Origin of the sequence: Streptomyces sp. NPDC086787, assembly GCF_044745865.1 — a bacterium.
In the GTDB taxonomy this organism is placed as follows: domain Bacteria; phylum Actinomycetota; class Actinomycetes; order Streptomycetales; family Streptomycetaceae; genus Streptomyces.
The window spans coordinates 112599-167922 of the sequence record NZ_JBIVBC010000007.1; the positions used below are offsets into that span (position 1 = coordinate 112599).

The 55324-nt window shown below is 71.4% G+C and carries 53 protein-coding genes and 7 tRNA genes (2 of these 60 only partly in view); 16 read left to right on the forward strand and 44 right to left on the reverse strand.

Annotated features, from left to right (window positions below):
• The 13 genes from secF to pgsA all read right to left on the reverse strand — a co-directional run.
• Nucleotides 1-829: the 5' portion of a protein translocase subunit SecF gene (gene secF, locus ACIPK3_RS18765; RefSeq protein WP_402571389.1), read on the reverse strand. The gene continues 260 nt to the left of window position 1, outside the view; 829 of the gene's 1089 nt are visible here — the first part of the coding sequence; it begins with the start codon at nt 827-829; its stop codon lies beyond the left edge, outside the window.
• A 2-nt stretch (nt 830-831) separates the two neighbouring features.
• A complete protein-coding gene (secD, locus tag ACIPK3_RS18770) occupies nt 832-2577 on the reverse strand; it encodes a protein translocase subunit SecD (protein ID WP_402570969.1) in 1746 nt (581 codons plus the stop codon).
• 141 nt (nt 2578-2718) lie between these two features.
• Nucleotides 2719-3213, reverse strand: a complete 495-nt coding sequence (yajC, locus tag ACIPK3_RS18775; RefSeq protein WP_402570970.1) for a preprotein translocase subunit YajC — start codon at nt 3211-3213, stop codon at nt 2719-2721.
• A 166-nt stretch (nt 3214-3379) separates the two neighbouring features.
• On the reverse strand, nt 3380-4450 hold the full coding sequence (gene ruvB / locus ACIPK3_RS18780) for a Holliday junction branch migration DNA helicase RuvB (RefSeq protein ID WP_402570972.1): 1071 nt from the start codon (nt 4448-4450) through the stop codon (nt 3380-3382).
• Between the two features lie 25 nt (nt 4451-4475).
• Nucleotides 4476-5081: a Holliday junction branch migration protein RuvA gene (gene ruvA, locus ACIPK3_RS18785; protein WP_402570974.1), complete on the reverse strand. Its 606-nt coding sequence runs from the start codon at nt 5079-5081 to the stop codon at nt 4476-4478.
• Nucleotides 5078-5617, reverse strand: a complete 540-nt coding sequence (gene ruvC / locus ACIPK3_RS18790; protein WP_402570976.1) for a crossover junction endodeoxyribonuclease RuvC — start codon at nt 5615-5617, stop codon at nt 5078-5080. The genes ruvA and ruvC overlap by 4 nt, the downstream gene beginning before the upstream one ends.
• 156 nt (nt 5618-5773) lie before the next feature.
• Nucleotides 5774-6526 (reverse strand): YebC/PmpR family DNA-binding transcriptional regulator, encoded by a 753-nt coding sequence (locus ACIPK3_RS18795; protein WP_402570977.1) that lies wholly within the window; start codon nt 6524-6526, stop codon nt 5774-5776.
• Between the two features lie 57 nt (nt 6527-6583).
• Nucleotides 6584-7180: a pyridoxal 5'-phosphate synthase glutaminase subunit PdxT gene (gene pdxT, locus ACIPK3_RS18800; protein ID WP_402570979.1), complete on the reverse strand. Its 597-nt coding sequence runs from the start codon at nt 7178-7180 to the stop codon at nt 6584-6586.
• Between the two features lie 14 nt (nt 7181-7194).
• On the reverse strand, nt 7195-8100 hold the full coding sequence (gene pdxS / locus ACIPK3_RS18805; RefSeq protein WP_402570981.1) for a pyridoxal 5'-phosphate synthase lyase subunit PdxS: 906 nt from the start codon (nt 8098-8100) through the stop codon (nt 7195-7197).
• A 115-nt stretch (nt 8101-8215) separates the two neighbouring features.
• Nucleotides 8216-8767 (reverse strand): hypothetical protein, encoded by a 552-nt coding sequence (locus tag ACIPK3_RS18810; protein WP_402570983.1) that lies wholly within the window; start codon nt 8765-8767, stop codon nt 8216-8218.
• 52 nt (nt 8768-8819) lie between these two features.
• A complete protein-coding gene (locus ACIPK3_RS18815; RefSeq protein WP_402570985.1) occupies nt 8820-9941 on the reverse strand; it encodes a glycosyltransferase family 4 protein in 1122 nt (373 codons plus the stop codon).
• Complete coding sequence (locus ACIPK3_RS18820) at nt 9938-10846, reverse strand: phosphatidylinositol mannoside acyltransferase (protein WP_402570987.1); 909 nt, start codon at nt 10844-10846, stop codon at nt 9938-9940. Before ACIPK3_RS18820 ends, ACIPK3_RS18815 begins: the two co-directional genes overlap by 4 nt.
• Complete coding sequence (gene pgsA / locus ACIPK3_RS18825) at nt 10843-11556, reverse strand: phosphatidylinositol phosphate synthase (RefSeq protein WP_402571391.1); 714 nt, start codon at nt 11554-11556, stop codon at nt 10843-10845. The genes ACIPK3_RS18820 and pgsA overlap by 4 nt, the downstream gene beginning before the upstream one ends.
• Nucleotides 11557-11784: 228 nt before the next feature.
• On the opposite strand from pgsA, the gene ACIPK3_RS18830 reads away from it, so the two are divergent.
• Nucleotides 11785-13983, forward strand: a complete 2199-nt coding sequence (locus ACIPK3_RS18830) for an elongation factor G-like protein EF-G2 (protein ID WP_402570988.1) — start codon at nt 11785-11787, stop codon at nt 13981-13983.
• Between the two features lie 200 nt (nt 13984-14183).
• A complete protein-coding gene (locus ACIPK3_RS18835) occupies nt 14184-15830 on the forward strand; it encodes a hypothetical protein (RefSeq protein WP_402570990.1) in 1647 nt (548 codons plus the stop codon).
• A gap of 28 nt (nt 15831-15858) precedes the next feature.
• Here ACIPK3_RS18835 and ACIPK3_RS18840 read toward each other — a convergent pair whose 3' ends face one another.
• The 4 genes from ACIPK3_RS18840 to ACIPK3_RS18855 all read right to left on the reverse strand — a co-directional run bounded on the left by ACIPK3_RS18840 (nt 15859) and on the right by ACIPK3_RS18855 (nt 20418).
• Nucleotides 15859-16419, reverse strand: a complete 561-nt coding sequence (locus ACIPK3_RS18840) for an HIT family protein (protein ID WP_402570991.1) — start codon at nt 16417-16419, stop codon at nt 15859-15861.
• A gap of 90 nt (nt 16420-16509) precedes the next feature.
• Entirely contained in the window at nt 16510-18486 is a 1977-nt protein-coding gene (thrS, locus tag ACIPK3_RS18845) for a threonine--tRNA ligase (protein WP_402570993.1), read from the reverse strand.
• Nucleotides 18487-18619: 133 nt separating this feature from the next.
• Nucleotides 18620-19855, reverse strand: a complete 1236-nt coding sequence (locus ACIPK3_RS18850; RefSeq protein ID WP_402570994.1) for a hypothetical protein — start codon at nt 19853-19855, stop codon at nt 18620-18622.
• Nucleotides 19852-20418 (reverse strand): DUF4365 domain-containing protein, encoded by a 567-nt coding sequence (locus ACIPK3_RS18855; protein ID WP_402570996.1) that lies wholly within the window; start codon nt 20416-20418, stop codon nt 19852-19854. Before ACIPK3_RS18855 ends, ACIPK3_RS18850 begins: the two co-directional genes overlap by 4 nt.
• Before the next feature lie 167 nt (nt 20419-20585).
• On the opposite strand from ACIPK3_RS18855, the gene ACIPK3_RS18860 reads away from it, so the two are divergent.
• Complete coding sequence (locus ACIPK3_RS18860; RefSeq protein ID WP_402570998.1) at nt 20586-21311, forward strand: 3'-5' exonuclease; 726 nt, start codon at nt 20586-20588, stop codon at nt 21309-21311.
• A 48-nt stretch (nt 21312-21359) separates the two neighbouring features.
• Here the strand turns inward: ACIPK3_RS18860 and ACIPK3_RS18865 are convergent.
• The 4 genes from ACIPK3_RS18865 to ACIPK3_RS18880 all read right to left on the reverse strand — a co-directional run bounded on the left by ACIPK3_RS18865 (nt 21360) and on the right by ACIPK3_RS18880 (nt 22758).
• Nucleotides 21360-21431, reverse strand: a tRNA-Val gene (locus ACIPK3_RS18865).
• A 39-nt stretch (nt 21432-21470) separates the two neighbouring features.
• Complete coding sequence (locus ACIPK3_RS18870) at nt 21471-21917, reverse strand: SRPBCC family protein (RefSeq protein WP_402571000.1); 447 nt, start codon at nt 21915-21917, stop codon at nt 21471-21473.
• A gap of 280 nt (nt 21918-22197) precedes the next feature.
• A tRNA-Val gene (locus tag ACIPK3_RS18875) sits at nt 22198-22269 on the reverse strand.
• Nucleotides 22270-22326: 57 nt separating this feature from the next.
• Nucleotides 22327-22758: a TIGR02611 family protein gene (locus tag ACIPK3_RS18880; RefSeq protein WP_402571001.1), complete on the reverse strand. Its 432-nt coding sequence runs from the start codon at nt 22756-22758 to the stop codon at nt 22327-22329.
• 191 nt (nt 22759-22949) lie between these two features.
• Between ACIPK3_RS18880 and ACIPK3_RS18885 the strand changes: the two genes are divergently transcribed.
• Nucleotides 22950-23363 carry an SsgA family sporulation/cell division regulator gene (locus tag ACIPK3_RS18885; RefSeq protein WP_004002642.1) on the forward strand — a complete coding sequence of 138 codons (414 nt, stop codon included), beginning with the start codon at nt 22950-22952 and terminating at the stop codon, nt 23361-23363.
• A gap of 209 nt (nt 23364-23572) precedes the next feature.
• Entirely contained in the window at nt 23573-24133 is a 561-nt protein-coding gene (locus ACIPK3_RS18890; RefSeq protein ID WP_402571392.1) for a CGNR zinc finger domain-containing protein, read from the forward strand.
• Between the two features lie 61 nt (nt 24134-24194).
• Here the strand turns inward: ACIPK3_RS18890 and ACIPK3_RS18895 are convergent, their stop codons facing one another.
• Nucleotides 24195-24347: a hypothetical protein gene (locus ACIPK3_RS18895; protein ID WP_402571003.1), complete on the reverse strand. Its 153-nt coding sequence runs from the start codon at nt 24345-24347 to the stop codon at nt 24195-24197.
• 141 nt (nt 24348-24488) lie between these two features.
• The gene (locus ACIPK3_RS18900; RefSeq protein WP_402571004.1) at nt 24489-24935 is read right to left on the reverse strand and encodes a hypothetical protein; all 447 of its coding nucleotides are present in this window, start codon (nt 24933-24935) and stop codon (nt 24489-24491) included.
• Between the two features lie 226 nt (nt 24936-25161).
• Here ACIPK3_RS18900 and ACIPK3_RS18905 point away from each other — a divergent pair, with 226 nt between their 5' ends.
• Nucleotides 25162-25692, forward strand: coding sequence for a DsbA family protein (locus ACIPK3_RS18905; RefSeq protein ID WP_402571006.1), 531 nt, complete (start codon nt 25162-25164; stop codon nt 25690-25692).
• 2 nt (nt 25693-25694) lie between these two features.
• Here ACIPK3_RS18905 and ACIPK3_RS18910 read toward each other — a convergent pair whose 3' ends face one another.
• The 3 genes from ACIPK3_RS18910 to ACIPK3_RS18920 are packed head-to-tail and all read right to left on the reverse strand — an operon-like array spanning nt 25695 to nt 28446.
• Nucleotides 25695-26519, reverse strand: a complete 825-nt coding sequence (locus ACIPK3_RS18910) for a GNAT family N-acetyltransferase (protein ID WP_402571008.1) — start codon at nt 26517-26519, stop codon at nt 25695-25697.
• A 53-nt stretch (nt 26520-26572) separates the two neighbouring features.
• Nucleotides 26573-27394, reverse strand: a complete 822-nt coding sequence (locus tag ACIPK3_RS18915; protein WP_402571010.1) for an aminotransferase class IV — start codon at nt 27392-27394, stop codon at nt 26573-26575.
• Complete coding sequence (locus tag ACIPK3_RS18920) at nt 27391-28446, reverse strand: chorismate-binding protein (protein WP_402571012.1); 1056 nt, start codon at nt 28444-28446, stop codon at nt 27391-27393. Before ACIPK3_RS18920 ends, ACIPK3_RS18915 begins: the two co-directional genes overlap by 4 nt.
• 176 nt (nt 28447-28622) lie before the next feature.
• Here ACIPK3_RS18920 and ACIPK3_RS18925 point away from each other — a divergent pair.
• From ACIPK3_RS18925 to ACIPK3_RS18945, 5 genes are all read left to right on the forward strand, one after another.
• Nucleotides 28623-28695, forward strand: a tRNA-Gly gene (locus ACIPK3_RS18925).
• A gap of 38 nt (nt 28696-28733) precedes the next feature.
• A tRNA-Cys gene (locus ACIPK3_RS18930) sits at nt 28734-28807 on the forward strand.
• Between the two features lies 1 nt (nt 28808).
• A tRNA-Val gene (locus ACIPK3_RS18935) sits at nt 28809-28880 on the forward strand.
• Nucleotides 28881-28906: 26 nt separating this feature from the next.
• A tRNA-Val gene (locus ACIPK3_RS18940) sits at nt 28907-28978 on the forward strand.
• Between the two features lie 14 nt (nt 28979-28992).
• Nucleotides 28993-29064: transfer RNA gene (locus tag ACIPK3_RS18945), tRNA-Val, on the forward strand.
• 54 nt (nt 29065-29118) lie between these two features.
• Here the strand turns inward: ACIPK3_RS18945 and ACIPK3_RS18950 are convergent.
• The 3 genes from ACIPK3_RS18950 to ACIPK3_RS18960 form a co-directional block, all read right to left on the reverse strand.
• Nucleotides 29119-29424, reverse strand: a complete 306-nt coding sequence (locus tag ACIPK3_RS18950; protein ID WP_402571014.1) for a zf-TFIIB domain-containing protein — start codon at nt 29422-29424, stop codon at nt 29119-29121.
• Between the two features lie 81 nt (nt 29425-29505).
• A complete protein-coding gene (locus tag ACIPK3_RS18955) occupies nt 29506-30462 on the reverse strand; it encodes a phosphotransferase family protein (protein ID WP_402571393.1) in 957 nt (318 codons plus the stop codon).
• A 625-nt stretch (nt 30463-31087) separates the two neighbouring features.
• Nucleotides 31088-31285 (reverse strand): hypothetical protein, encoded by a 198-nt coding sequence (locus tag ACIPK3_RS18960; protein ID WP_402571016.1) that lies wholly within the window; start codon nt 31283-31285, stop codon nt 31088-31090.
• A 606-nt stretch (nt 31286-31891) separates the two neighbouring features.
• On the opposite strand from ACIPK3_RS18960, the gene ACIPK3_RS18965 reads away from it, so the two are divergent.
• Nucleotides 31892-33268: a serine/threonine-protein kinase gene (locus ACIPK3_RS18965; protein ID WP_402571018.1), complete on the forward strand. Its 1377-nt coding sequence runs from the start codon at nt 31892-31894 to the stop codon at nt 33266-33268.
• 170 nt (nt 33269-33438) lie between these two features.
• Here the strand turns inward: ACIPK3_RS18965 and ACIPK3_RS18970 are convergent, their stop codons facing one another.
• From ACIPK3_RS18970 to ACIPK3_RS19005, 8 genes are all read right to left on the reverse strand, one after another.
• A complete protein-coding gene (locus ACIPK3_RS18970; RefSeq protein ID WP_402571020.1) occupies nt 33439-34257 on the reverse strand; it encodes a TrmH family RNA methyltransferase in 819 nt (272 codons plus the stop codon).
• Between the two features lie 64 nt (nt 34258-34321).
• A complete protein-coding gene (cobA, locus tag ACIPK3_RS18975; RefSeq protein WP_402571022.1) occupies nt 34322-35554 on the reverse strand; it encodes a uroporphyrinogen-III C-methyltransferase in 1233 nt (410 codons plus the stop codon).
• A 144-nt stretch (nt 35555-35698) separates the two neighbouring features.
• Nucleotides 35699-39292: a nicotinate-nucleotide--dimethylbenzimidazole phosphoribosyltransferase gene (gene cobT, locus ACIPK3_RS18980; protein WP_402571024.1), complete on the reverse strand. Its 3594-nt coding sequence runs from the start codon at nt 39290-39292 to the stop codon at nt 35699-35701.
• A 345-nt stretch (nt 39293-39637) separates the two neighbouring features.
• A complete protein-coding gene (gene cbiE / locus ACIPK3_RS18985) occupies nt 39638-40849 on the reverse strand; it encodes a precorrin-6y C5,15-methyltransferase (decarboxylating) subunit CbiE (protein WP_402571026.1) in 1212 nt (403 codons plus the stop codon).
• A gap of 132 nt (nt 40850-40981) precedes the next feature.
• Complete coding sequence (locus ACIPK3_RS18990) at nt 40982-41620, reverse strand: GNAT family N-acetyltransferase (RefSeq protein WP_402571028.1); 639 nt, start codon at nt 41618-41620, stop codon at nt 40982-40984.
• Between the two features lie 144 nt (nt 41621-41764).
• Nucleotides 41765-42601 (reverse strand): MetQ/NlpA family ABC transporter substrate-binding protein, encoded by an 837-nt coding sequence (locus tag ACIPK3_RS18995; RefSeq protein WP_402571030.1) that lies wholly within the window; start codon nt 42599-42601, stop codon nt 41765-41767.
• Between the two features lie 83 nt (nt 42602-42684).
• The gene (locus ACIPK3_RS19000; RefSeq protein WP_402571032.1) at nt 42685-43425 is read right to left on the reverse strand and encodes a methionine ABC transporter permease; all 741 of its coding nucleotides are present in this window, start codon (nt 43423-43425) and stop codon (nt 42685-42687) included.
• Nucleotides 43422-44456 (reverse strand): methionine ABC transporter ATP-binding protein, encoded by a 1035-nt coding sequence (locus ACIPK3_RS19005; protein WP_402571034.1) that lies wholly within the window; start codon nt 44454-44456, stop codon nt 43422-43424. The genes ACIPK3_RS19000 and ACIPK3_RS19005 overlap by 4 nt, the downstream gene beginning before the upstream one ends.
• A gap of 602 nt (nt 44457-45058) precedes the next feature.
• On the opposite strand from ACIPK3_RS19005, the gene ACIPK3_RS19010 reads away from it, so the two are divergent.
• Together ACIPK3_RS19010 and ACIPK3_RS19015 are read left to right on the forward strand one after the other, a co-directional pair.
• A complete protein-coding gene (locus ACIPK3_RS19010; protein ID WP_402571035.1) occupies nt 45059-45418 on the forward strand; it encodes a hypothetical protein in 360 nt (119 codons plus the stop codon).
• A gap of 1 nt (nt 45419) precedes the next feature.
• Nucleotides 45420-45845, forward strand: coding sequence for a hypothetical protein (locus ACIPK3_RS19015; protein WP_402571036.1), 426 nt, complete (start codon nt 45420-45422; stop codon nt 45843-45845).
• Here ACIPK3_RS19015 and ACIPK3_RS19020 read toward each other — a convergent pair.
• From ACIPK3_RS19020 to ACIPK3_RS19030, 3 genes are all read right to left on the reverse strand, one after another.
• The gene (locus tag ACIPK3_RS19020) at nt 45835-46332 is read right to left on the reverse strand and encodes a GNAT family N-acetyltransferase (RefSeq protein WP_402571037.1); all 498 of its coding nucleotides are present in this window, start codon (nt 46330-46332) and stop codon (nt 45835-45837) included. The genes ACIPK3_RS19015 and ACIPK3_RS19020 overlap by 11 nt on opposite strands.
• Nucleotides 46333-46378: 46 nt before the next feature.
• The gene (locus tag ACIPK3_RS19025; protein ID WP_402571039.1) at nt 46379-46885 is read right to left on the reverse strand and encodes a sigma-70 family RNA polymerase sigma factor; all 507 of its coding nucleotides are present in this window, start codon (nt 46883-46885) and stop codon (nt 46379-46381) included.
• A gap of 74 nt (nt 46886-46959) precedes the next feature.
• Nucleotides 46960-48132: a glycerophosphodiester phosphodiesterase gene (locus ACIPK3_RS19030; RefSeq protein WP_402571041.1), complete on the reverse strand. Its 1173-nt coding sequence runs from the start codon at nt 48130-48132 to the stop codon at nt 46960-46962.
• Nucleotides 48133-48497: 365 nt separating this feature from the next.
• Here ACIPK3_RS19030 and ACIPK3_RS19035 point away from each other — a divergent pair, with 365 nt between their 5' ends.
• A complete protein-coding gene (locus tag ACIPK3_RS19035; protein ID WP_402571043.1) occupies nt 48498-49169 on the forward strand; it encodes a lysophospholipid acyltransferase family protein in 672 nt (223 codons plus the stop codon).
• A gap of 84 nt (nt 49170-49253) precedes the next feature.
• Here the strand turns inward: ACIPK3_RS19035 and ACIPK3_RS19040 are convergent, their stop codons facing one another.
• The 4 genes from ACIPK3_RS19040 to argH form a co-directional block, all read right to left on the reverse strand.
• Nucleotides 49254-50777, reverse strand: coding sequence for an MFS transporter (locus tag ACIPK3_RS19040; protein WP_402571044.1), 1524 nt, complete (start codon nt 50775-50777; stop codon nt 49254-49256).
• Entirely contained in the window at nt 50774-51325 is a 552-nt protein-coding gene (locus tag ACIPK3_RS19045) for a TetR/AcrR family transcriptional regulator (protein ID WP_402571046.1), read from the reverse strand. Before ACIPK3_RS19045 ends, ACIPK3_RS19040 begins: the two co-directional genes overlap by 4 nt.
• Nucleotides 51326-51439: 114 nt before the next feature.
• Nucleotides 51440-52411: an aldo/keto reductase gene (locus ACIPK3_RS19050; protein ID WP_402571395.1), complete on the reverse strand. Its 972-nt coding sequence runs from the start codon at nt 52409-52411 to the stop codon at nt 51440-51442.
• Nucleotides 52412-53357: 946 nt separating this feature from the next.
• Nucleotides 53358-54785 (reverse strand): argininosuccinate lyase, encoded by a 1428-nt coding sequence (gene argH, locus ACIPK3_RS19055; protein WP_402571048.1) that lies wholly within the window; start codon nt 54783-54785, stop codon nt 53358-53360.
• Nucleotides 54786-54937: 152 nt separating this feature from the next.
• On the opposite strand from argH, the gene ACIPK3_RS19060 reads away from it, so the two are divergent.
• Nucleotides 54938-55324, forward strand: the 5' portion of a protein-coding gene (locus ACIPK3_RS19060) for a pyridoxamine 5'-phosphate oxidase family protein (RefSeq protein WP_402571050.1). It continues 201 nt past the right edge of the window; only the first 387 of its 588 coding nucleotides appear in the window; it begins with the start codon at nt 54938-54940; its stop codon lies off the right edge, out of view.

Genomic DNA, 55324 nt, shown 5'->3' on the forward strand with positions numbered 1-55324 from the left:
AGATGTCGTTGAGCGTACCGGCGCCGAGGAAGCCGCCACCGATGAACAGCAGGCCCGCCACCGGGAGCAGTGCGACCACCGTGGTGTTGATCGAACGGACCAGCGTGCCGTTGATCGACTGGTTGGCGATGTCGCTGTAGGTGAAGCGCGTCTGCTTGGTGATGTCCTTCGTCTGCTCCTTGAGGCTGTCGAAGACGACGACCGTGTCGTAGAGCGAGTAACCGAGGATCGTCAGCAGACCGATGACCGTACCGGGAGTGACCTCGAAGCCGACCAGCGCGTAGATACCGACCGTGATGGTGATGTCGTGGATCAGCGCGACGAGCGCCGCGATGGCCATGCGCCACTCGAAGGCGATCGCCAGGTAGATCACGACCAGGATCATGAAGATCACCAGGCCCTGCCAGGCCTTGGCGGCGATCTCCTCACCCCAGCTCGGACCGACCAGGTCGGCGGTGAGGCTCTCCTGGTTGATCTTCAGGTCCTTGGCCAGCGTCTCCTTGACCTGGTCGGACTTGCCGGTGTCGATGCCGGCGATCTGGATGCGCAGCTTGCCGTCGCCGAGCTTCTGCACGATCGCCTCATGGCCGGAGGCGGCCTTCGCGTACTCCTCCGCCTGGGCCACCGAGACGTTCGTGCTGCTCGGCGTCTGGAAGACGGCACCGCCCTGGAACTCGATGCCCATGTTCAGGCCGCGCACCGTGAGGCCGAGGATCGCCGTGATGGTGATCAGGATCGAGACGCCGTACCAGATCTTGCGGTGCCCGATGAAGTCGTAGCTGATCTCGCCGCGGTGCAGCCGGGCGCCGAGGTTGCCGAGTTTCGACACGCTCACGCCTCCTTCGTGTCGACAGGGCCGGCGGCAGGACCGGCGGGACGGCGGGTGCGGCGCAGCGGGGGCTTGGCACCCAGACTCTTCGGGTCGAGGCCCGACCACTTGTGGCCGTCCGCGAAGAACTTACGGCGGGCGAGAAGCGTCATCAGGGGCTTGGTGAAGAAGAAGACGACGACGACGTCGAGGACCGTGGTCAGTCCCAGCGTGAACGCGAAGCCCTGGACCTTGCCGACGGTGACGATGAACAGCACCGCCGCGGCGAGGAAGGACACGAAGTCGGACACCAGGATGGTGCGCCGGGCGCGGGGCCAGGCCCGCTCGACGGCGGGCCGCAGCGAACGGCCCTCGCGGATCTCGTCCCGAATGCGTTCGAAGTACACGATGAACGAGTCCGCGGTGATACCGATCGCGACGATGGCACCGCAGACGGCCGGCAGGTTCAGCGCGAAGCCGATGGCCGGGCCGAGCAGCGACATGATCACGTAGGTCAGGATCGCCGAGACCAGCAGGGACGCCATGGCCACGACCGACAGACCGCGGTAGTAGGCGATCAGGTAGATCACGACCAGGGCGAGGCCGATCGCGCCGGCCAGCAGACCGGCGTGCAGCTGCTCACCGCCGAGCGCGGCCGTCACGGTGGTGGTGCTCGAGATGTCGAAGGTCAGCGGGAGCGCGCCGTACGACAGCACGTTCGCGAGGCTCTGGGCCTCCTGCTGGGTGAAGCTGCCGGAGATCTCCGCCTGGCCGCCCGTGATGGACTGCTGGACGAACGGGCTGGAGACGACCTCGCCGTCGAGGACGATGCCGAACTCGTTCTGAGGCTGCTGCTTCTTGGACAGCTCGTCGGTGATGTTCGCGAACTTCTTGGAACCGCTGCCGTTGAAGTTCATCTGGACCTGCCAGCCGGAGGCGCCCTGGGTGTCGAAGACGGCCTGGGCCTTCTTCACCTCGGTGCCGTCCACGGCGGCCGGGCCCAGCACGTACTTGTACCAGACCTTGTTGATCTCGCCGCAGGCCACGATGGGGTCACCGGGCTTGACGGTCTTCGCGGCGATGGCGGCCCGGGCGGCCGGCTTGGAGCAGTCCAGAGCGGCGTACTCGGCCTGGAGCTTGGCCGCGGAGGCGTCGCCGGCACCGGCCGGGGCGGAGGGGCTGGCGGAGCCGCTCGCGGCGGGCTTGGGCTTGTCGGCCTTCAGACCGTCAGTGACGGCACGGCCCTGGGAGGTGGCACTTGCCGAGGGCGAGCCCGCCTTCTGCCCGGCGGAGGGGCTGCCGGACGGGCTGGACGAGCTGCCGGCGCCGGACGGCGCGCTCGGCGACGGTTTGGCCGCGGCCGGACCGCTGGGCTCGCTGGCCAGGACCGGGCGGAAGTACAGCTTCGCGGTCTTGCCGACCTGGTCGCGGGCCTGCTTGGAGTTGGTGCCCTTGGGAATGTTGACAATGATGTTGTCGCTTCCCTGGGTCTGCACCTCCGCCTCGGAGACGCCGAGACCGTTGACACGGCGGTTCATGATGTCGACCGCGGTGTCCATGTTGGCCTTGTTGATCGCGGACCCCTGGTTGGCCTTGGCCTTGAGCGTGATGCTCGTGCCACCGGCGAGGTCGATGCCGAGTCGCGGTGTGGTGTTACCGGAGGCGAACATGCCTCCGGTGAGCGCCGCGATGGCGATCAGGATCAAGGCCAGCGAGCGCCCCGGCTTGCTCTGGGCGCTCGCGCTCCGGCCCTTCTTAGGTGCTGCCACCTTCTCGTACTCCCTCTCGGGCCGATCCGCGACCTGGTGGTGCGGTCGGCCATGACATGGTGTCGGGATCCCGTCCGGGACACAGACGCGCCCGAGGTGCGCCGCGCGCGAACGGATCGCGCCGCGCTCCCCGGGACTTGGCTACTTCGCGTCGGAGTCGCCGTCGGTCTTCTTCGGCTCGTCGCCGGCCTTCGCCTCGGCGGAGGCCTCGTCGTCGGCCTTTTCCTCGGCCGCGTCCTTCTTCCCGAGGTCGACGGCCTTGTCGTCGGAGGCGGCGGCAGCGTCGGCGGGCTCGCCGGCCTCGGTGAGGGAGGAGGCGTCGTCGGGGACGACGTCGGACTTCAGGTCGTGCTCGACGCCGTGGACGATCCGGTTGTACTCGTCGTCGGTGAGGACGGCGCCGATCGCGTTCTTCGCGAAGAGCAGTTCGACACCGGGGCCGGCGTCGACGAGGACCGTGTCCTCGTTGACCTCCTTGACCGTCGCGTACATGCCCCCGATCGTGCGGACGCCGGAACCGGGCTGCATCTCGTTCCGCATGTTGGCGGCCTGCTGCTGCTTCTTCTTGGCCGAGCGCGTCATCAGGAACATGGCCGCGATGAGCACGATGAACGGGAGAAGGGTCAAGGTATTCACGGGACGGGATTTCCTTCGCACGACCGCGGCGGGAAGCGGCCTGGTGAATGGGGGTGGGTCGGCACCGCCCACAAGGGCGGCATCGGCGGAGTCTAAGCGAGTCCGCGCACATGGAACAACGCTCAGCATGTCACCTGGGTTCCTGCCCCGGCCAATGCCCTCGCCGTCAGGCTCCGAACAGGTCCTGTTGGCCGTTGCCCGGGGCGACCTGGCGTGGTGGGGTGAGACCGAGGTGCTCCCAGGCCGCCGGTGTCGCGACCCGTCCGCGCGGGGTGCGCGCGAGCAGCCCCTCCCGCACCAGGAAGGGCTCGGCGACCTCCTCGACGGTCTCGCGCTCCTCCCCCACCGCGACGGCGAGGGTGGAAAGGCCGACCGGTCCGCCGCCGAAGAGCTTCAGCAGGGCCTGGAGGACCGCGCGGTCGAGCCGGTCGAGGCCGCGGGCGTCGACCTCGTACACCTGGAGGGCGGCCTCGGCAATGCCCTGGGTGATCAGGCCGTCCGCCTTTACCTGCGCGTAGTCCCGGACGCGGCGCAGCAGGCGGTTGGCGATGCGGGGGGTGCCGCGGGAGCGGCCGGCGATCTCGGCGGCGCCGTCGGGCTCGATGTCGACGTCGAGCAGGCCCGCCGAGCGGTGCACGACGCGCTCCAGCTCGGTGGGCTCGTAGAACTCCATGTGCCCGGTGAAGCCGAAGCGGTCGCGCAGCGGGGGCGGCAGCAGGCCGGCCCGGGTGGTGGCGCCGACCAGGGTGAACGGCGGCAGTTCCAGCGGGATGGCGGTGGCGCCGGGGCCCTTGCCGACGATGACGTCGACGCGGAAGTCCTCCATCGCCATGTAGAGCATCTCCTCGGCGGGCCGGGACATGCGGTGGATCTCGTCCAGGAAGAGGACCTCGCCCTCCTGGAGTGAGGAGAGGATCGCGGCGAGGTCACCGGCGTGCTGGATGGCCGGGCCGCTGGTGATGCGGATCGGGGCGCCCATCTCGGCGGCGATGATCATGGAGAGGGTGGTCTTCCCGAGACCCGGGGCGCCGGACAGCAGCACATGGTCGGCGGTGGCGCCGCGCGCGCGGGCAGCGCGCAGCACCAGGTCGAGCTGTTCGCGGACCCTCTCCTGGCCGATGAACTCGCCCAGGTCCTTGGGGCGCAGGGCGGCCTCGACGGCCTGGTCCTCGTGGTCGGCGGACGCACCGACCAGCCGCTCGTCGGCGGCGGTGTCGGCCGTGTCGTCCCAGTTCATGTGATGTGCCTCGGTGGTCGTGGGTTCAGCGGGCGCGGTTCAGGCTCTGCAGGGCGGCCTTCAGGAGCTGCCCCACCTGCGGCGTGCCGCCCGCGGCCTCGGCCTGGGGAGTCACGGTGGCCACCGCCTCGTCGGCTTCGCGGGTGGCGTAGCCGAGGCCGATGAGGGCCGCGTGCAGCTGGTCGCGCCAGCCCTGGGTGACCGGGGCGCCGACCACGGGGGCGCCGGTGGGCGCGCCGAGCCGGTCCTTCAGCTCCAGCAGCAGCTTCTGCGCGCCCTTCTTGCCGATGCCGGGTACGGCGGTGAGGGCCTTCTCGTCGGCGGTGGCGACGGCGCGGCGCAGCGCGTCCGGGGTGTGGACGGCGAGCATCGCCTGGGCGAGCCGGGGGCCGACGCCGCTCGCGGTCTGCAACAGCTCGAAGGTCTGGCGCTCGTCGTCGTCCACGAAGCCGTACAGGGTCAGCGAGTCCTCGCGGACCACCAGGGAGGTGGCGAGTTTCGCCTGCCGGCCCATGCGCAGGCCGGAGAGGGTGTTCGGGGTGCACTGGACGGCGATCCCGATGCCGCCCACCTCGACGACCGCGGAGTCGGGGGCGAGGGCGGCGACCGGGCCGCTGACGAACGCGATCATGCCGTACGGCCTTTCGTAGCGTTGAGGGTCTGCCGGGCGACGGCCTGCTGGAGCCGGTTCTGGGCGGGGGCGCGCCAGATGTGGCAGATGGCGAGGGCGAGGGCGTCGGCGGCGTCGGCCGGCTTCGGTGGCGCGCCGAGCCGGAGCAGGCGGGTGACCATGGCCCCGACCTGGGCCTTGTCGGCGCGGCCGGTGCCGGTGACGGCGGCCTTGACCTCGCTGGGGGTGTGCAGGGCGACCGGGATGCCGCGGCGGGCGGCGCACAGCATGGCGACGGCGCTGGCCTGGGCGGTGCCCATGACCGTGCTGACGTTGTGCTGGCTGAAGACGCGCTCGATGGCCACGACCTCGGGCCGGTGCGTGTCCAGCCACTCCTCCAGGCCCTGCTCGACGGCGAGCAGCCGGTGACTCAGCTCGGCGTCGGCGGGTGTCCGCACCACGCCCACGCCGAGCATGGTGAGCGGCCGGCCCGCGACCCCCTCGACGACGCCGACACCGCACCGCGTCAGCCCGGGGTCCACCCCCAGTACCCGCACCCGTGTCCCCTCCCCTTCGATCGCCTGTTTGTGCAGGCTATCGGGTGGGACTGACAACACCCCCCACCAACGCCCCAGTCCACGCCGTGCGGACAACGCGACGGGCCGACGGGATGTGTCCCGTCGGCCCGGTCAGCCGTTCAGAGCGCGGCAGGGTTACGCGTCGACCTTCTCCATGATCTCGTCGCTGACGTCGAAGTTGGCGAAGACGTTCTGCACGTCGTCGCTGTCCTCGAGGGCGTCGATCAGCTTGAAGATCTTCTTGGCACCGTCCTCGTCCAGTTCGACCTGGACGGACGGCACGAAGCTGGAGTCGGCGGAGTCGTAGTCGATCCCGGCCTCCTGGAGGGCGGTGCGGACCGCGACCAGGTCGGTGGCCTCGCTGATGACCTCGAAGGTCTCGCCGAGGTCGTTGACCTCCTCGGCGCCGGCCTCCAGGACGGCGCCGAGGACGTCGTCCTCGGACAGCTCGCCCTTGGGGACGATGACGACGCCCTTGCGGCTGAACATGTACGACACCGAACCCGGGTCGGCCATGTTGCCGCCGTTGCGGGTCATGGCGACGCGGACGTCGGAGGCGGCACGGTTGCGGTTGTCGGTGAGGCACTCGATGAGCACCGCGACGCCGTTCGGGCCGTAACCCTCGTACATGATCGTCTCGTAGTCGGCGCCACCGGCCTCGAGTCCACCGCCGCGCTTGACCGCGGAGTCGATGTTCTTGTTCGGGACGGACTGCTTCTTGGCCTTCTGGATGGCGTCGTACAGCGTCGGGTTGCCCTCGATGTCGACGCCGCCCATGCGCGCCGCGACCTCGATGTTCTTGATCAGCTTCGCGAAGAGCTTGCCGCGCTTGGCGTCGATCACGGCCTTCTTGTGCTTCGTCGTGGCCCATTTAGAGTGGCCGGACATCTGCCTGTCTCCTTCGCGTAACCCATCTATGAACGAACGCCAGAGATCCTACAAGGACTACGCCGCCGGGTTGGCGCGCACCATGTCGACGAACAGGGCGTGCACGCGGTGGTCGCCGGTCAGTTCGGGATGGAACGACGTGGCGAGCGCGTTGCCCTGGCGTACCGCGACGATGTGGCCGTCGTGTTCGGCGAGGACCTCGGCCCGGGCGCCGACGGACTCCACCCAGGGAGCCCGGATGAAGACGCCCTCTACAGGATCGCCCTCGACACCGCGGACGTCGACCGCCGCCTCGAAGGACTCGTTCTGCCGTCCGAAGGCGTTGCGGCGCACGATCATGTCGATGCCGCCGATGGTCTCCTGGCCCGAGCGCGGGTCGAGGATCTTGTCGGCGAGCATGATCATGCCCGCGCAGGTGCCGTAGACGGGCAGTCCGGCCCGCACGTGCGCGCGGAGGGGCTCCATCACGCCGAAGAGGACGGCCAGCTTGGAGATGGTTGTGGACTCGCCGCCCGGGATGACGAGGCCGTCGACCTCGGCGAGTTCCTCGGGGCGTCGCACCGGCCTGGCCACGGCGTCGGCCGCGGCCAGGGCGATGAGGTGCTCCCGGACGTCGCCCTGGAGAGCCAGGACGCCAATGACGGGGGTGTTCATGTGTATCCGGTGCCTTACCAGCCGCGGTTGGCGTAGCGCTCGGTCTCGGGGAGGGTGTCGCAGTTGATGCCGACCATGGCCTCGCCGAGGTTCCGGGACGCGTCCGCGATGATCTTCGGGTCGTCGTAGAAGGTGGTGGCCTTCACGATGGCGGCGGCGCGCTTGGCCGGGTCGCCGGACTTGAAGATGCCGGAGCCGACGAAGACGCCCTCGGCGCCGAGCTGGCGCATCAGCGCGGCGTCGGCCGGAGTGGCCACGCCACCGGCGGAGAACAGCACGACCGGCAGCTTGCCCAGCTCGGAGACCTCCTTGACCAGCTCGTACGGGGCGCGGAGCTCCTTGGCGGCGGCGTACAGCTCGTTGTTGTCGAAGCCGCGCAGCTTGGCGATCTCGTTCTTGATCTGGCGCAGGTGGCGGACGGCCTCGACGACGTTGCCGGTGCCGGCCTCGCCCTTGGAGCGGATCATCGCGGCGCCCTCGGCGATGCGGCGCAGGGCCTCGCCCAGGTTGGTGGCACCGCACACGAACGGGGTGGTGAAGGCCCACTTGTCGGAGTGGTTGACCTCGTCGGCCGGGGTGAGGACCTCGGACTCGTCGATGTAGTCCACACCGAGCGACTGGAGGACCTGGGCCTCGACGAAGTGGCCGATGCGGGACTTGGCCATGACCGGGATCGAGACGGCGTCGATGATGCCCTCGATCATGTCCGGGTCGGACATGCGGGCCACGCCGCCGTCCTTGCGGATGTCGGCCGGAACCCGCTCCAGCGCCATGACGGCGACGGCGCCCGCGTCCTCGGCGATCTTCGCCTGCTCCGGCGTGACGACGTCCATGATCACGCCGCCCTTGAGCTGCTCGGCCATGCCACGCTTCACGCGCGCGGTGCCGGTCTCGGGGGCCTGGTTCTCAACGGTGGACACGGGTGACCTCACTGGAGTGAAAGACGAATTTCTGCTCCGACGAGGAAACGCGAGTGGATCAGGCCACAGCAATAGCCAATGGCAAGCCGGTGGATCCTTTTCGTCCACCGGGCGTTCAGGCGGCCCGGTCCACCAGCGCGTTCGGGGGTTCGTCGTCCATCTCGAAGGCCAGCGGGAAGGGGGCGTGGCCGGCCAGCCGGAACCAGCGGACCTTGCGGTGTTCGCGGAGCCGACGGGCGGCACCCACGGCGTCGTTGTGGAAGCGGCGGGCCATCGGGACGCGCCGCACCGCCTCGGTCAGCTCGCGGGCGGCCTCCTCGCCGCCGGGGGCCTCGCGGACCACCTCGACCTGCTGAGCCTCCCCGAACACGGCGCGCAGGGCCTGGGTGAGCGCGCTCTCGGACACCTCCCGCTGCTCCTCCTCGGCCTGCCGGGCCGCGTGCGCGGCCTCGTACAGCACGATGGACGCGGCCGGGTCGAGCACGCCGGAGGTGGCCAGTTCCTGGGTCACCGACGCGCGGCGCAGCAACTGGGCGTCGAGGGCGGCGCGGGCGGCGTCGATCCTGGAGTGCAGGCGGTCCAGCCGGCCGGCCGTCCAGCTCAGGTAGAGACCGAACGCGATGAGCGCGGCGAGGGCGACGAGGGTCCAGGTGAGGGTTGCGGTCACGGCGGGCAACGTTACCGTCGGCCGTCACCGGGGATTGCCCCCCGGGCCTCGCTCAGTCCCGTGCCGCCACCGCCGCCGTGCCCGTGGTGACCGTTTCGTAGACCGACAGGATGTCCGCGCCGACGGTGGACCAGTCGAAGCGGCGGACGTGGGCGCTGCCGTGTTCGTGCAGTTCCCTGCGGCGGGCCGGGTCGGCCAGGAGGCGTACGGCCGCCTTGGCGAGCGCGTCCGCGTCCTCGTTGGCGAAGAGTTCGCCGGCCGCTCCCTGGTCCAGGACCTGGGCGAAGGCGTCCAGGTCGGAGGCGAGGACCGGGGCGCCCGCCGACATGGCCTCGACGAGGATGATGCCGAAGCTCTCGCCGCCGGTGTTGGGGGCCACGTACAGGTCGACGCTGCGCAGGAGACGGGCCTTGTCCTCGTCGCTGATCATGCCGAGGAACTCGACCCGGGAGCGCAGTTCGGCGGGGAGGGTCTCCACCGCCTCCTCCTCGTCGCCGCGCCCCGCGACCAGCAGCCGGGTACCCGGGCGGGCGGCGAGGATCGCGGGGAGGGCCTTCATCAGCACCGGCAGGCCCTTGCGGGGTTCGTCGATGCGGCCGATGAAGCCGATGGTGTCGCCCTGCCAGTCAGGGTTAGGTTCGGCCCGGGCGAAGAAGTCGACGTCGACACCGTTGGGGATGACCACCGCGTCCCCGCCCAGGTGCTCGACCAGGGTCCGGCGGGCGTACTCGCTGACCGCGATGCGCGCGCTGATCTTCTCCAGCGCGGCCTGGAGGATCGAGTACGCGGCGATCATCGCCCGCGAGCGCGGGTTGGAGGTGTGGAAGGTCGCGACGACCGGCCCCTGGGCCGCCCAGCAGGTCAGCAGGCCGAGCGACGGCGAGGTGGGCTCGTGGATGTGGACCACGTCGAAGGCGCCGTCGTGCAGCCAGCGCCGTACCCGGGCCGCGGAGAGGAAGCCGAAGTTCAGGCGGGCCACCGAGCCGTTGTACGGCACCGGGACCGCGCGTCCGGCCGAGACGACGTACGGCGGCAGCGGGGTGTCGTCGTCGGCGGGGGCGAGGACGGACACCTCGTGGCCCAGGCGGATGAAGTACTCGGCCAGGTCGCGGATGTGGAACTGGACGCCACCGGGCACGTCCCAGGAGTAGGGGCAGACGATGCCGATCCTCACGGGTTTCCCTTCGCGGGGTCGAGGTCGCCGAGCCACAGGCGCTGGAGCATGTGCCAGTCCTCCGGATGTTCGGCGATGCCGGTGGCGAAGACGTCGGCCAGCGCCTGTGTCATGACGGACGCCTGCTCGGCCCTGGTACCCGTCCCGGGCACCGCGACCGGGCCGTGGATCCGGCCACGCATGACGGGTGAGTCGTCGTACCAGAGCGTCACCGGGAGCAGCAGCGCGCCGGTCTGCTGGGCCAGGAGGGCCGGGCCCGCGGGCATCCGGGCCGTCGCGCCGAAGAACTCCACCTCGACACCGGAGGCGGACAGATCGCGGTCGGCGACCAGGCAGACCAGACCGCCGTCGCGCAGCCGACGGGCCAGCGTGCCGAACGCGGAGCCGCCGCTGTGCGGCAGGACCTCCATGCCGAGGCCCTCGCGGTAGGCGACGAAGCGGTCGTACAGCGACTCCGGCTTCAGGCGTTCGGCGACCGTGGTGAAGGGGATCTTCAGGTCGGTGGTGACCCAGGCGCCCGCGAGGTCCCAGTTGGCCAGGTGCGGCAGGGCGAGGATCACGCCCCGGCCCGCGGCGAGGCCGTCGGTCAGGTGGTGGGCGTCCTTGATCTCGACACCGGCCTTGATCCGCTCCGGGCTCCAGGCGGGGAGCCGGAAGGACTCCATCCAGTAGCGCAGGTAGGAGCGCATGCCCGCGCGCGAGAGCTCCGCCAGCCGCTCGGGCGTCGCGTCGGGCACCACGCGCGCGTAGTTGCTCTCCAGCCGCTGGACACCCTTGCCGCGCCGTTTCCAGGCCAGGTCCGCGATGGTCCGGCCGAGGCGCGCCGCGGCGGGCTCGGGGAGCCTCTTGACGGTGCTCCAGCCGATGCCGTAGAGCGCGTCGGTGAGCCGATCGGCGGTGGTCACTGCGCCGCCCCGCTCCCCTGGGCCGCCGCGTCGGCCTCGGCGGCCTCCCTGCGGACCGTGACCACCCGCTGGATCAGGGTGACCAGGCTGCCCACGGCGACGAGCCACAGGGCGATCGGCAGCAGCACCTGGATGCCCGGGACGCCGAACTTGTGCAGCCCCGCGAGGCCGGCCGCGACCAGCGAGACGACCAGCCGCTCGGCGCGCTCGACGAGCCCGTTGACGGCGACCGGCAGGCCGATCGACTCGCCGCGGGCCTTGGTGTACGACACCACCTGGCCGCTGGCCAGGCAGAAGATCGAGACGGCGCACAGCGCGTTGTCGTGGCCGTTGCCGGCGTACCACAGGGCGAAGCCGCCGAAGATGGCGCTGTCGGCGACCCGGTCGAGAGTGGAGTCCAGGAACGCGCCCCAGCGACTGGAGCGACCCAGCTGGCGGGCCATGTTGCCGTCGACCAGGTCGGAGAAGACGAAGAGCGTGATCACGATCGTGCCCCAGAAGAACTCGCCCCTGGGGAAGAAGACCAGCGCGCCCGCGACCACACCGGCCGTGCCGATGAGCGTCACCATGTCGGGGCTGACGCCCCTGCGGATCAGAAACGCGGCGAACGGTGTGAGGACACGCGTGAAGAATGCACGCGCGTACTTGTTCAGCATGGCCTTCCCGAAGGTCGTTGTCGCCGCGGCCTCGATGACCACCGGCTGGCCCATCGTAGCCACGAGCACGCGTGACCGGCCGCCGGGCACCGGTAGCCGGTGGCCGGATCCGGCGGATGGCCCGCAAGTGACGGTGCGGCGCGCGACGGGCGTCCGCCGTATGGACGCGCCGTGACGGGAGTGGAAAGCTCGAAGGACCGCGGGCGCCCACGGAGCCGCCACCGCACGCGGCAGCGTACGTCCGCGCCCCCAGTGACCTCACCGTGTACGGGAGGCAAGATCATGGGCGACAAGGCGCATACCCATCCCGGAGCCGCCGGCAGGGCTACGGCGGCCGACCAACCCGCGTCCATACGGAATGTGGTGCTGGTCGGCCACTCCGGTTCGGGCAAGACGACTCTGGTGGAGGCTCTCGCGCTGACCGCGGGAGCGGTGAACCGGGCGGGCCGTGTGGAGGACGGCGGCACGGTCTCCGACTACGACGAGATGGAGCACCGGCAGCAGCGCTCCGTACAGCTCTCCCTGGTGCCCGTCGAATGGGACGGGTTCAAGATCAACCTTCTCGACACTCCCGGATACGCCGACTTCGTCGGTGAGCTCAGGGCCGGTCTGCGCGCCGCGGACGCGGCCCTCTTCGTCGTCTCGGCGTCCGACGGCGTGGACGGCTCGACCCGGATGGTGTGGGAGGAGTGCGCGGCGGTCGGCATGCCTCGGGCCATCGTCGTCACACACCTGGAGGCCGCCCGCGCGGACTTCCAGGAGATGACGCGGATCTGCGCGGAGGCGTTCGGCGGCGACGACCCGGACGCCGTGCTCCCGCTCTATCTGCCCCTGCACGGCCCGCCGACCCCCGACGGGCACGCGCCCGTGACCGGGCTGATCGGGCTGCTGTCGCAGAAGCTGTTCGACTACTCGACCGGCGAGCGCAAGGAGGCCGAGCCGGGCGAGGAGCAACTGCCGGACATCGCCGGGGCCCGTGACCGGCTCATCGAGGGGATCATCGCGGAGAGCGAGGACGAGACCCTCATGGACCGGTATCTGGGCGGCGAGCCGGTCGAGGTGAAGACGCTGATCGACGATCTGGAGCGGGCCGTCGCGCGCGGCACCTTCTTCCCCGTCCTCGCGGCCGCCCCCGCGGCCGACGGCGCCCGGCAGGGCCTCGGCACGGTGGAACTGCTGGAGCTGGTCACGCGCGGCTTCCCGACCCCGTTCGAGCACCCCATGCCCGGGGTGACCACGATCGGCGGCGACCCGCGCGAGCTCACGGCGTGCGACACGGACGGACCGCTGGTCGCCGAGGTCGTCAAGACGGCCTCCGACCCCTACGTCGGTCGTATCTCGCTCGTCCGCGTCTTCTCCGGCACCCTGCGCCCCGACGAGACGGTGCATGTCTCCGGGCACGGCCTGGCCGACCGCGGCCACGAGGACCACGACGTCGACGAGCGGATCGGCGCGCTGTCCACGCCGTTCGGGAAGCAGCATCGGTCGGTCACGCACGCGGTCGCGGGCGACCTGGTGTGCGTGGCGAAACTGAGCCGGGCCGAGACCGGCGACACCCTCTCGGCCAAGGACGACCCGCTGCTGATGGAGCCGTGGGAGATGCCCGACCCGCTGCTGCCGCTGGCCATCCAGGCGCACAGCAAGGCGGACGAGGACAAGCTCTCGCAGGGTCTGGGCAGACTGGCCGCCGAGGACCCGACGATGCGTTTGGAGCAGAACCAGGACACCCACCAGGTGGTGCTGTGGTGCCTGGGCGAGGCCCACGCGGACGTCGCCCTGGAGCGGCTGCGCAGCCGCTACGGCGTCCAGGTCGACGTCGTACCGCACCGGGTCTCCCTGCGGGAGACGTTCGCCGGGAAGTGCGCGGGCCGGGGCCGGCACGTGAAACAGTCCGGCGGGCACGGGCAGTTCGCCATCTGCGAGATCGAGGTGGAGCCGCTGCCGGGCGGTTCGGGCATCGAGTTCGTCGACAAAGTGGTGGGCGGCGCCGTACCGCGGCAGTTCATCCCGTCCGTCGAGAAGGGAGTGCGGGCGCAGGCGGCCAGGGGCATCGCGGCCGGCCATCCGCTGGTCGACGTGCGGATCACCCTGCTCGACGGCAAGGCTCACTCGGTGGACTCCTCCGACGCCGCCTTCCAGACGGCGGGCGCGCTGGCGCTGCGGGAGGCCGCGGCCGACGCGCGGATCCATCTGCTGGAGCCCGTCGCCGAGATCGGCGTGCTGGTCGGCGACGACTACGTGGGCGCCGTGATGAGCGACCTGTCGGGGCGGCGCGGCCGGGTGCTCGGCACCGAACAGGTGGGCTCCGGACGGACGGTCGTGCGGGCCGAGGTGCCGGAGTTCGAGATCAGCCGGTACGCGGTCGACCTGCGGTCCCTCTCGCACGGCACCGCCCGCTTCACCCGCGCCTACGCCCGGCACGAGCCGATGCCGGCGCAGGTCGCCGAACGGATCAGGGCCCAGGACGGGAACGGCTCGTAGGCGGGTTCGCGGAACCTCGACCTCCGCACGGGCGGGCGGCTTCGGCCGTCCGCCTACGGATGTCCGGACCGGGAGATACGCTGATCACCTGATCACGTTGTGGACCACCGGATCAGGGCGACGACCTGTTCAACAGGTGTGCGGGGCAGGGAAGCCGGGAAAGCCGCAGGAGCGGTACCGGCGACGATCTGGGGGCGGGAATGTCGATGGGGAGCGAGTGGGACGGGCCGCAGGTGCCCGTCTCCGGCGACGAGAGTCAGGCGGCGACGTTCGCCCTGGCCTCCGCCGCCTACCGGGACAGTCCGTTCGACGAGATCAAGAAGGCCGACAACGAGTGGCACCAGTCGGCCGTCAAGGCCGGCCGCATCGCCCTGTTCCGGCCGAACCTGGGCGAGGCCTTCTCCCGGGCCGTGGTCGACCGCATGCTCGGGCCCGGGCGCAAACCGCTCATCCAGTCCTTCGGCATGGATCCCCAGGTCGTGGTCGAGCACAGCCTCGCGGCCAACAACATCCGCAAGACCCGGGACAACCGGCTGAGCACCGTGACGGTGCTGTGCGGCCTGCTGTTTCTGCCCGGACTGCTGCTGTGGCTGCTGGTCTTCCAGCTGCGCACGTTCATCGCCTCGCGCGACGACCGGCGGGCCGGGGCGCTCGGCACCACGCTGCTCCTCGCGGTGGGCGTGGTCGCCGCGCTCTTCCTGATCCGCATGCCGTTCGGGGGCTTCTGGGGCTGGTATGCGCGCGGCTGCGTCGTCGTCCCCGTGCTGGGCTGGTTCTGGGCCAAGCAGATCTGCGAGCGCACGGCCCAGGACCTGCGCGCCCGCTGGGACGGACTGCTGTCCGGTACCAGTGTCGGCGCGAAGGTCCCCGAGACCGTGCCGAGGAGCCCCGGCGAGACCGCGGCCGAGCAGCTGCGCCAGTCGCTGGCCCGGCTCAGTGCCGAGCAGCAGTCCAACTCCGTCTTCTACGCCGGGCCCAAGGGCATACTCGGCATGGGCACGCGCTGGGGGTCCTGGCAGCTCGCCGAGGACCTCCTGCCGGCCGACCCGAGCCGGGAGATCCACCCCTTCCGCAGCTGGGACGTCATACGAGCCGTCCACGACAAGCTGCGCATGCTGGAGCGCGGCCCGCTGAACACCGGCGGCTTCCCGAAGCCGTCGATCAAGCACTGGATCGTCACGCCGATCACGGAGAACGCCACGGCGGTCTCCCGGCCCGAGGGCACGGACGTCGAGTCGTACTCCGTCAAGTCCCACGCGATACAGGACATCTGCAACAAGCAGCAGTTCGGCAGCGGCGACCGGCACTACCTCGGCGTGCAGTGGACTCTGTGGGACGGACAGCTGGTGCTCACCATGCTGATCACCGTCACCGTGCTGCACCACACGCTCCGCATCGAGGTCACCGGGCACGCGCTGGGGCCCGTGCACGGGCTGTTCACCACGAAGCCGACGGCGCCGACGAAGGAGGTCGCCAAGTCGCTCAAGCCCTGGGAGAACCGCACGATCAAGCTTCCGCTGGTCGGCGCCGACGAAGTGGTGAGGCTCGCCGCGCGGGCGCCGCTGACCTGGTATCCGCCGCTGCTGAACTGGCTCGGCGGCTCACTGGGACTGCCCGAGCCGTTCGGCCTGCGGCACGCCTGGGCGGACCGGCCCTGGCGCCACCGCTTCATGGCCGACGACGCGCTGCGCGCGGCGACTCCGGTGCTGCGGGTGGTGCACTCGGCGGCGATCCGGGTGCTGGAGGAGAACGGCGTGGACACCGAGAAGTTCGGTATGCGGTCGTCGTTCCTCAGCACGTCGGTGCAGGATCCCTCGCCGCGCAAGGCGGACTTGTACGACGCGTAGGCGTGGCGGGAGGCCGCCGCGACTCCCCTCACACCGTCGGCCAGGCCTCCGCCAGCATCTTCCTCGTGTCCGCCAGGAGCTGCGGCAGCACCTTGGTGTGGCCCACCACCGGCATGAAGTTGGTGTCGCCGCCCCAACGGGGGACGATGTGCTGGTGGAGGTGGGCGGCGATGCCCGCGCCGGCCACGGTGCCCTGGTTCATCCCGATGTTGAAGCCGTGGGCGCCGGAGGCGGTGCGCAGCGCCGTCATGGCCTGCTTGGTCAGTTCGGCGAGCTCCGTGGTCTCCGGGCCGGTCAGGTCGGTGTAGTCGGCGACGTGACGGTAGGGGACGGTCATCAGGTGGCCGCCGTTGTAGGGGTAGAGGTTGAGGACGGCGTAGACGTGCTCGCCGCGGCGGAGGATCAGACCGTCCTCGTCGGACTTCGCCGGAATCGAGCAGAACGGGCAACCGTCTCCGGCCCCGGGGCCGCTCGGCTTGTTCTCGCCCTGGATGTAGGCCATCCGGTGAGGCGTCCACAGGCGCTGGAACGCGTCCTGCGTGCCCACTCCGATCTGCTGTTCCGGCTCGCTCGTCATGCTAGGCAGCATATGACTTCGGTCGTGGGACACGGAGAGGCCCCCGGGAACCTCATGACGTGAGAATTCACCGGGGGCCCCGGGCGGCTGGGCAGACCTGGGTCAGACCTGCGTCCGCTCCTCCACCACCTTCACGATCTTCGCGATGGCCTCGTCGAACGGGATGCCGTTCTCCTGCGAGCCGTCGCGGTAGCGGAAGGACACCGACCCGGCCGACATGTCCTCGTCGCCCGCGATGATCATGAACGGAACCTTCTGCTTCTGAGCGTTCCTGATCTTCTTCTGCATGCGGTCCGACGACGAGTCGACCTCGACGCGCAGGCCCCGCTTCTTGGCCTCCGCGGCGAACTTGTGCAGATAGTCCACGTGCGCGTCACCGATCGGGATGCCGATCGCCTGCACCGGCGCGAGCCAGGCCGGGAAGGCACCCGCGTAGTGCTCCAGGAGCACCGCGAAGAACCGCTCGATCGAGCCGAACAGCGCGCGGTGGATCATGACCGGGCGCTGCTTGGTGCCGTCGGCCGAGGTGTACTCCAGGTCGAAGCGCTCGGGCAGGTTGAAGTCGAGCTGGATGGTCGACATCTGCCAGGTACGGCCGATCGCGTCCTTGGTCTGGACGGAGATCTTGGGGCCGTAGAAGGCGGCACCGCCCGGGTCGGGGACGAGGGGCAGGCCCTGCTTCTCGGCGACCTGGCGGAGGGTCTCGGTCGCTTCCTCCCACGCCTCGTCGGAGCCGACGAACTTCTCCGGGTCCTTGGTGGACAGCTCCAGGTAGAAGTCGGTCAGACCGTAGTCGCGCAGCAGGTTCAGGACGAAGGTGAGCGTCTTGTCCAGTTCCTCGGACATCTGCTCACGGGTGCAGTAGATGTGCGCGTCGTCCTGGGTGAAGCCGCGGGCCCGGGTCAGACCGTGCACGACGCCCGACTTCTCGTACCGGTACACGGTGCCGAACTCGAAGAGGCGCAGCGGCAGTTCGCGGTAGGAGCGGCCGCGCGCGTCGAAGATCAGGTTGTGCATCGGGCAGTTCATGGGCTTGAGGTAGTAGTCCACGCCCTCGTCGAGCTGCATGGGCGGGTACATGCCGTCGGCGTACCAGTCCAGGTGGCCCGAGGTCTCGAAGAGCTTCCCCTTCGTCGCGTGCGGGGTGTAGACGAACTCGTAGCCCTCCTCCTCGTGGCGGCGGCGCGAGTAGTCCTCCATCACCCGGCGGACGACGCCGCCCTTGGGGTGGAAGACGGCGAGGCCGGAGCCGATCTGCTCCGGGACGGAGAAGAGGTCCAGCTCGCTGCCCAGCTTGCGGTGGTCGCGCTTCTCGGCCTCGGCGAGGAATTCCAGGTACGCCTTCAGCTCGTCCTTGGACGGCCAGGCGGTGCCGTAGACGCGCTGGAGCATCGGGTTCTTCTCGCTGCCGCGCCAGTAGGCGGCCGCGTTGCGCATGAGCTTGAACGCCGGGATCAGTCGGGTGGACGGCAGGTGCGGGCCGCGGCAGAGGTCCTTCCAGCACAGCTCGCCGGTCTTGGCGTCCAGGTTGTCGTAGATCGTCAGCTCGCCCGCGCCGACCTCGACGTCCGCGCCGTCGTCCGAGGAGGCGGAGCCCTTGATGCCGATCAGTTCCAGCTTGTAGGGCTCGTCGGCCAGTTCCTCGCGGGCCGCCTCGTCGGTGACCACTCGGCGGGAGAACTTCTGGCCGCGCTTCTGGATCTCCTGCATCTTCTTCTCGATGGCCTTGAGATCCTCGGGCGTGAACGGCTTCTCGACGTCGAAGTCGTAGTAGAAGCCGTCCTTGACCGGCGGGCCGATGCCCAGCTTGGCCTCGGGGAAGAGCTCCTGCACGGCCTGGGCCATCACATGCGCGGTGGAGTGGCGCAGGATGTTCAGACCGTCCTCGGAGGAGATCTCGACGCCCTCGACGGTCTCGCCGTCGCGCACTTCGTGGGCGAGGTCCCTCAGCTCGCCGGACACGCGCGCGGCGATGATCGAGCGCTCGCCGGCGAAGAGCTCGGCCGCCGTGGTGCCCGTCGTCACCACGCGCTCTTCCCGCTCGGAATCGCGTTGGATGATCACACGGACGTCTGACACCGGTCTCTCCTGACTGCAGGTGGGATGCGGCGCCATACCTGGAGCGCGCGCAAGAGGGGATCGTACCGACCCCGGCCCCGCGACCGCGAAACGGTCACCCACGGTCGGCGGCCGGCCACCCTCCATCGGCGGGTCAGTCGCAGTCGTCCTGACCGCACTCCTTCTCGAAGAAGGCCCCTCTTTCGAGGTGCTCCTGGATCGACTTCAGCAGCCGGTCCCGCTCCGCCTCGTCCACCAGAACGGGTACGACGCCGTAGGCGCCGGTGAGCCGCCGGAAGCCGCCCCTGCTCTCCAGACGTCCGTGCACCCGGACGGGCAGCCCGACGAGGTGCGCGTGGCCGGCCATCCGGTAGTCCTCCTCGTCGAGTGTCAGACGGACATGCGGTACGTCGGCGCCGTCCAGCACCCGCAGCCGCACACCGCCCTCGCCGCGCGGGCCCGACCTGCGCATCCGGACGACGGCGCCGGTGATCCGCACCGGTACGGAGGGTTCGTCGCGCAGATAGCGGGCGCCCGCCTCGCGCAGCGCGGGCAGGTCGCCGGGCGAGAACTCGACGGGTTCGGCGCCGGCCGCGCAGTCCTCGGGGACGCCGGTGGCGGGAGCCCAGGCGACGGCGACGCGGGCGCCCTCGGTGCCGCGCACCAGCGTGATGAGCGCTTCGGTGAGTTCCCGGCTGACCCCGGTCCGTACGGCGGCGTCGAAGGCGTCCATGCCGCCGGTGGCCCGCTGGTAGTCGATGGCCTCGCGCACCGCGAACAGGGCCTGGTGGAGGCGTACGGCAAGGGGGCGCGCGGTGTCCGCGGGCATGAAGGCGGTCAGCAGGCGGCCGCCGGTCGCGGTGCCGACCAGCACGCGGTCCAGCATCGCGGCGGCCGGACGGCGGTGCCGGGCGCCGTGGTAGCCGGCCCGCGCCCGGGTGGCGAGCGCGCCGGCGAACAGCATCTGCCGGGCGGCTGTGCGCAGTTGTTCCTCCATCGTCCACAGGGCGGTGTCGACCGGGCCGGTGGGTACGTCGCGCCACCAGCGGATCTCGTCGCTGGGCACGGCGAGTCCGACGAGGACCTCGCGGGCCGAGGGGCTGGCGCTGCGGGAGAGAGCGACGAGTGCCTCGCCGAGCAGGTCGTCGCTGTCGGGGAAGGCACGGCTCTCGGGTACGAGCAGGCTGGTCCCGGCGCCGCCCGGTCCGGGCGGGGTCCAGCGGCCGTAGCGCCCGGCGGCGCCGCCGCGCCGCTGCCAGCCGTGCCGGAGCAGCAGGGCGCCGAGGACGGCGGGGTCGACGTCGGCGGGCTCGGGGGGACGGCTCCACGGGGGCTCGTCCGGGTGCGGCCGCACTTCGCGCGGGTGATCGCCGTACGGACGGTGCGTCATGGTCTGCCTCCCGTCCCGACCCGCGTCATGATCTCGCAGAGCGCGCGGTCGTCGAATATGCGTGAGGTCGGTATGCGCACGGTGGTCCGGTGCCGACCGGTGACGGGGTGGCCGGCCAGGTTGATCCAGTAGCAGCAGTGCCGCAGGTCGAGCCGGTCGTGACCGGCCCGCAGCCAGTCGTCCTGGGAGCGCGGCACGAGCATCACGACAAGGATCTTGTGCACCGACACCGGGGTGCGGGCGAGCTTCGCCAGGTGGCTGTTGTCGAGGGTGAAGGAGAAGAAGCGGCCGGGCGGGTTGGGCGCGATCTGGTACGTGCACTTCAGCTGGACCTTGATGGTCACCTCGTCGTCGACGGTGTGCGCGGGTGTGCTGTGGCTGACGTGCCAGTCGATGCCGTTGTCCGGGAAGGGCTGGGACAGCGAGCAGCCGGCCGCCGCGGCGACCGCGTGCAGATAGCCGACCTGGAGTGTCTCCATGCAGGCGGTGGTGGCGAGTGTGCCGCGATGGGGTGCCGTCCGTTCGGGCAGCAGCCCGCCCCGCTCGGGCTGCGCTATCACCATGACCAACTGCCTTCCACGCCGGAGGTTTCCCGCCGCGGGCCGCTGAACTGCAAAGACCCGCACTCCTGTTGTGTCCTTCCGGCGTACGGCGCAAACGGCCCGGGTATCACCAAACAGGCAGAAGACGGGACGTCAGCTGCGGCGGGTGAACGAGGAGTTGTATTGCGATGACGTGCTGGTACGAGGGGCCACTGGCCGCCTTCGACACGGAGACAACGGGCGTGGACGTCGAGACCGACCGGATCGTGTCGGCCGCCGTCGTGGTCCAGGACGCCCCGGGGGCCCGGCCCCGGGTGGTCCGCTGGCTGGTGAACCCGGGTGTGCCGGTGCCGGAGGCGGCGACGGCGGTGCACGGACTGACGGAGGAACACCTCCAGCACAACGGCCGCTGGCCGGCGCCGGTCATGTTCGAGATAGCCCAGGAGCTGGCCGAGCAGGCGGCGGTGCACCGGCCCCTGGTGGTGATGAACGCGCCGTTCGATCTGACACTGCTGGACCGCGAGTTGCGCCGGCACCGCGCATCGTCGCTGGACCGCTGGTTCGAGTCGTCGCCCCTGCTGGTGCTCGATCCACGGGTCCTGGACAAGCACCTGGACCGCTACCGCAAGGGCCGTCGCACGCTGACCGACCTGTGCGAGCACTACAGCGTGACGCTGGAGGGCGCGCACGACGCGGGCGCGGACGCGCTGGCGGCACTGGAGGTCGTCCGGGCACTGGGCCGCCGCTTCGCGACACGACTGGAGCGGCTGTCCCCCGGTGAGCTGCACACCCTCCAGACGTCCTGGCACGCGGCACAGGCGCGCGGCCTTCAGGCCTGGTTCGCGCGCAGCGGCTCGGACGAGTCGGTGAGCACGGACTGGCCACTGCGGCCGGAGCTGTCGGCGGCGGCGTGAGGACGGCACGAAAAAGCCGGTCCGTGTGCACGGACCGGCCTTTCCCGGTGGGCGATACTGGGTTCGAACCAGTGACCTCTTCGGTGTGAACGAAGCGCTCTCCCACTGAGCTAATCGCCCGGGAACGCAGTGAACAATACAGGCCCGGGCGGGCTTCGTTCAAACCGCTCGGAGGCGGGCGGCCAGACCGTGCCGCCCGGAGCGCATCATGAGCCGGTGGTTGAGGCGGAAGAACGGGCGTCCGGGGACGGCGAGTCGGCGCAACAGGGGCTTCTTGACCTCGACGGCCTGGGCGTAGCGGGCGAGGGTGCCGGTGCCGGACGCGGTGACGGTCCAGCGGGCCCAGCCCTCCATGTCGCCGTCCAGTGCGATCTCCAGGATCCCGGCGGCCGGGTCGCGACGTGTCTCGCGGGCGGTGAGGGTCATGTCGTAGGGCAGGACCGAGCGGATGGTGACGAGGCCCGTGGTGGCGTCCAGCCGGCGCACCGAGCGAACCTGCGGCCACCAGCGGGGGTAGTCCTCGACCCGTTCGAGCGCCTCGTAGACAACGGCGGGCGGCGCGGGCAGGGGCCACAGGCTGAGGAAGCGGTAGTGGTTCCAGTCCATGGGCGCAGTCTGCCCGTGACCGGGGCTCAGTTCGCACACCGGCAAGGGACTTGGGGCACGGAGAGGCCGGGAGAATGACTCCGCCGTCACGGCCCCGGGGAAATCCGGCGGCTTTCCGGAATTCCGCGGCGCATTTTCCGCGATCGGTACGTGTCCGGAACTCCACCGGACTTCCGGTTGATCCATATTCATCCGATGGGCGGCATCCGTCGCGCGTAACGGACCGTCACCAACGACGGCGGCCCGCCTGCGCTGACGCAGGCGGGCCGCCGGTTCCGGGTGGGCGATACTGGGTTCGAACCAGTGACCTCTTCGGTGTGAACGAAGCGCTCTCCCACTGAGCTAATCGCCCGGGTGCAGGGAGAACATTACCCCATGTCAGAGGGTGCCTCCGACCGCCTGCGCACGATCACTGGTCCTTGATCTTCCAGGGCATGACGAGGCCGAACTTCCACAGGTAGATCCCGGCGAGGACGCCGACGATCACCAGGCCGAGCACGGTCAGGGTGATGTTGCGGCGGCGCACCTTGGGGTCGAGCGCCCGTTGTGCGGCCTCGGTGACCTTGCGCTTGGTCCAGCGGAGCACCAGCTGGGCCCAGACGAACTCGGTCGCCCAGATCGCCATGCCGCCGAAGATCACCACCCAGCCGGGACCGGGCAGCGGCAGCATCACGATGCCCGCAGCAACGACCGCCAGGCCGATCACGAAGACCCCGACCTGCCAGCTCAGGTGCAGGGCGCGGCGGGCCCTGACGAACTCGGGCGCTCTGGATCCGAGCCCGTGCCCGTGTTGTTCCCCGACTTCACCCGACTCGTTACGCTGGTCACTCCCCGTATTCATGCAGCCAAACCCTACCGGAGCGAAACCGGTCACCGGAATGGTGGTACTCCCCGTACAGGATCTCGGCCGGAAGAGTTACGTAAAGACACGCAAAACACTCAGAGGGGTTTACAACGGCACCGTAGGTGGCATGTCGATTTCGCCGACGTGCGAATCCCCGAGCGCACACTGAGCGAAAGGCCCTGGCGCTTATGAACACCACGGTCAGCTGCGAGCTGCACCTGCGCCTCGTTGTGTCGAGCGAGTCCTCCCTGCCTGTCCCCGCAGGCCTGCGGTACGACACGGCCGACCCCTACGCCGTGCACGCCACCTTCCACACCGGAGCCGAGGAGACCGTCGAGTGGGTGTTCGCCCGCGACCTCCTCGCCGAGGGCCTGCACCGGCCCACAGGCACCGGCGACGTCCGCGTCTGGCCCTCCCGCAGTCACGGCCAGGGCGTCGTGTGCATCGCCCTGAGCTCCCCGGAGGGGGAGGCCCTGCTGGAGGCCCCGGCGCGGGCCCTGGAGTCCTTCCTGAAGCGAACGGACGCCGCCGTGCCGCCCGGCACGGAGCACCGGCACTTCGACCTCGATCAGGAGCTCTCGCACATCCTGGCGGAGAGCTAAGCCGCGCCACCTACAAGCCGCCCGGCGCCGTCCACTCGGGGAGACGGCTCGGGCCAGGACAAACCGCATCCGGCATGCGCGTCGTCGCCGCCACCGTGGTCCGCCACGGGGGCGGCTTCGGCGCGTCCGCACCCTGGGGCGGCGAGCCGTTACCATCGGCCACCATCGGCGGGCGTCCGCCCGCCCCCAGGCAGGCCAGGGAGCGAATCGTGCTGATCACCCACGACACCCGGTGCGCGCTCGACACCGTGGTGGATCTGGTGAACACCGCGCCGGAGGACGACACGACGGCGGACGGACTGCCGGACGTCGTGGCTCTCGAAGATTTCGTACGAAACCACGAAATCAGTGGCGTCGGAGTGCTGTCGGAGTCCGACCTGTCCGCGGTACGCGGGATCCGCGGGCGGTTCGCGGGTGTCTTCGCGGCGCCGGACGCCAGGTCCGCCGCCGGTCTGATCAACGAACTGGTCGCCTCCGCGGGCACCACACCCCAGCTCACCGACCACGACGGCTACGACTGGCATGTGCACTACTTCGCGCCCGGCGCCTCGGTGTCGGACCACCTGGCGGCGGACTGCGGCATGGCACTCGCCTTCTTCGTGGTCGCCGGGGAGCAGGAGCGGCTGAGGCGCTGCGAGGCCCCGGACTGCCGGCGCGCCTTCGTGGATCTGTCCCGGAACCGCTCACGGCGCTACTGCGACAGCCGTACCTGCGGGAACCGGTTGCACGTGGCCGCCTACCGGGCCCGGCGCAAGGAGGCGGCGGGCTGATCGGCCTTTCCCGGTGCCGACGCCCGTCCCGGCGGGTGACGCCGGGAGGGGCGTGTACGGCTCAGAGCCACAGCAGATCGTGCAGGGCGGCCATGAGGATCAGACACCCGATCACCGCCAGGAAGATCATCAGCGGTGGCTGGGAAAGGGCGAAGAGGCATCCGCGGGGCTCATCCTTCGGCGGCGCGGCCTCGCTCTGTGTTGTGTCCAGCATCTCGCGGTGATGATGACCCAGGGTGGGTCCGGCGCGCGCTCAACACGCCAGGTGAATGCGGGAGTTCGCCGAATTCCGCGAGGTCCGGTTCGGTTCCGGTCAGGCCATGATCACTTCGGCGCGCGGTGGGGACGCACTGTGTCATATCCCGTGTTTCTTGAGGATGGCCTCGATGTCGCTGAAATCGTCCGCCGCGCCGGACCCGCCGGCCCCTGCCGCGGGACGGCCCGCCGGGCGGGTGGCCGGGCCGAGCGAGGGCGCCGCGGCCGTCGGCGCCGCCGCGGCCTCTCGCCGGGCGCCCCGGTCCGCCCCGCGATCGGCGCGGGTGCCTCCGCGGCGCCGCTCGACGGCGCGGGTGGTCGCGAACAACGCCCACGCCGCACCCATCACGCCGAAGCCCGCCCACGCCACGGGGCTGAACGCGGTGTCGGCCAGCCAGCCGACGACTCCCGTCATCACCAGGCCGACGGGGACGAGCGCGTAGGCGGCGATGCGGGCGGCCGCCAGGAAGCGTCTGCGGTAGGCCGTGACCACCGCGATACCCAGGCCGGCCGCGGACACGGCGGAACAGATGGTCTCGGCAATCATCCGGTCCTCCTGCTGGGCTCGGTCGGCCGTCGGCCGTCGGCTGGTGCGGGACGGACGCGGACGCGCGCCGCGCCGTCGTTCGTCCCGCCTCCATCCTGCACCGCCCGGCCCTCCCGGGGCCACGGTCCGTCCGCGGATCAGGGACATCTCCGGGTCGGCCCCTACGGTCCGGGCTCGGTGACGGACCGATTCGGTCCCGGGGGCCACGCCTGGAAGACTGAGGCACATGAGCGACTCCTCCCCCGCGCCCGCCGACGCCTCCGTTCCCGTTGTCCTGGAGGTGTGGTGCGAGCTCCAGTGCCCCGACTGCCACAGCGCCCTGGAGGACCTGCGCGCCCTGCGCGCCCGCTACGGCGACCGGCTGGAGTTGCGGCTGCGGCACTTCCCGCTGGAGAAGCACAAGCACTCCTTCGCCGCCGCGCAGGCCGCCGAGGAGGCTCTGGAACAGGGCAAGGGCTGGCCCTACGTCGAGTCCGTACTGGACAGGGTGGCGGAGCTGGACCGCCGGGGAGAGTCCCTCCTGGTCGAGGTCGCCGGTGAACTCGGCCTTGACTCGGAGGAGTTCGACACCGCGCTGATCGACGGACGGCACATCCTGATCGTCGACGCCGACCAGGCCGAGGGCAAGGCGATCGGTGTGACGGGCACCCCGACCTATGTCGTCGGCGGCGAGCGCCTCGACGGCGGCAAGAGCCAGGAGGGGCTCCGCGAGCGCATCGAGGAGATCGTCGACCGGCTGCTGGCCGCGAAGGCGTGACGTCAGAGCAGGCTCTTGTAGAGGTGGTACTCGGTCGTCTCGTAGCCGAGTGACGCGTAGAGCCGTTCGGCGGGCGTGTTGTTCGCGAACACGTTGAGGGCGATACGGTCCCGGCCCCCGGCCGTCGCCTGGGCCTCCGCGAGGAGCATGAGGGTGCGGCCGTGACCGTGACCGCGCCGGTCCGGGTAGACCCCGACGTCGTACACGTAGGCCATGTCGGGCAGTAGTGCCAGCCACAGGCTGCCGACCGGTACGGCCTCGTGTTCCAGGACGCTGATCAGGGTGTTCTCGCTCGCCGGCCCGTCCGGCAGGAGCCTGGCGTGGGCCTGGGCGGACTTCCGGCGGGCCTCGGCCTCGGGCACGCCTCGCGCGACGAGGCTTTCCGCGAGGCGCTGTGTGACCTGCGCCGCCCAGGGACCGTACTCGGCCTCGGTCATGGGGCGGGCGGCGCTGCCGGCCGGCAGCCGGGGCGCCTCGGCGGCGAGCCGCTTGGCCATGTTCCGGTTGCGCTGGACGTACCCGAGCGCCGTGGCGAGCCGGAGCGCGGCCACGGCGTCGGCGGGCACGGACACCTCGACGCGTCCGCACCCCCAGCCGCGCGCGATCTCCTCCGCGGCGAGCGCGGCGACCGCCGCCCTGCCTCGGCCCCGGTCCGGCTCCTCGATGCGCAGATCCTGCACACGGGCCACCTCCGGCCCGTACTCGGGGTGCGTGGAAAGCCGCACCGCGCCCACCGGGCGCCCGTTCACACACACCTGGAAGCGACGGGACAGCGCCCCGGCGGATCCTCGCTGAAGCGGCTCGGCCGGCCGCAGGGTCGTGGTCATCACAGGTGTTCTACCCGGTCCCGGCATCCGGGGCAGCCGAATATGCCGGGCTTTCAGGGATCGAGGCCGTCCACGCACCGGTCGTCGAAGACCCGCATCGCCTTGGCGGTCACCGGTCCCGGGGCGCCGGGCAGTTCACGGCCGTCGACACGGTGCACCGCCTGTACATCGCGGAGGGTGGAGGTCAGGAAGATCTCGTCGGCGCGCTCCAGGACGTCCAGCGGCAGATCGGTCTCCCTGGCGCCGGTCCACTCGACGGTCAGGGCGCGGGTGATACCGGGCAGACAGCCGGAGGCGACGGGCGGGGTGTGGATCTCTCCGTCGAGGACGACGAAGACGTTGGAACCGGTGCCCTCGCAGAGTTCTCCCACGGTGTTGGCGAACAGCGCCTCGGAGGCGCCGTGTTGGCGGGCGCGGTCGAGGGCGACGACGTTCTCGGCGTAGGAGGTGGTCTTCAGGCCGGTGAGCGCGCTCCGCTCGTTGCGGGTCCAGGGGACGGTGATCACGGCGGTGGAGTCCGGGCGCCGGGCGGTCTCGCCGAGGGCGACCACCAGGGTCGGGCCGTGCTCGCCGCGGTCGGAGCCGAGGGGGCCCTGGCCGCCGGTGTAGGTGATGCGCAGCCGCCCCAGCGGCATCGGGTTGGCATCGAGGACGGCCGCGCAGGCGCGGCGGACCTCGTCGTGGTCGGGGTCGGGCAGTCCGAGGCCCCTGGCCGAGCGGGTCAGCCGGTCCAGGTGGCGGGTGAGCGCGAAGGGCCTGCCGTCGGTCGCCTTGACGGTCTCGAAGACGCCGTCACCCACGGTCAGCCCGTGGTCGAAGACAGAGACACGGGCGGACTCGGCGTCCGTCAGTCCGCCGTCCAGCCAGATCCTCATCGGGGGCCTCCTCCACTCTCGTCGTACGCCCCCGACGCTATCGCGAGCAGCCGGGAAGCCTTGAGTTCGGTCTCCCGCCACTCGGCCTCGGGGTCGGACCCCCAGGTGATGCCGGCGCCGGTGCCGAATCTGAGGGCGCCTGCCGGGCGGTCGATCCAGAAGGTTCGGATACCGACGGCCAGCACGCCGGTGCCCCGGTCGGCGTCGACCCAGCCGATACCGCCGCAGTACGGGCCGCGGGGCACCGGTTCCAGGGCGTCGATGATCCGCAGGGCGCTGGACTTGGGCGCGCCGGTGACCGATCCGGGCGGGAAGGCGGCGGCCAGCAGCTCGGGCCAGCCGGCGTCGTCGCGCAGTTCGCCGCGGACCGTGGAGACGAGGTGGACCAGGCCGGGGTGCTTCTCCACGGCGCACAGGTCGGGGACGGTCACACTGCCGGTGGCGCAGACCCGGCCGATGTCGTTGCGGACCAGGTCGACGATCATGACGTTCTCTGCGTGGTCCTTCTCCAGGAGGTCCGCCTCGGTGCGTCCGGTGCCCTTGATCGGCCCGGATTCGACGATCCGCCCGTCGCGGCGCAGGAAGAGCTCGGGCGAGGCGGTGGCGATCTCCACGCCGTGCCCGGGCAGCCGGATCGTCCCCGCGTACGGCGCCGGGTTGCCACGGGCCAGCAGCGAGGTGAGGGCGTCCACGTCGGCGTCGGGGGCGACGGGCGCGGAGAGCACCCGGCAGAGGTTCGCCTGGTAGACCTCCCCGGCCGCGATGTGCTCGCGTATGCGGCGCACGGCCGCGGTGTACTCGGCGCGGTCGAGGGACGACGTCCAGTCACCGGCCGCAGGGCCGCGCCACCCGCCCGGGACCGGGGCGGGCACCGGCTCCTCACGTACGTCGGCGAAGCGGGCGCAGGTCAGCCGCCCCTCGAAGTCGGCGCAGACCGCCCAGAAACCGGTGGAGTCGAGGGCCGCGGGATCGCTGGTGACATCGAGGAGGCCGGTGGCGACGCGGTCGCCGAAGCGGGCGAGGGGAGGGAGTCCTGGAGCGAGGTGGAGCACTCTGTCGAGTCTAGGGTGGTGTGATGAGGGTGGCTCCGGCGTGTCCGACGGGTGCCCTGACCACGTCCTCCGGTGGGTGCGGCGCAGCACGCTGCGCAAACGCGTTTTTGTGCTGGCCCGGGAATCCGCTAGAGTTCAACACGTCGCCGGGACGCGGAAGCGGTCCGAAACGACAGGCGGACGTAGCTCAGTTGGTAGAGCGCAACCTTGCCAAGGTTGAGGTCGCGAGTTCGAGCCTCGTCGTCCGCTCGAAGGAACCAGGGGGTTTCCCGATCCCCTACACTCCTGGTGGAGTGGCCGAGAGGCGAGGCAACGGCCTGCAAAGCCGTCTACACGGGTTCAAATCCCGTCTCCACCTCCAAGGACGATTAGCTCAGCGGGAGAGCGCTTCCCTGACACGGAAGAGGTCACTGGTTCAATCCCAGTATCGTCCACTGGATCTTCTCGAAGATCCCAGCCCGCGCGATTAGCTCAGCGGGAGAGCGCTTCCCTGACACGGAAGAGGTCACTGGTTCAATCCCAGTATCGCGCACGCAGTAATCTCCCGGACGATTAGCTCAGCGGGAGAGCGCTTCCCTGACACGGAAGAGGTCACTGGTTCAATCCCAGTATCGTCCACTTCACCGGAGCCCCCGGCCGTCTCGTACGGCCGGGGGCTTCGTCGTGCTCGGCTCAGCTGGAGAACAGCATGTGGCCGAAGCTCTTGTGACGGTGGTGGCCGCCGTGACCGCCGTAGTGGCCGCCGTGGTGACCACCGTGCGGGGCGCCCCAGGCGGGTGCGGCCGGAGCGACCGGCGCGGCCGGGTACGCCTGCGGTGCGGAGGGCGGGGCGGGCTGCGACCACTGGGACTCCAGTCGGGTCAGCGACTCCAGCTCGCCGTAGTCGAGAAAGATGCCGCGACAGCCGCTGCACTGCTCGATCTGGATGCCGTTGCGGTTGTAGGTGTGCATCGGCGCATGGCACTTCGGACACTGCATGGTTCGGCTCAACTCCTCGCCGGTCGGTCCTGCTTGGTGACTCCCCAGGACAGACTCGCTCCGGCCCTGGTCGGTTGCACCCTACTTCGGGAAGGCGGCAGGCAACTCGGGAGGTGCGGAACCCATTCGGTCACAGGCGTCCACCAGGCACTGTTCCACCTCGTCCAGCTCACGAACGGCCGCGAGCGCCTTGGCCAGGAAGAGGGCGGCGGTCTGCACGGTGAGGGCGCGGGCCGGGACGTCCAGGGCGGCCCAGGGGTCGCCCTCGGCGGGCACGGCCGGGCCGCCCGCCGTGCGGTATGCGGTCAGGAAGCGGGTCCACTCGTCGGGCGGGAGCAGACCGCAGGCGAACCAGGCGGCGGGCCGCGCCAGATCCCAGGCCGGGACGCCCACTCCGAGATCGTCGACGTCGATGAGCCGCCACGGGCCGTCCGGGGGCGGGTGGCGGACCAGCTGGCCGAGGTGCAGGTCCCCGTGGCAGAGGGTGCTGCCCGGCACCGGCATGGGCGCCTCGGCGCGTGCCCAGGGCGGCAGGGCGGCCCAGGCACGCAGCACCGGGGCCGCGGCGGGATGCGGGGCCGACGCCGCGGCGAGGGCGGCCCTGAGCCGGGTGATGGCCCGGGCGGCCTTGGCGGGTCCGCGCATGGCAGGCAGGACCGCCGCCTCCTGGCCGGCCGGCGCGGGCAGCGCGCCCGGGTTTCCGGGCCCCATGTCGAGCAGCGTGGCCGCCACCGGCCCCCGGGCGACCCCGGCGACCGGTATCCGGTGCAGTCGGGCCAGCAGCTCCCCGGCGGCTTCCCAGGGCGCCGCGTCCGGATCGTCCGGGTTCACCGGAGCACCGTACGGCCAGTACGTCACGAGACGGACGTCCGGTACCACCGGAGCCGGCCCGGCCGGGACGGCGGGCGGAGCATCCGGGGCGGGCTCGGTGACCGGGGCCCGGCGCGGGCGGAGCAGCAGGTCCTTGGCCGCTTCCCCCGGGGCCGCGTCCGGATCGTCCGGGGACAGCGTGGTGCCGTACGGCCAGTACGTCACCAGACGACCGTCCGGTACCACCGGAGCCGGCCCGGCCGGGACGGCGGGCGGAGCATCCGGGGCGGGCTCGGTGACCGGGGCCCGACGCGGGCGGGGCAGCAGGTCCGCGGCGGCTTCGCTCGGGGACGGGTCCGGATCGTCCGGGGCGCCGTACGGCCCGCGGGGCACGAGGCGGCTGTCCGGTGCTGCCGGGGCGAGGGGGGCGAGCAGGATGTCCGGGTGGTTGGTGGCGACGGTGAGCCTGCGGGCCAGTTCGGCGGGGTCGGAGTGCGGGGCGTGGGCCTTCGCCACGGTGCCGCCGTGGCGGACGACGGTGGCGTCCGGACGGTCGGCGAGGGTGGCCGTGTCCTCGCAGGCGCAGCGGTCACCGTCGGGATGGGCCGCCGCGGCGGCCGCAGCGGTCAGTTGCGACAGTACGTCTGCGGTCACGAGGTCCCCTGGATGGCTGCGGGTGCACCGGCGAGCGTACGCGGACCGGCGGCGTCGGACACCTGCGGGAACGGCGCAATGCCGGCGCAGCTCCCCAGCTGCGCCGGCATTCGTGCCGTCCGCCGTACCCCCGTCCCCACGGGGTTTTCATGGGTGGATGTCCCCGCCCGGACCGCTCTTCCGGGCCTGGGGTCGCCGCTCAGCGCCCCAGCATCACGCCCACGGACGACGCCTGTGTGGCCACTGTCTCCCAGCCGTCGAAGACGAGGAGGAGCAGGGCCGCCAGGGGAAGGGCCATGAGCGTCGCCACCAATGGGTGGCGACGGCCTGAGGCGCGAGGACGGAGCGCGATGCGCCCCAGCGCGCGGACCGGTGTCCGCGGTGCCGTCAGAGCCATGGTCCCTCTCCTGACCGTTGTCGGTTCCCTGGAGCGGCGAGTGTGTGACCTCGGGGGCCGAGTACCGCACCCGCCGCTTGTCCTCAAATCTAGGGTCGCGGTGCCGGGCGGACGTCATGCCCTCGTATCGAATCGCGGGCCTCCCGGAGGAGGAGCCGCACTCCGCGGAGTACTCCCCTGGGTGGAGATGTGGTCCTAGTTCTAGGGGTCATCCCTGAGGGGGTCGACTCGCGGACGGGCGGGCCGGGGAGGGCCAGGGAGGCACCCGGAGTGACTTCGCTCACTTCACCCCATTTCGGCAGTGGCCCACCACTGCCCCGCCGCGCCCTCCGGTCACCCTCGCGCGGTGTGCGCACACGGCCGCCCCGAGGCCCGTCCCGTTCTCCGCGCGGCGGTCCCGCCCTCCGCCAACCACCCTTTTGGAGAAAGGTGGTTGACATCGCGCCGTGCTCAAAGGCCCCCTGTGCAACGGCATCCTGACCACTCTTCAAATCCCCCGCTCAGCACGGACAATCGGCCGGATACAGAGGGCGCGGCCTCTACGCGCGGGCGGCCGGGGAAACGTAAGCTGGGCCACGTCACACGGACCGGGCAGCGGGGAAGAACATGGCGATGATGCGCCTGAGGCGCGAGGACCCGCGCGTCGTCGGCTCGTTCAGGCTTCACAGACGGCTCGGCGCGGGCGGGATGGGCGTTGTCTACCTGGGCTCCGACAAGAAGGGGCAGCGGGTGGCCCTGAAGGTCATCCGGCCGGATCTGGCGGAGGACCAGGAGTTCCGTTCCAGGTTCGCCCGTGAGGTGTCGGCGGCTCGCCGGATCAGGGGCGGATGCACCGCGCGGCTCGTCGCGGCCGACCTCGACGCCGACCGGCCGTGGTTCGCCACACAGTACGTGCCCGGTCCCTCACTGCACGACAAGGTCGCCGACGAGGGGCCGCTCGGCGCGGCGGAAACGGCCTCGATCGGCGCGGCCCTGTCCGAGGGACTGGTGGCGGTGCACGAGGCCGGGGTCGTGCACCGGGACCTCAAACCGTCCAACATCCTGCTGTCCCCGAAGGGGCCGCGGATCATCGACTTCGGCATCGCCTGGGCGACCGGAGCCTCCACGCTCACCCACGTCGGTACGGCGGTGGGCTCCCCCGGCTTCCTCGCGCCGGAGCAGGTGCGGGGCGCGGCGGTCACACCCGCCACGGACGTGTTCTCACTCGGCGCGACGCTCGCGTACACCGCGATGGGCGACTCCCCCTTCGGGCACGGCAGTTCCGAGGTGATGCTGTACCGGGTGGTCCACGAGGAGCCCCAGCTGCACGGCGTGCCGGACGCGCTCGCCCCGCTGGTCCGGGCGTGTCTGGCGAAGGACCCCGAGGAGCGGCCGAGCACGCTCCAACTGTCCCTCCGGCTCAAGGAGATCGCGGCGCGCGAGGCGCAGGTCATGGCCGACGTACGGCCGCCCGCGCCCCGCGCCGCCGAGGCCGACCGGCCCACCGGGCGGCTCACCGGGAGCCATCCTGAGCAGCAGCGCACGCAGCGGCGCCCGCCGTCCGCCACTCCCGCGCCACGCGGTGGCACCCCGTCCCGGGGCGGGAGCGCTTCGCGCGGCGGGAGTGCTTCGCGGGGCGGTGGTGTGCCGTCCCGGCCGAACGGGGCACGGCCGACGCCGGCTTCCCGTGGCAGGACGGGGTCCACCGGCAGCGGCCGACCCGCTCCGCGCAGCGGCACCGGCCGCACGGGCCCGCGCGCCACGGGCACCGGGCGACGGCCCGCCAATCCGCGGCTGCTGCGGCAGCGGCTGTTCGTGTTCGTCGTGGTGACGCTGCTGGTCGCCCTCGGCATCGCCGTGGCCCAGGGCTGCGAGAGGTCCGCGCGTGGACTGGGCGGCTCGGCGGACACCGTGACAGCCGAGCGGATGCACACCCACACCCACACCATGGCCCCGGCAGGTGTCGGGCCCGCCCATGGCCCGTCGGATGCTCTGCTGCCCTAGGGCGTGTCTGACAATTCCCGTCGTCCGCCCGGAGGGCGGGCCTCGCGGTGGCGTGCGTGCGATCGCAAGGCGGCGGAGCGCCCTCGTGGCGGCGCCACGAGGGCGTTTCGGCAACGCCGCGAGCGTGCGTGCCAGCCCCCGCGAGGCAGGCGGGAATTGTCAGCCACGCCCTAGCCCTGGGGCCGTCCGGAGGCCACCGCGTAGAACGCCACCGCGGCCGCCGCGCCCACGTTGAGAGAGTCGACGCCGTGGGACATCGGGATGCGTACCCACTCGTCGGCGGCGACCAGGGCCTGGGTCGACAGGCCGTCGCCCTCCGCACCGAGCATCAGGGCCACCCGGTCCATGCGGTGCGGGGCGACCTCGTCCAGCGGTTTGGCCTTCTCGTCGGGGGTGAGCGCGAGAAGTGTGAACCCGGCCTCGCGCACCGAGTCCAGGCCCTTGGGCCAGGTGTCCAGCCGGGCGTAGGGCACGGAGAAGACCGCACCCATGGAGACCTTGACGCTGCGCCGGTACAGCGGGTCCGCGCAGTCGGGGGACAGCAGGACCGCGTCCATGCCGAGCGCGGCCGCCGAGCGGAAGATCGCGCCGATGTTGGTGTGGTCGTTCACGGACTCCATGACGACCACCCGGCGGGCGGACCGCAGTAGTTCCGCCGCCGTCGGCAGCGGCTTGCGCTGCATGGAGGCGAGGGCGCCTCGGTGCACGTGGTAGCCGGTGACCTGCTCGGCGAGTTCCGGGCTGACCGCGTAGACGGGGGCCGGCAGTTCGTCGATGACGTCCCGCATGACGTCGACCCACTTGGCCGACAGCAGCATGGAGCGCATCTCGAAGCCGGCGTCCTTGGCACGCCGGATGACCTTCTCGCCCTCGGCGATGAACAGGCCCTCCGCCGGTTCGCGTTTGCGGCGCAGCTCGACGTCGGTCAGGCCCGTGTAGTCGCGCAGACGCGGGTCCTCGGGATCCTCAACGGTGATGAGATCGGCCACAGTGGTGATACTGCCTTGTCCTGGGTGTGGTGCCAACGGCACGAACGGGACGCGTTACCAGCGGTTACGCGGAGGGGTGGGGGCCCACGGCGACGACCGGGCCGATGACGACGACCGCCGGGGGCTTCACGTCCTCGGCGCGCACGGTCTCGGCGACGGTCGCGAGGGTCGCGTCGACCCGGCGCTGCGCGGCGGTCGTACCCTCCTGGACCAGGGCCACCGGTGTGTCCGGGGACTTGCCATGGGTGACCAGCGTCTCGGCGATCTTCCCGATCTTGTCGACGCCCATGAGGACGACAAGGGTGCCGGTCAGCTTGGCGAGCGCCGGCCAGTCGACCAGGGAACGCTCGTCGTCGGGGGCGACATGGCCGCTCACCACGGTGAACTCATGGGCGACGCCCCGGTGGGTGACCGGAATGCCGGCCACGCCGGGCACCGAGATCGAGCTGGAGATGCCGGGGACCACCGTGCACGGGATCCCGGCCTCCGCGAGGGCCTGGACCTCCTCCATGCCGCGGCCGAAGACGAAGGGGTCGCCGCCCTTGAGACGGACCACGGACTTGCCCTGTCTGGCGTGCTCGACGAGCGCGTTGTTGATGGCCTCCTGGGCCATGTAGCGGCCGTAGGGGATCTTCGCCGCGTCGATCACCTCGACATGCGGCGGCAGTTCGGCGAGCAGGTCGCGCGGGCCGAGCCGGTCGGCGATGACCACGTCGGCCTCGGCCAGCAGGCGGCGGCCGCGCACGGTGATCAGGTCCGGGTCGCCGGGACCGCCGCCGACCAGGGCCACACCTGGTGAGCGGGTGCGGTGGTGCGGCGCCACCAGGGTGCCGTCGCGCAGGCCCGCCACGACCGCGTCACGGATCGCCGCGGTGTGACGGGGGTCGCGGCCGCGCGCGTCAGTGGTGAGCACGGCGACCGTGACGCCCTCGCTGTGACCGGTCGCCGGGGTCCACGCGGTGGCCGCGTCGGCGTCGTCGGAGCGGACGCACCAGACCCGGTGGCGCTCCCCCTCGGCGGAGGCCGCGGCGTTGGCCGCCGGGTCGTCGGTGGCGATCAGCGCGTACCAGGCTTCCGCGAGGTCGCCTTCCGTGTACCGGCGCCGCTCCCAGGCGATCTCGCCCGCGTCCGCCATCGCCTCCACCGACGGGGTCGCCTCGGGCGACACGAGGACGATGTCCGCGCCCGAGGCGATGAGCGCGGGCAGCCGCCGCTGGGCGACCTGGCCGCCGCCCAGGACGACGACTCGGCGGCCGGTGAGGCGGAGGCCTACGGGGTAGGCGGGGTGTTCGGCCATGAGGGGCGGCTCCTCGTACAGGCAGCGGTGCGGTGGGCGCGCTGCGCCTTCGGAGCGGCCCTGACGTGCGGATTTTAGGATGCGAACGGGACAGACGGCGAGGTGGTCCGATGGCTGAACACCGGACCACCGCCGCCGTGACGGCTACTTCTCGGTCACTCCCGCCGAGTCGAACGTCGCCACCTCGTGCATGGCGCGTGCGGTGCTCTGGACCAGGGGCAGGGCGAGCAGTGCGCCCGTGCCCTCGCCGAGGCGCAGATCGAGGTCGACCAGGGGGCGCAGGCCCAGCTTGTTGAGCGCGGCCACATGGCCCGGCTCGGCGCTGCGGTGACCGGCGATGCAGGCCGCGAGGACCTCGGGGGCGATGGCCCGGGCCACCAGGGCGGCGGCTCCGGCGCTGACGCCGTCCAGGATCACCGGCGTACGCAGGGAGGCGCCGCCGAGGAGCAGACCGACCAGCGCCGCGTGCTCGAAGCCGCCGATCGCGGCGAGGACACCGATCGGGTCGGCCGGGTCCGGCTGGTGCAGCTCGATGGCCCGGCGGACGACCTCGGTCTTGCGGGCCAGGGTCTCGTCGTTGATGCCGGTGCCGCGCCCGGTCACCTCGGCCGGGTCCGCGCCGGTGAAGACGGAGATCAGGGCCGCGGACGCGGTGGTGTTGGCGATGCCCATCTCACCGGTGAGCAGCGCCCGGTTGCCGGCCGCCACCAGGTCGCGCGCGGTCTCGATGCCCACCTCGATGGCCGCCTTGGCCTCCTCGCGGGTCATCGCGGGGCCGGCGGTCATGTCGGAGGTGCCACCGCGGATCTTGCGGGGCAGCAGGCCCGGGGTGGCGGGCAGGTCCGCGACGACACCGACGTCCACGACGCAGACCTCGGCGCCGACCTGGTTGGCGAAGGCGTTGCAGACCGCTCCCCCGCCGAGGAAGTTGGCCACCATCTGCGCGGTGACCTCCTGCGGCCAGGGGGTGACGCCCTGGGCGTGCACCCCGTGGTCGCCGGCGAAGATCGCGACGGCGGCGGGTTCCGGGATGGGCGGCGGGCACTGCCGGGACAGCCCGGACAGCTGCGCGGAGATGATCTCCAGCATGCCGAGGGCACCGGCCGGCTTGGTCATCCGCTTCTGCCGTTCCCATGCCTCACCGAGGGCCTTGGCGTCCAGCGGACGGATTCCGGCGACGGTCTCGGCGAGCAGGTCGTGCGGGTCCTCGCCGGGCAGCGCGCGACGGCCGTACGTCTCCTCGTGCACGACCCACGACAGCGGGCGGCGCTTGGACCAGCCGGCCTGCATCAGCTCGGGCTCGTCCGGGAACTCGTCGACGTACCCGACGCAGAGGTAGGCGATGACCTCCAGGTGCTCGGGCAGACCGAGCGCGCGGACCATCTCGCGCTCGTCGAAGAAGCTGACCCACCCGACGCCGAGGCCCTCGGCACGGGCGGCGAGCCAGAGGTTCTCCACCGCGAGCGCCGCCGAGTAGGGCGCCATCTGCGGCTGCGTGTGACGGCCCAGGGTGTGGCGGCCGCCGCGGGTGGGGTCGGCGGTGACGACGATGTTCACCGGGGTGTCGAGGATCGCCTCGATCTTCAGTTCCTTGAACTGCTTCGCCCGGCCCTTGGGCAGCGACTTGGCGTACGCCTCACGCTGGCTCATGGCCAGTTCGTGCATCGTGCGGCGGGTCTCCGCGGAGCGGATGACGACGAAGTCCCAGGGCTGCGAGTGGCCGACGGAGGGCGCGGTGTGCGCCGCCTCCAGGACACGGAGCAGCACGTCGTGCGGGATCGGGTCGTCGCGGAAGCCGTTGCGGATGTCCCGCCGTTCGCGCATGACCCTGAGGACGGCCTCGCGTTCGGCGTCGTCGTAGCCGGGCGCGGCCGGGCCGACGGGCCGCGGTGCCTCGGCCGCCACCGCACTCTCCGCGCTCTCCGTGTTTTCCGTGCCTTCCTCCGGCTCGGCGGCCCTGGTCTCCAGGTCCTCCGCCCGCTGCACGGCTTCCGGCGTCAGAAGGTCCGACTCCACGGGCTCCGGTTCCGTGGCCTCAGGCTGGGCAGCGTCCGGTTGCACGGCCTCCGGCTCCGGGGCGTCGGGCTCTGCGGAGTTCTGCTGTACGACGTTCTGCTCGGCGCTCTGCTGTACGGCGTCTTCGGGGCTGCGCTCGCCGGTCGGTGCCGTCGGGACCGCGGCGGGCTCGGCCTCGCGGGGTGCGGGGACCGTGGCCACGGCCTCCGGGGTCGCGGCGGGCGCGTCCTGCGTGGGCAGGATCAGCGGGCGCGGCGGGGTCGGGGCGAGGTGCGGTGTGGTCGGTACCGTGCCCTCGACCTGCACGAACCGGCCAAGGGAATGGTCCGGGTGCACCTGCGGGGGAACGGTGCCCTGGCGGGCGGCCTGGTCGTCGCCCTCGGCCGCGACCTCAAGAATCTCTTGTTCGGCGGGCATCTGCGCCGACGGCCCCGGCTCGGCCGGCTGCTCGGCGGGAGCGGCGGCCTCCGGCTCGCGCGGCGGTACGACGGTGGGGGCCTGGATCGCGGCGGTGTGGCCGGGGTCGGCGGGCTGCGCCTCGGCGGTGACGGCCTCAGGCTCCCGCGGCTCCTGCTCCTGCGGCTCCTGGGCGGGCTCGGGCCAGTGCGTCTGCTCGGCGAACGGCGCCTCGGCGGAAGGCTGTTCCGTCTCGGGTTCGGTGACCTGCACGGCCGCGTCCGGCTCCACGGGCTGCGGGGCGATGGGCACGCCGTCCACGGGGGTCGCGGCGTGCGGCTCGGGAACCTCGGCCGTGGTCTCCGGGACAGCCTCGGACTCCGCGGGGTCCTCGGGGTCCTCGGGGAGCGGCGCGGCCTCGGGTTCGCGCGCTTCCACGGACTCCACGGATGCCACGGATTCCTGGGCGTCCTCCGGCGCGGTGGTCACCTCGGCGGCCGGCGGCCCCGGGACCGCGTCGGGCACCTGCGCAACCGGTGAACTCTCCGTGCTGTGAGGACTCTCCGAACCGGCGAGGTCGGCTGACGGTGACGGCGCCGTCTCCGCGATTCCCCCCGCCGCCGCGGCCTCCATGGCGAGCCGGGCTACCGCGGCCTGGGCGGCGTCGGTCGTCTGACCGGTCTGCTCGGGGGCGGGCTCCGCAAACGGGACAGCCGTCTCCACGAGCGGGACAGCCGTCTCCATGGCCGGGGCCGGTGCGCCCAGGTCTGCCTGGGCCACCGGTGCGGCGCCCCAGGGGGCCGCGCTCTGCGGCGCGAGGTCGCGCAGCGGCTGGGCATCGAGGTACTCGGGGCCGGAGGCCGGCGACCCGGGCTGCCGCACTGGCACCGGCGCGCCCGCGGGGCCACGGTCGGCGAGGGAGCGGACCGGGCTCGCGGAGGCGTCGGGGATCTGCGGGCCGAGGTGCAGCGGGCGGCGCTGGGGCACGGACGCGCCCTGCTCGTGCGGGGCCGAGAGGATCGGGGACGGCGGTACGGAGACGGGCAGGTCGGGCAGGCGGACACCGCCGAGGTCGACGGAGCCGCTGTCGCGGCCGTCCGTCTCGTGCGGGCCGGGCTCGTGGACGGCTTCGACGACCGGCTCGGGCGCCGGCGGCGGGACCTCGTTGCCCCAGGCGCTCTGGGCGCCCGGCAGCAGCAGGTCCTCGTCCTCGGCGGTGGTCTCGGAGAGGTAGCCGTACCCACCGTGCGCGGGAACGCCCGGCTGGTCCGCCGTCCCTGCGCTCTCCGGCTGTCCCTCGCCCGGGACCCGGCCGGTGTCCGTCATGCGTACCCCTCGCCCATTGGTTAGTGCTTCTACGACCAGATCATCCGGAACGGCGCACCGACCGCCCCGTAGTGAAGAACGAGCGTCCGTGCCCAGCGGCACGAACGACCGCCCGTAAAAGGCGACAAAGCCATTCGGTGGCATTGTCCCGGCCGATCACCCGTCGCGACAGTTCGTTCCGCGACAGCCCGTTGTGGACTGCGCCACGTTGCGCGTCCTCCGGTTCTGCCGTACCACACCCAGTCCAAAATGGGCCCGTTTTCCGGACATTGACGAACGAAGTTCCGGGCCACCCGGAGCGGTACGACGATCGGCCAGCCTACCGCGCGCAGTACGACAACAGGATCACGGGGCGCGATCCGGGAGAACGGCGCTGAGCAGGAACGCGACGTTCCGCTCCGTCTCCGTCCAGGCGCGGGTGTCGAGTCCCACGGACTGGGTGAGGGCGCACTCGACCCGGTATCCGTGCTCGGTGAGGTCGCGTCCGGCGAGTTCGGCCTCGTCACGGGTGGCCGCGTGGGTGACGATGCGCTGCGGGCGGCGGTCGGCGACCGCGGAGACCACGGCCGCTCCCCCGCCGCCGACCCGGACGACGTCCGGTTCGGGCAGGTTCTCCAGGATGTGCGGGGCGGTGCCGGGGACGATCTGGAGCTGGACGCCGAAGCGGCGTGCGGCGGCCTCGGTGCGGGCGCAGGCCCCGGGGTCCCGGTCGACGGCGATGACGGCGGCGCCGGCCCGCGCGGCCTCGGTGGCGAAGGCGCCGCTGCCGCAGCCGATGTCCCAGACGAGGTCGCCGACCCGTGGTCCCAGCCGGGCGAGTTGGGCGGCCCGGAGCAGGTCCGTCTCACCCTCGCCGAGTCGGCCTTCGTAGGCATCGGCGGGCTGTGTCCAGCCGCGCGGGCCCGCGCCGGGGTCGCGGCCGGCGATCCAGCCGCCACCCTCGGCCGCCGCCACCGGCCCGCCGATGACGATGACGATGTTGGGGTCGCGCCAGGTGTGGTCGGCCGCGTTGTCGGAGGTGACGACGGAGACCTGCTCGCGGTCGGTGCCGAGTTCCTCGCAGATGACGAAGGTGCGGTGGACCCCGTCCAGCAGCAGTCCGAGTTCGGCGGGTCCGGCGCCGGGCGAGGTGAGCACGGCGACCTTGGCGTGGGCCCGGCACACGTTCACCGCGCGCCGCAGCGTGCGCCGGTGCGCGACGACCACCTGCGCGTCGTCCCAGGGCATACCGGCCCGGGCGAAGGCGGCGGCCACGGCGGAGACGGCGGGGACGACCTCCACCTCGAGGCCGAATTCGGGGGCGCGCAGGGTTCGTACGATGCCGAAGAAGCCGGGGTCGCCGTCGGCGAGCACCACAGCGGTGCCGCGGTGGGCTGCGATGCGGCGGGCGGCGAGCGGGACGCTGCCGAGGCGGATGCGTTCGGCCGCCGGGGGCACCTCGGGGAGCGCCAGGTGGTGGGCCGCGCCCGCGACGAGTGTGGCGGCGCCCAGGGCGCCGCGGGCCGCGGCGGTCAGCGAGGAACCGTCCCAGCCGATCACCGTGACGCGGTCGGCCATGGTCGTAAGTCTCCCGGGTCTGCGCAGGTCGTCAGGGGTGGGGGCCCGCAGGCCGGCTCCGTGAGGGTACCTGGTGAAGGTGTCGGGCAGGTGCGGGCGGTGTCCCCGTGCGTCCCGTGGGGACCGCGGGGGTCAGTTCCAGTCGGGGAACGTCGTGAAACCGCCGTTGCCGGCGAACTGCTCGCCCGTGCCCTCCAGGTCCTCGGGGAGGAGACTCCACACGATGAAGTCGGTGCGGACCTGGGTCCACGCGCCGTCCTCCGTGCGGACGCGGGCTATGCACGCGTTGCGCAGGACGCCTTCGCTGATGCAGCCGATCTTCTGGGCGACCTGCTGGGAGGCGGTGTTGTCGGCGGCGGTGCGCAGTTCGACGCGCTCGAACTTCTGGTCGTGGAACAGCCACTGGGCGGTGGCGAGCGCCGCCTCGGAGGCGTAGCCCTCGCCGCGGGCCCAGGGGGCGACGATGTAGGAGAGTTCGGTGGACCGGATGTCCCAGTTGGTCTTGGTCAGCTGGATGATGCCGACCAGGCGCTGGGTGAGGAACTCGGTGACCGCGAGGTCGAGGCCGTGCCCGGCGGTGCGTTCGGCGGGCGCCCACGAGGTGATCCAGTGGCGGGCGCCGTCCTCGGTGAACGGCTGGGGGACGTGTGTCCAGGCCCCGACCTGTTCGTCGTTCATCATCGCGGCCAGGGCGGGCACATCGTCCTCGTCGAGGGGACGCAGCACCAACCGCTCCGTGCTGATGGAGATGCTGGGGAAGGTGCTAGTCATGCGCCGCTCCGTAACCTTCGGAAATACCGTCAGGGCTTACTGAACTGCCCAGCATGCAGTATGCGGACGCGAAGTGGCAGCACGGGGTCCACACCCGGTGAGGGAGCGGACCCCGTGCGTGGCGATACGCGGTGTTACGACCCGTCAGAAGGAGGCGATGACCGAGCCCTGGTACTTGTCCTGGATGAACTTCTTCACCTCGGGCGAGGTCAGCAGCTTGGCGAGCTTCTTGACCCGCGGGTCCTTCTCGCTGCCCTTCTTCACGGCGAGGAAGTTGCCGTACGGGTTGTCCTTGGCGGACTCCAGGACGAGGGCCTCGGTGGCGGGCTTGAGGCCGGCGGAGATGGCGAAGTTGCCGTTGATCACCGCGGCGTCCACGTCGTCCAGGGAGCGCGCGGTCTGGGCCGCCTCGACCTCCTTGAACTTGAGGTTCCTCGGGTTCTTGGCGATGTCCTGCGGGGTCGCCTCGGTGCCCGCGCCGTCCTTGAGCGTGATGAGGCCGTTCGCGGCCAGCAGCTTGAGGGCGCGCGCCTCGTTCACGGTGTCGTTGGGGAGGGCGACGGTCGCGCCGCTCTTGAGGGCGTCGGTGCTCTTCACCTTGTGCGAGTAGAGGCCGAGCGGCTCCAGGTGGACCGTGACCACGGGCACGATGTGGGTGCCGCGCTTCTTGTTGAAGTCGTCCAGGTACGGCTGGTTCTGGAAGTAGTTGGCGTCCACCGAGCCGTCCTCGGTCGCCGTGTTCGGCGTGATGTAGTCGGTGAACTCCCTGACCTTCAGGTCGAGACCGGCCTTCTTCGCCAGGTTCTTCTTGACGAAGTTCAGGATCTCGGCGTGCGGGGTCGGGCTCGCGGCGACGACCAGCGGGCCGCTGGTGTCGGAGGAGCCGTGGGACGAGTCCCCGTCCGGGCCGCAGGCGGTGAGCCCGGTGGTGAGGGCTGCGGCGGCGAGGACGGCTGCGCTGATCTTGGCGGTGTTACGCACGAAAAGTGCCTTTCCTTATGGGTGGTGCGAGGTGGTGCGGCCCCGTGTTGGGTGGACGGGGAGTTCTGGGGGGGCGACGCGGCTCAGGCGGCCTTGTGCGCGTCGGCGGTCGCGGGCTCCGCCGTCCTCTTCAGCAGACGGAGCCTGGGCGCGGGCCCGGAGTGGGCGCCGCGGCGGTGCAGGGAGCGGGCCGCGTAGTCGCCGGCCAGCTGGATGAGGGAGATGACGACCGCGAGCAGCCCGACGATGATCCACATCAGCTCGGTCTCGAAACGCTGGTAGCCGTAGCGGATGGCGAGGTCGCCCAGGCCGCCTCCGCCGACCGTGCCGGCCATGGCGGAGTAGCCGATGAGCGCGATCAGCGTGGTCGTGGCGCCGGAGATCAGCGAGGGCAGCGACTCGGGGACGAGCACCTTGCGGACGATCGTCCAGGTGTTGCCGCCCATGGCCTGCACGGCTTCGACCAGCCCGTGGTCCACTTCGCGGACAGCGGTCTCGACGAGGCGGGCGAAGAAGGGGATGCCGCCGATGGCGAGCGGCACGATCGCCGCGTTGGTGCCGATCGTCGTTCCGGTGACCCAGCGGGTGAAGCTCATCAGGGCCACCATCAGGATGATGAACGGCATCGAGCGCAGGACGTTCACGACCTGTCCGGTGACCTTGCTGGCGAGGGCGTTGCGCAGCAGACCGTCCCGGTCGGTGAGGACGAGCAGGACGCCGAGCGGGAGTCCGGCGGCGACCGAGATCAGGGTGGACCAGCCGACCATCCACAGCGTCTCGTAGCCCGCCTGCGACAGCAGTGGCTGCATTTCGGACCAGGTCACTTCGCACCCTCCTTGACCAGTGCGGGCTGCTTGCCGACCACGTCGATCTGGAGGCCCTGTTCACGCAGGAAGCCGATGGGCACCACGTTGTCCTCGTAGCGGCCGGGCAGTTCGATGCGCATACGGCCGACCTGGAGGCCGCCGACGGTGTCGATGGCCGCGCCGAGGATCGATATGTCGATGTTGTAGGTGCGCGAGAGCTGGGAGACGACCGGCTGGGTCGCGCTCTCGCCCTGGAAGGTGACGTCCACGACGGTGCGGTCGTCGCCGGTGGCCTCGCCGCCCACCGGGAACAGCGCGGCGGCCAGTTCGGAGCCCGGGGTGGCGAGCAGTTCGCTGACGGTGCCCGACTCCACGATCCGGCCCCGGTCCATCAGGGCGGCGGAGTCGCAGACCGACTTCACGACGTCCATCTCGTGCGTGATGAGCAGAACGGTCAGGCCGAGTTGCCGGTTCAGGTCGCGCAGCAACTGGAGGATGGAGCGGGTGGTCTCCGGATCGAGCGCGCTGGTGGCCTCGTCCGAGAGCAGCACCTCGGGGTCGCCGGCGAGAGCGCGGGCGATGCCGACGCGCTGCTTCTGACCGCCGGAGAGCTGGGCGGGGTAGGCGCTCGCCTTGTCGGCGAGGCCGACGAGGTCGAGCAGTTCGAGCGCCTTGCGGGTGCGTTCCCGACCCGACAGGCCGAGGATCTCCAGCGGGAGTTCGACGTTGTCCCGGACGGTCCGCGAGGACAGCAGGTTGAAGTGCTGGAAGACCATGCCGATCCGGCTGCGTGCGCGCCGCAGCTGCCGGCCGGCCCGGGGGCCGCGCCCGGCGAGGGCGGTGAGGTCCTGCCCTGCGACGGTCACGGTCCCCGCGGTGGGACGCTCCAGCAGGTTGACGCAGCGGATGAGCGAGGACTTTCCGGCGCCGGACTGGCCGATGACGCCGTACACCTCGCCTTCGCGGACATGGAGGTCGACGCCGTCCAGGGCGGCGACCTCACGGCCGCGCGAGCGGTAGACCTTGGTCAGGCCCGTGGTGGTGATCACTGTGATTCCGTCACTGTCGGGTGCGCGGGCGTGGGTGTGCCCGGGCGCGGGGGTGCGTTTCTTCAGGGACGCGGCACGGTTCTCGCGGTGGCGATGGAACCGGTGGAGAACATGTGCGCGGGGCGGCGGCCTCGTACTGCGTTCACGGCGTACGGACGGGCCACGGCGCTCGCTTCGGGGCGCGAGGCTTCAGGGTGGTGCGGGGGCCCTCTAGAAGGCGCACATTCGACACATACAACGAGCACCGGGCGTCATGGTCGCCTCGGTCGCAAGGGTGCGGCTGCTCGTCGTGGTCATGCGATCAGTAAAACAGACGGACGGTCCTGACCAAGTCCTGCCGTCCGCATGCTGGACAGTGATGGACGGCGACGGTCCTGCGGCCCGGCCCGCGCCCACACCTCCGCTCCCCCGTCCTGGCCGGTGTGCACAAGGGTGTAGGCCTGCCGGGTGCCGGACCGGCAAACGGCCCCGGACCCGGCGGGTTGTGGCCAACGCCACGGCGGTTCCGGCCACGGCCACGGCACTTCCGCCACGGCCACGGCACTTCCGGCTACGGCGGGGCCGACCGCGTCGGGTCGTTTGGCCCGTAATAGGGTCTCCGCATGCTCAATGCCCTGACGCTGGTGACCGGTGTCGCCGCGCTGCTGCTCGCCGCCTGGTGCGGCTGGGCGGCCTACCGTGACCAGCCCACGAAGGACTGGCATTTCATCGGCATGGCCGTCGTGTCGCTGCTGGCCGCGGTGCAGATGGTGATCGGGGTCGTACAGCTCGCGCGGGGCGAGGAGCCGGAACAGGGCACGGCGATCTTCGTCGCGTATCTGGTGGGCGCCTTCGCGTGTGTACCGGCCGCGGCGTTCATGTCGCTGGCGGAGCGGACCCGCTGGGGTTCGGTGACCGTCGCCGCGGGCGGTGTGGTGCTGGCCGTGCTGCAGGTGCGGCTCTTCGACATCTGGGGAGGCTGAGATGACGACCGCGCAGGAGAAGCCGGCGAGGACCCGGCTCACCGCCGGGCCGGGGACACTGCTCGTGTGGCTCTACGGCGTGATGGTCGTCGGGGCCGTCTCGCGGTCCGTCTACCAGATCTCGACGGACTTCGGGCGGGCGCCGCTCGCCTATGTACTGTCCGCCGTGGCGGGCGCGGTGTACGGATTCATCACGTACTCGCTGGTGCGCGGCGGCGAGACCGCGCGCAGGGCGGCGCTGGTGTGCTGCGCCGCCGAACTCGCGGGTGTGCTGATCGTGGGCACCTGGACCCTGGTCGAGCCGTCGGCCTTCCACGACTCTACGGTCTGGTCCGACTACGGCCTGGAATACCTGTTCATCCCCGTGCTGCTGCCGGTGTCGGCGATGTACTGGCTGCGCAGGTCGCGCGACGCCGTCACGCCGTAGCCGCGTAGGCTCCGGCCGGCTTCTCCAGGATGATCAGCGGGACTCCGTCCGCGCGCCTGGACGTGCCCACCGTCTCGTAGCCGACGCGCCGGTACAGCCGCAGGTTGCCCTCGCTGCGATGACCCGCCTGGAGGCGGAACCTCTTGGCGCCGTGCTGCTCGGCGAGGGCCGCCTCGGCCGCACGCAGCAGCCGGGCGCCGATGCCGTGGCCCTGCAGTCGGGGGTGGACGCACAGCTTGCCGATGGCGGCGGCGCCGTCCTCGCTCACCGATCCGCGCACCGAGCCGACCACCTCCTCACCGAGCCGGGCGACGAAGACGCAGTCGGAGGCGACCTCCTGGCGGACCGAGTCGAGGCTTTGGACGAGCGGGTCGATGCGGTAGTTGCCGTACAGCGCCGCCTCGCCCTGGAAGCACAGGTACTGGAGCCGGAAGATCTGCTCCGCGTCCTGCTCGTTCGCCTCCGAGATGGTCACGCTCATGCCCATGTGCGCACGCCTCCCGCTCACCTGATCGCCGGTCGTCCCCACACTCCTATCCCCGTGGTTCACGAGCCGCAACCTCCGGGGCGAGCAAACGTCGAAGACATCCAAGACATCGGGAGCGTTCCGGGCCGAGACTGCCCTGTGAGATACCCAACTCCCCCGCGATCTCCCGGTATGTGAGGTCTTTCGGGGAGAGCAGCGCCTCGAGCAGCCGGGGGCAGCGGCCGGGCAGCCGACGGACCGCGTCGCGCAGGGCGCGGTGCCGGGCGGAGGTCAGGGCGAGCTGTTCCGGGCCGCGTCCGCCGTCGTCGGGTGGATCGGAGTCGTAGGGCCGCTCGTTCCTGGTCGTACGACGGCTGCGGCGGGCCTCGGCGCGGACGGCCCGGCGCAGCCATCCCGGCGGATCGGGCGGTGGCCCCTCGGCCTCCAGGCGCTCCAGCAGACGCAGCCACACGGCCTGCTCCAGGTCGGCCGGTTCGGTCCCGCAGGCCGGCGCTTCGGCGGAGGCCTCGGCGGTGAGCAGGGGGCCGAGCGCGGCCACCAGGTCCTCGGTCATACGCGCAACGACGCGGCCGCCCCGGCGGCGGGTTGCCGGGGCGGCCGTGGCTCACTCGAACGGGTCTGACGTGCTCAGTCGTTGACGAAATCCTCGCGGGCGAGCAGACCGGTGTCCGCGTTGTCCGTGAAGACGCCGTCGATACCGGTCGCGAAGTACGTCCGGAAGGCTCCGAAGGCGTCCCCGTAGGCGTCGGCGTCCGTGCCCTTGCGGTACTCCGCGGGCAGGAAGGGGTTCTCGTTGCGCATGGTGTAGGGGTGCAGGAGCAGGCCCACCCTGTGCGCGTCCGCGACCAGAGTGGTCGGCGTGGTGAGACGGCCGTTCGCGTCCCGCGGGATGACCAGGTCGAGCGTCGGACCGATGCCCTGGGCGTAGCCGGCTATCTCGCGCAGGCCCTTCGGGGTGATCAGGTCGGCGACCGTGCGCGGGTCGCCCGTCTCCACGAAGTCCCAGGGTCGGCTGTTCGCCGTGGAGAGCAGGACCACGAGCGGGTTGTCGACCAGCTTGTTCAGGCGCTGGATGCTGGTCGGTTCGAAGGACTGGATGATGACCGGCGAGTTCCTGCGGTCCTTGCGGTACTTCTGGAGCAGCTTGGCGACCCGCTCCTCGACGCCGAGGCCCAGCTTCCGGAAGTAGGTGGGGTGCTTGGTCTCCGGGTAGATCCAGACCTGCTTGCCGCGCTTGCGGGTCTCCTCGTCCTGCCACCGCAGGACCTCTTCGAAGGTGGGGATCTCCCAGCGCCCGTCGTAGAGGGTGTTGTGCGGGCGGTTGGCCGGGATGCGCTCGACCGCGCGCAGCGTCTTCAGCTCGGCGAGGGTGAAGTCCTCGGTGAACCAGCCGGTGGTGGGGGCGCCGTCGAGGACCTTGGTGGTCCTGCGGCCGGCGAACTCGGGATGGGCGGACACGTCGGTGGTGCCGCCGATCTCGGGCTCGTGGCGGCAGACGAGGTGACCGTCCTTGGTGGGGACCAGGTCGCCCGCCTCGACGACGTCGGCGCCGAGATCGAGGGCCAGGTCGTACGAGCCGAAGGTGTGCTCGGGACGGTAGCCGCTGGTACCCCGGTGGCCGATGATCGTCGGCCTGGGCAGGCTCTTCAGTCCCTCGCGGTGGCCGCGCCCTCGCGCGTCCGCGGCTCGGGCCGCCCCGGGCAGTCCGAGAACCGCTCCGCCCGCACCGAGCGCCGCCGCGCCGAGCAGCGCCCGTCGTGCGGTGCCCTGCGTCTGCTCGTTCGACTCGTGGGATTCCATGGGGTCTCCTGCCCTCCGTCCGTGCGTGCGGGCCGATGGTAGGTGCATGGACATGACCGGCGGGAGACCCTGGCCGGAACGGGCGGATGACGCCGGATGTCGGGCGGGCCGCGCCGGGTGACGATCCGTCGGCTTCGGAGGGCGCCGCGCGGGTACCCGGACGGTGGACCTGCCGCGCGATGTGTGTCACACCGTGGCGGTGGCGTTACGCACGGCTTCCGGCGGGCCGCCGCAGGTAAACGCGCGTCAACGGCTGGTAAGACCTCGGTGAACCGGTCGCGTCCGATGTGCGCTTCCCCCGGAGCCGCGAGTACTCTCCTCACCTGCACAGACTCATACCGACCCGCTCGACTTCGGAGGACCCGTTGTCCCGCTTCGCGCTCATCAAGGCAGTGCTCGGACCGATCATGCGCCTGATGTTCCGCCCACGGGTGGAAGGCGCGGAGCGTATCCCGGGCGACGGCCCGGTCATCCTGGCCGGCAATCACCTCACCTTCATCGACTCGATGATCCTTCCGCTGGTCTGCGACCGGCAGGTGGTCTTCATCGGCAAGGACGAGTACGTCACCGGCAAGGGCTTCAAGGGCCGACTGATGGCCTGGTTCTTCACCGGCGTCGGGATGGTCCCGGTGGACCGGGACGGGGCCGGCGGGGGCGTGGCCGCGCTGATGACCGGCCGCCGGATCCTGGAGGAGGGGAGGATCTTCGGGATCTACCCCGAGGGCACCCGCTCCCCCGACGGCCGTCTGTACCGGGGCCGTACCGGCATCGCCCGTCTCACGCTGATGACGGGCGCGCCGGTGGTGCCGTTCGCGATGATCGGCACGGACAAGCTCCAGCCCGGAGGCCGGGGCATTCCCCGCCCGGGGAAGGTGACCGTGCGGTTCGGTGAGGCGATGGAGTTCTCCCGGTACGAGGGGATGGACCGGGACCGCTATGTGCTGCGGGCGGTGACCGACTCCGTGATGACCGAGGTCATGCGACTGTCCGGGCAGGAGTACGTGGACATGTACGCGACCAAGGCCAAGGCGGCGTAGTACCTCGGGCGGTTGGGCGCCTCTTGCGGGCGCGGGTGCGCTGTGGTTGCTCGCGCGGTTCCCCGCATCCCTTCAGGGGTGCTCTCAGTGGTTGTCTTCGAGTTTCTGGCCCCTGAGCAGGAACCACGCGGCCACCGCTGTGGCCAGCAGGACCACCGCTCCGGCTCCGGAGGCCAGGTGCAGGCCGTGGACGAAGGAGTCCCGGGCCGCTGTGAGGAGTTCCGCGGAGGTGTGGGCGGGCAGGTGGGCCGCCGCCTCCACGGCGCCGCCGAGTGATTCGTGGGCGCTGTCCGGGGTGCCTGCCGGGCCCGTGAAGCCGCGGTAGACGCCGGTCACGATCGAGCCGAGCAGGGCGATGCCCAGGGCGGCGCCGAGCTCGTAGGCCGTCTCGGAGACCGCGGAGGCGGCGCCCGCCTGGTCCTTGGGGACGCTGGAGAGGATCACGTCGGCGGTGACCGTGAAGGAGAAGCCCGCGCCCACGCCGACCACAAGCAGCGCGACGCCGAGCAGCGGGTAGCCGGTCGTCCGGTCCAGTGTCGTGAGCGCGGCGAGCGCGAAGCCCACGGCGGCGAGCCCGCCGGAGACCACGGCCCGCACCGAGAAGCGCCGGGCCGCGCGGCCCGCGACCAGTCCGGCCGCCACCGCGCCGACCGCGGCGGGCAGTTCGGCCAGCCCCGCCTCGAACGGGTGCCTGCCCTGCACGAGTTGCAGGTACTGCGACAGGAAGAACACCAGCCCCGCCATACCGAGCACGGTCAGCAGGTCGGCCAGGACCGCGCCACTGAAGCCGCGCCGGCGGAACAGCCGCATGTCGAGCAGCGGGGTCTGCATCGTGAGCTGCCTGCGCACGAACCCGTACAGCGCGGCCGCGCCCAGCACCGCGGTGCCGAGCGACACCCAGGTGAGACCCTCCGTCGCGGCCTCCTTGACGGCGTAGACGACGGCGATCATGCCGACCAGCGACAGCACGACGCTGGCCAGGTCCCAGGGGCCGGGGTTCGGGTTGCGGGACTCGGGGAGCGTCCTGAGGCCGACCAGGACCAGCACCACCATCACGGGCACGTTGATCAGGAAGACCGAGCCCCACCAGAAGTGTTCGAGCAGGAAGCCGCCCACGATGGGGCCGACCGCCGTACCGGCGGAGGCGGCGGCGCCCCACACGCCGATGGCGAGACTGCGCTCGCGCGGGTCGTGGAAGATGTTGCGGATGAGGGCCAGGGTGGCCGGCATCAGGGTCGCGCCCGCGACACCGAGCAGCGCACGCGCCAGGATCATCGTCCCGGCGGTCGTGGCGTAGGCGTTGAGGATCGATATCAGGCCGAACGCGGTGGCGCCGCAGAGCAGGATCCGCTTGCGGCCGATCCGGTCACCGAGGCTGCCCATGGAGACCAGCAGTCCGGCGATGACGAACGAGTAGACGTCACCGATCCACAGCAGCTGGGTGCCGGAGGGGTCGAGGTCCTCGCTGATGAACGGGGTCGCGAGGCCGAGAACGGTCGCGTCGACGGCCACCAGCAGCACGGCGAGCACGAGTACGGACAGCGCGATCCAGCGGCCCGGAGGCTGTTCCGTCCGCGTGGTCCGCGCCGACCGCAGGGTGCTGGTCATGATTCCTCTCTCCGGAGTGCGCCACCGAGCAGCAGCTCGGTGACCATGTGGGTGAAGTCCTTGGGGGCGACGCGGCCTTCCGAGACCGCCCAGGCGGCGGAGGCGAGCAGGCCGTACAGCGCGTCGGTGAGCCAGGCCGGGGTGAGGTCGATACGGAACTCACCGGTTTCCTGGCCGCGCCGGAACAGCGCGGCGACCCGCTCGTCGATGCGGGTCCAGCCCTCGTTCTGCTGCTCCCCCTCGAACAACTGGTTCTCGGTGTACAGGAAGCCGAGCAGGGCGGCGGCGGGCTCGATCGCCCGCACCAGCCGGCGTACGGCGTCGCTCACGGGCCCTTCGTCCAGCCGGGCCGCTTCCAGCGCGGCCTCGCACTCCGCGATGCCGAGCGATTCCAGCGCCCTTACGAGCGCGTCCCGCCCGGCGAAGTGGCGGTGCAGGGTGGCCCGGCTGATGCCGGCGGCCTTGGCGACCTCGTCCATGGTGGCGGTCGCTTTGCGGGTCAGCAGGGCGGCGGCGCTGCGCAGCACCTGGTCACGATCGAAGGCCATGAGACAAGCATAGCGCATGTGAGACATTATTGTCTCACGTTGGGCATGCGAGTCTCATCGCCGCTGCTCAGGACAGTGTTCAGGCCAGGTGGCAGTGCCCCTCAGTGACGACCGTCAGTGCCAGGGCAGTCCCCCGCGCCGCTCCCAGTAGGCGCCGGGCTCCTCCGCCAGCGTCGCGAGCCGGTCCGACTGGTCCTGGTCGAGGTCCACGGCCGCGGCGTGCAGGTTGGAGGCGAGCTGGCCGGTGGTCGCCGCGCCGGAGAGCACGACGCCGGCCCACGGCCGGCTCAGGATCAGCGCGAGGGCCACGGCGTCACAGCCGAGGGAGGTCTCGGCGGCGACCTGCTTCAGCACGTCCGGCGCGTTCGGCTCGGCGAGCCGTCCGTTGGCCATGCCCTCCTTGACGATCACGGTGAGCCCCGCGTCGTGGGCCTCCGCCAGGGCGGCCCCGGCCGAGGTCTCCAGGGCGTTGTACGTCGACTGGACGGTACGGAAGAGGGGTTCACCGTCGACGGTCACGGTGAGGGCGGCACGGATGGCGTCGGCCTGGGCAGGCCCGCTGGTGGAGAAGCCGATCGTCAGGCCCCGGGCGGCCGCCTCGGCAAGCCTGGCGTGCAGTTCCTTGTCGGCGAGGGCCGGGCTGTCCGGGGTCACCGAGTGGATCTGGTAGAGGTCGAGCCGGTCGCCGAGCAGGCCGTCGGTCTCGGCGCGCTGGCGCTCATAGGTGGCCAGGCCGTGATCCTTGACCTCGTGCCGCTCCGCGTCGGTGGTCCAGTCGGCGGTGTAGGTGTAGCCCCACTTGCTGCCGACGACGATGTCGTCCATGCCGGGGTGGCCGTTCAGCCAGTCGGCGAGGAACTCCTCGGAGCGGCCGTAGGAGCGGGCGACGTCGAAGTAGCGGACGCCCTGGGCGTAGGCGGCGTCGAGCAGTTCGTGGGTGCGGGTGCGCAGCGCGTCGACACTGCGGTCCTGCGGCAGGTCGCGTTCCCGGCCGAGGTTGATGTAGCCGGGGCGTCCGACTGCGGCGAGGCCCAGGCCGATGTGGCAGGTGGCGGACGTCGCTCGGGCGAGACGGGCGAAGGGCATCACGGGCTCCGTTCGGTCGGCTCCTTGCGGATCCGTCCAACGTAACCCGTGATCAGCCGGTCGAGGACGCGGGCAACGCCGCCTCCCACACCATGCCCGCCAGTGCGGCGTGCAACAGGTTGGAGTGGGCGCCCTGCAGCGACAGCCCCCGCTTGGCGAGGGCCGCGGCGGCCGAGGCCGGCCGGGGGCGCAGTTTCGCGGCGAGCCGGTCCGGGGCCAGGTAGTCGTCGTCCGTGAGGCCGAGGTGGTCCTCCAGAACCGCGACCGCGAGGGCGGGCCGACCGGAGCCGGACAGGGTCGTCGTGAGCAGTTGCAGAAGAACAGCGCCGCGTCGGGTCCGAGCACGGCCAGTCCGCGGGCGACCCTGTCCCTGATCTCCGTGTCGTCCGGCGCGGGGCCGACACCGAGGTCGGCGGCGAGCAGTGCGACGCCCTCGGAGCCGCGCTGCTGGGTCTCCAGACAGGCGGCGAGCAGGCACACCAGCTGTACGCGCAGATCGTCGGGGGTGCCGTCGAGCCGTCGCGCGACCTTGTCCGCCCAGTGCGCCCGGTCGTCGAGGCCGAAGTAGGCCTCCAGGGCGCGCATCGCGTCGGCCTGACGGCGTTCGCCCCCGAGCGCGCCGGTCAGTACGGAGACGTACAACCCCGCGAAGGTGTTCGGCAGGCCGTCGACGCAGGTGTTCAGCTTCGCCGTGAGTCGCTCGGGCGACCGGTAGTCGTCACGGGTGAGCCGGGCCGGTCCCTCGGCCACGGCCAGTGCCTCGGCCGGGCGGTCGGCCGGCATGAGCCGGCGCACCCGTACCGTCGTGGCCAGTATCCGCGCGACGCGCACGGTCGTACGTCCCACGCCCATGACCATCCCCCACTCCGGTCAACTCGCCAGGCGCCACCCCGAGTTGTCAGGGTAGCGCCGGCGCCGGACGTTCAGGAGGAGTGTGCGAAGCCGCTCACCGCGGGGCGTCGGCCCACGCATGCTGCGCGATCACGTCCGCCTTGAGCTCCGCGAGCTGGACGGCGACCGCGGCGGGCGCGGTGCCGCCGCGGCCGTTGCGGGAGGCGAGGGCGCCGGGGACGCTGAGCACGGAGCGCACCTCGGGGGTCAGATGGGCGCTGATCTTCGCGAACTGCTCGTCGGTCAGCTCGTCCAGCTCCTTGCCCTCGGCCTCGGCCGTCTTCACGCACTCGCCGGCGACCTCGTGCGCGACGCGGAACGGCACGCCCTGCTTGACCAGCCATTCGGCGATGTCGGTGGCGAGCGAGAAGCCTGCCGGGGCGAGCTCCTCCATGCGTTCGCGGTGGACGGTGAGGGTGGCGATCATCCCGGTGAAGGCCGGGAGCAGGACCTCCAGCTGGTCGCAGGAGTCGAAGACGGGCTCCTTGTCCTCCTGGAGGTCGCGGTTGTAGGCGAGCGGAAGCGCCTTGAGGGTGGCCATGAGGCCGGTGAGGTTGCCGATGAGGCGGCCGCTCTTGCCGCGGGCCAGCTCGGCGATGTCCGGGTTCTTCTTCTGCGGCATGATCGAGGAGCCCGTGGAGAACGCGTCGTGCAGGGTGACGAAGGAGAACTCCTTCGTGTTCCAGATGATGATCTCCTCGGCGATCCGGGAGAGGTTCACCCCGGTCATCGCGGTGATGAACGCGAACTCGGCGGCGAAGTCGCGGGAGGCGGTGCCGTCGATGGAGTTCCCCGCGCTGCCGCGCTCGAAGCCGAGGTCGCGTGCGACCGCCTCCGGATCGAGGCCCAGGCTGGAGCCCGCGAGCGCGCCCGATCCGTAAGGCGACACGGCCGTCCGCTCGTCCCACTGGCGCAGCCGTTCGGCGTCCCGGGAGAGGGCCTGTACATGGGCGAGGACGTGGTGCGCGAAGAGGACCGGCTGGGCGTGCTGGAGGTGGGTGCGGCCGGGCATGGCCACGTCCGGGTGGGCTTCGGCCAGGCCGGTCAGCGCGTCCTGGAGGTCGGCGAGCAGGCCGCCGATGATCCGGGCGTGGTCGCGCAGGTACATCCGGAAGAGGGTGGCCACCTGGTCGTTGCGGGAACGCCCGGCCCGGAGTTTGCCGCCGAGTTCGGGGCCGAGACGCTCCAGGAGACCGCGTTCGAGGGCGGTGTGCACGTCCTCGTCGGCGATGGTGCCGGTGAAGGAGCCGTCGGCGACGTCCGCCGCCAGGCGGTCGAGCCCTGCGGTCATGCGGGTCAGCTCGTCCTCGGTGAGCAGCCCCGCCTTGTGCAGCACGCGCGCGTGGGCGCGGGAGCCGGCGATGTCGTAGGGGGCGAGCCGCCAGTCGAAGTGGACGGACGCGGACAGCTTCGCCAGGGCCTCGGCGGGACCGTCGGCGAACCGGCCGCCCCAGAGCCGTACGTCACCGCTGTTGCTGCTCACTTGTGCTGCTCCTAGGGAGGGGGTGGAGGTGTCCTCACTACGATGCATGAGTATGCAGAACTATGCATGATTCGTCAATCGGAGGCCGATCCCGGGAGCCCTCGGGGATAGTCCTTAGACAGGCGAACGAAACCCGTCCATAATCGTCGGACATGGGAAGAACCTATGAGCGCATCGACGGCAGGCTCCGTACGTTCATCGAGGAGCAGCCCCTCTTCTTCACCGCGACCGCGCCGCTGTCCGGCGACGGCACGATCAACCTCTCCCCCAAGGGTCTCAGGGGCTCCTTCGCGGTGCTGGACGAACACACCGTGGCGTATCTCGACTTCGCGGGCTCGAACGCGGAGACCATCGCCCATCTGCGGGAGAACGGCCGCGTCACCCTGATGTGGTGCGCGTTCCAGGGCCCGCCGAACATCGTGCGGGTGCACGGGCGCGGCGAGCCCGTCTTCCGCGACGATCCCCGGTTCGGCGGACTCCTCGACCGCTTCCCGGACATCGACCCCACCCGGCACGGCCTGCGCGCGGTCATCGTCGTG

Coding starts and splice junctions, on each gene's coding strand:
- ACIPK3_RS18850 (WP_402570994.1), bottom strand. CDS start 19,855: ATGACGCACCGTCCGTACGGCGATCACCCGCGCGAAGTGCGGCCGCAC.
- ACIPK3_RS18870 (WP_402571000.1), bottom strand. CDS start 21,917: ATGGACTGGAACCACTACCGCTTCCTCAGCCTGTGGCCCCTGCCCGCG.
- ACIPK3_RS18910 (WP_402571008.1), bottom strand. CDS start 26,519: ATGACCACGACCCTGCGGCCGGCCGAGCCGCTTCAGCGAGGATCCGCC.
- ACIPK3_RS18855 (WP_402570996.1), bottom strand. CDS start 20,418: ATGGTGATAGCGCAGCCCGAGCGGGGCGGGCTGCTGCCCGAACGGACG.
- ACIPK3_RS18880 (WP_402571001.1), bottom strand. CDS start 22,758: ATGAATACGGGGAGTGACCAGCGTAACGAGTCGGGTGAAGTCGGGGAA.
- pdxT (WP_402570979.1), bottom strand. CDS start 7,180: ATGAACACCCCCGTCATTGGCGTCCTGGCTCTCCAGGGCGACGTCCGG.
- ACIPK3_RS19050 (WP_402571395.1), bottom strand. CDS start 52,411: ATGCCCTTCGCCCGTCTCGCCCGAGCGACGTCCGCCACCTGCCACATC.
- ACIPK3_RS18840 (WP_402570991.1), bottom strand. CDS start 16,419: ATGCTGCCTAGCATGACGAGCGAGCCGGAACAGCAGATCGGAGTGGGC.
- ACIPK3_RS18915 (WP_402571010.1), bottom strand. CDS start 27,394: ATGAGGATCTGGCTGGACGGCGGACTGACGGACGCCGAGTCCGCCCGT.
- ACIPK3_RS19045 (WP_402571046.1), bottom strand. CDS start 51,325: ATGGCCTTCGATCGTGACCAGGTGCTGCGCAGCGCCGCCGCCCTGCTG.
- ACIPK3_RS18905 (WP_402571006.1), top strand. CDS start 25,162: ATGAGCGACTCCTCCCCCGCGCCCGCCGACGCCTCCGTTCCCGTTGTC.
- ACIPK3_RS18965 (WP_402571018.1), top strand. CDS start 31,892: ATGGCGATGATGCGCCTGAGGCGCGAGGACCCGCGCGTCGTCGGCTCG.
- ACIPK3_RS18835 (WP_402570990.1), top strand. CDS start 14,184: ATGTCGATGGGGAGCGAGTGGGACGGGCCGCAGGTGCCCGTCTCCGGC.
- ACIPK3_RS18900 (WP_402571004.1), bottom strand. CDS start 24,935: ATGATTGCCGAGACCATCTGTTCCGCCGTGTCCGCGGCCGGCCTGGGT.
- ACIPK3_RS18830 (WP_402570988.1), top strand. CDS start 11,785: ATGGGCGACAAGGCGCATACCCATCCCGGAGCCGCCGGCAGGGCTACG.
- ACIPK3_RS18795 (WP_402570977.1), bottom strand. CDS start 6,526: ATGTCCGGCCACTCTAAATGGGCCACGACGAAGCACAAGAAGGCCGTG.
- ruvB (WP_402570972.1), bottom strand. CDS start 4,450: ATGAACTGGGACGACACGGCCGACACCGCCGCCGACGAGCGGCTGGTC.
- ACIPK3_RS19010 (WP_402571035.1), top strand. CDS start 45,059: ATGCTCAATGCCCTGACGCTGGTGACCGGTGTCGCCGCGCTGCTGCTC.
- cbiE (WP_402571026.1), bottom strand. CDS start 40,849: ATGGCCGACCGCGTCACGGTGATCGGCTGGGACGGTTCCTCGCTGACC.
- cobA (WP_402571022.1), bottom strand. CDS start 35,554: ATGGCCGAACACCCCGCCTACCCCGTAGGCCTCCGCCTCACCGGCCGC.
- ACIPK3_RS19015 (WP_402571036.1), top strand. CDS start 45,420: ATGACGACCGCGCAGGAGAAGCCGGCGAGGACCCGGCTCACCGCCGGG.
- ACIPK3_RS18950 (WP_402571014.1), bottom strand. CDS start 29,424: ATGCAGTGTCCGAAGTGCCATGCGCCGATGCACACCTACAACCGCAAC.
- ACIPK3_RS18990 (WP_402571028.1), bottom strand. CDS start 41,620: ATGACTAGCACCTTCCCCAGCATCTCCATCAGCACGGAGCGGTTGGTG.
- ACIPK3_RS19025 (WP_402571039.1), bottom strand. CDS start 46,885: ATGACCGAGGACCTGGTGGCCGCGCTCGGCCCCCTGCTCACCGCCGAG.
- ACIPK3_RS19040 (WP_402571044.1), bottom strand. CDS start 50,777: ATGACCAGCACCCTGCGGTCGGCGCGGACCACGCGGACGGAACAGCCT.
- ACIPK3_RS18895 (WP_402571003.1), bottom strand. CDS start 24,347: ATGCTGGACACAACACAGAGCGAGGCCGCGCCGCCGAAGGATGAGCCC.
- ACIPK3_RS19020 (WP_402571037.1), bottom strand. CDS start 46,332: ATGGGCATGAGCGTGACCATCTCGGAGGCGAACGAGCAGGACGCGGAG.
- ACIPK3_RS18960 (WP_402571016.1), bottom strand. CDS start 31,285: ATGGCTCTGACGGCACCGCGGACACCGGTCCGCGCGCTGGGGCGCATC.
- ACIPK3_RS18885 (WP_004002642.1), top strand. CDS start 22,950: ATGAACACCACGGTCAGCTGCGAGCTGCACCTGCGCCTCGTTGTGTCG.
- ACIPK3_RS18860 (WP_402570998.1), top strand. CDS start 20,586: ATGACGTGCTGGTACGAGGGGCCACTGGCCGCCTTCGACACGGAGACA.
- pgsA (WP_402571391.1), bottom strand. CDS start 11,556: ATGGGCCAGCCGGTGGTCATCGAGGCCGCGGCGACAACGACCTTCGGG.
- cobT (WP_402571024.1), bottom strand. CDS start 39,292: ATGACGGACACCGGCCGGGTCCCGGGCGAGGGACAGCCGGAGAGCGCA.
- ACIPK3_RS19030 (WP_402571041.1), bottom strand. CDS start 48,132: ATGGAATCCCACGAGTCGAACGAGCAGACGCAGGGCACCGCACGACGG.
- ruvA (WP_402570974.1), bottom strand. CDS start 5,081: ATGATCGCGTTCGTCAGCGGCCCGGTCGCCGCCCTCGCCCCCGACTCC.